Source organism: Sphingomonas faeni (assembly GCF_030817315.1).
Classification (GTDB): domain Bacteria; phylum Pseudomonadota; class Alphaproteobacteria; order Sphingomonadales; family Sphingomonadaceae; genus Sphingomonas; species Sphingomonas faeni_C.
Genome location: NZ_JAUSZF010000003.1, coordinates 55685 through 113355, shown reverse-complemented (window position 1 = coordinate 113355; position 57671 = coordinate 55685). Strand labels below are relative to the sequence as shown.

At 57.9% G+C, this 57671-nt stretch carries 39 protein-coding genes and 3 pseudogenes (1 of these 42 cut by a window edge); 18 read left to right on the top strand and 24 right to left on the bottom strand.

The features are described 5' to 3' along the window. The 5 genes from QFZ54_RS18020 to QFZ54_RS18000 form a co-directional block, all read right to left on the bottom strand. Positions 1-302: the beginning of a glycosyltransferase gene (locus QFZ54_RS18020; protein ID WP_307089763.1), read on the bottom strand. The gene continues 403 nt to the left of window position 1, outside the view; 302 of the gene's 705 nt are visible here — the first part of the coding sequence; its start codon is at positions 300-302; its stop codon lies beyond the left edge, outside the window. After that, on the bottom strand, positions 299-1387 hold the full coding sequence (locus QFZ54_RS18015) for a hypothetical protein (protein ID WP_307089761.1): 1089 nt from the start codon (positions 1385-1387) through the stop codon (positions 299-301). The genes QFZ54_RS18020 and QFZ54_RS18015 overlap by 4 nt, the downstream gene beginning before the upstream one ends. An 82-nt stretch (positions 1388-1469) precedes the next feature. Continuing rightward, positions 1470-2168: a glycosyltransferase gene (locus QFZ54_RS18010; protein WP_373458618.1), complete on the bottom strand. Its 699-nt coding sequence runs from the start codon at positions 2166-2168 to the stop codon at positions 1470-1472. Between the two features lie 173 nt (positions 2169-2341). Next, on the bottom strand, positions 2342-3361 hold the full coding sequence (locus QFZ54_RS18005; protein ID WP_307089759.1) for a hypothetical protein: 1020 nt from the start codon (positions 3359-3361) through the stop codon (positions 2342-2344). A 299-nt stretch (positions 3362-3660) separates the two neighbouring features. Next, positions 3661-5358: a right-handed parallel beta-helix repeat-containing protein gene (locus QFZ54_RS18000; RefSeq protein WP_307089757.1), complete on the bottom strand. Its 1698-nt coding sequence runs from the start codon at positions 5356-5358 to the stop codon at positions 3661-3663. Between the two features lie 813 nt (positions 5359-6171). On the opposite strand from QFZ54_RS18000, the gene rfbC reads away from it, so the two are divergent. The 10 genes and pseudogenes from rfbC (at position 6172) to QFZ54_RS17950 (ending at position 14193) form a co-directional block, all read left to right on the top strand. Further along, entirely contained in the window at positions 6172-6765 is a 594-nt protein-coding gene (gene rfbC / locus QFZ54_RS17995; protein WP_307089755.1) for a dTDP-4-dehydrorhamnose 3,5-epimerase, read from the top strand. A gap of 11 nt (positions 6766-6776) precedes the next feature. Next, positions 6777-7832, top strand: a complete 1056-nt coding sequence (gene rfbB, locus QFZ54_RS17990) for a dTDP-glucose 4,6-dehydratase (protein ID WP_307089753.1) — start codon at positions 6777-6779, stop codon at positions 7830-7832. Continuing rightward, positions 7829-8758 (top strand): dTDP-4-dehydrorhamnose reductase, encoded by a 930-nt coding sequence (gene rfbD, locus QFZ54_RS17985; RefSeq protein ID WP_307089751.1) that lies wholly within the window; start codon positions 7829-7831, stop codon positions 8756-8758. The genes rfbB and rfbD overlap by 4 nt, the downstream gene beginning before the upstream one ends. Then, positions 8755-9621 (top strand): glucose-1-phosphate thymidylyltransferase RfbA, encoded by an 867-nt coding sequence (rfbA, locus tag QFZ54_RS17980; RefSeq protein ID WP_373458616.1) that lies wholly within the window; start codon positions 8755-8757, stop codon positions 9619-9621. Before rfbD ends, rfbA begins: the two co-directional genes overlap by 4 nt. Before the next feature lie 47 nt (positions 9622-9668). Next, on the top strand, positions 9669-10745 hold the full coding sequence (locus QFZ54_RS17975) for a glycosyltransferase (protein ID WP_307089747.1): 1077 nt from the start codon (positions 9669-9671) through the stop codon (positions 10743-10745). 21 nt (positions 10746-10766) lie between these two features. After that, positions 10767-12221, top strand: coding sequence for a lipopolysaccharide biosynthesis protein (locus tag QFZ54_RS17970; RefSeq protein WP_307089745.1), 1455 nt, complete (start codon positions 10767-10769; stop codon positions 12219-12221). A 102-nt stretch (positions 12222-12323) separates the two neighbouring features. Continuing rightward, a pseudogene (gene tnpC / locus QFZ54_RS17965) lies at positions 12324-13295 on the top strand (IS66 family transposase); the annotation flags it as partial. Continuing rightward, a complete protein-coding gene (locus QFZ54_RS17960; protein ID WP_307089743.1) occupies positions 13295-13546 on the top strand; it encodes a hypothetical protein in 252 nt (83 codons plus the stop codon). The pseudogene tnpC (QFZ54_RS17965) and the gene QFZ54_RS17960, both read left to right, overlap by 1 nt. Before the next feature lie 55 nt (positions 13547-13601). Next, a pseudogene (locus tag QFZ54_RS17955) lies at positions 13602-13914 on the top strand (transposase domain-containing protein); the annotation flags it as partial. Between the two features lie 27 nt (positions 13915-13941). Further along, entirely contained in the window at positions 13942-14193 is a 252-nt protein-coding gene (locus QFZ54_RS17950; RefSeq protein WP_307089741.1) for a hypothetical protein, read from the top strand. A 445-nt stretch (positions 14194-14638) separates the two neighbouring features. Here QFZ54_RS17950 and QFZ54_RS17945 read toward each other — a convergent pair whose 3' ends face one another. The 3 genes from QFZ54_RS17945 to QFZ54_RS17935 all read right to left on the bottom strand — a co-directional run bounded on the left by QFZ54_RS17945 (position 14639) and on the right by QFZ54_RS17935 (position 19600). Beyond that, positions 14639-15256, bottom strand: a complete 618-nt coding sequence (locus QFZ54_RS17945) for a NeuD/PglB/VioB family sugar acetyltransferase (RefSeq protein WP_307089739.1) — start codon at positions 15254-15256, stop codon at positions 14639-14641. Continuing rightward, positions 15256-16425, bottom strand: coding sequence for a DegT/DnrJ/EryC1/StrS family aminotransferase (locus tag QFZ54_RS17940; protein ID WP_307089737.1), 1170 nt, complete (start codon positions 16423-16425; stop codon positions 15256-15258). The genes QFZ54_RS17945 and QFZ54_RS17940 overlap by 1 nt, the downstream gene beginning before the upstream one ends. Before the next feature lie 1279 nt (positions 16426-17704). Continuing rightward, a complete protein-coding gene (locus QFZ54_RS17935) occupies positions 17705-19600 on the bottom strand; it encodes a polysaccharide biosynthesis protein (RefSeq protein ID WP_307089796.1) in 1896 nt (631 codons plus the stop codon). Between the two features lie 169 nt (positions 19601-19769). On the opposite strand from QFZ54_RS17935, the gene QFZ54_RS17930 reads away from it, so the two are divergent. Further along, a complete protein-coding gene (locus QFZ54_RS17930; protein ID WP_307089735.1) occupies positions 19770-20351 on the top strand; it encodes a sugar transferase in 582 nt (193 codons plus the stop codon). Between the two features lie 31 nt (positions 20352-20382). Here the strand turns inward: QFZ54_RS17930 and QFZ54_RS17925 are convergent, their stop codons facing one another. The 7 genes from QFZ54_RS17925 to QFZ54_RS20540 form a co-directional block, all read right to left on the bottom strand. After that, positions 20383-20619 carry a hypothetical protein gene (locus QFZ54_RS17925; protein WP_307089734.1) on the bottom strand — a complete coding sequence of 79 codons (237 nt, stop codon included), beginning with the start codon at positions 20617-20619 and terminating at the stop codon, positions 20383-20385. 145 nt (positions 20620-20764) lie between these two features. Continuing rightward, the gene (gene tnpB, locus QFZ54_RS20545; RefSeq protein WP_373458631.1) at positions 20765-21016 is read right to left on the bottom strand and encodes an IS66 family insertion sequence element accessory protein TnpB; all 252 of its coding nucleotides are present in this window, start codon (positions 21014-21016) and stop codon (positions 20765-20767) included. Positions 21017-21141: 125 nt separating this feature from the next. Further along, entirely contained in the window at positions 21142-21372 is a 231-nt protein-coding gene (locus QFZ54_RS17920; RefSeq protein ID WP_307089732.1) for a hypothetical protein, read from the bottom strand. Between the two features lie 2 nt (positions 21373-21374). Further along, a complete protein-coding gene (tnpC, locus tag QFZ54_RS17915) occupies positions 21375-23024 on the bottom strand; it encodes an IS66 family transposase (RefSeq protein ID WP_307089730.1) in 1650 nt (549 codons plus the stop codon). Positions 23025-23100: 76 nt separating this feature from the next. Further along, a complete protein-coding gene (gene tnpB, locus QFZ54_RS17910) occupies positions 23101-23448 on the bottom strand; it encodes an IS66 family insertion sequence element accessory protein TnpB (RefSeq protein ID WP_056489367.1) in 348 nt (115 codons plus the stop codon). Continuing rightward, a complete protein-coding gene (locus tag QFZ54_RS17905) occupies positions 23445-23792 on the bottom strand; it encodes a transposase (RefSeq protein ID WP_307089728.1) in 348 nt (115 codons plus the stop codon). The genes tnpB (QFZ54_RS17910) and QFZ54_RS17905 overlap by 4 nt, the downstream gene beginning before the upstream one ends. A gap of 960 nt (positions 23793-24752) precedes the next feature. After that, positions 24753-25574, bottom strand: coding sequence for an NAD-dependent epimerase/dehydratase family protein (locus tag QFZ54_RS20540; protein WP_373458629.1), 822 nt, complete (start codon positions 25572-25574; stop codon positions 24753-24755). A gap of 163 nt (positions 25575-25737) precedes the next feature. Between QFZ54_RS20540 and QFZ54_RS17895 the strand changes: the two genes are divergently transcribed. Beyond that, on the top strand, positions 25738-26601 hold the full coding sequence (locus QFZ54_RS17895) for a glycosyltransferase (protein ID WP_307089726.1): 864 nt from the start codon (positions 25738-25740) through the stop codon (positions 26599-26601). A 996-nt stretch (positions 26602-27597) separates the two neighbouring features. On the opposite strand, the gene QFZ54_RS17890 is transcribed toward QFZ54_RS17895, so the two are convergent. Beyond that, on the bottom strand, positions 27598-27849 hold the full coding sequence (locus tag QFZ54_RS17890; RefSeq protein ID WP_307089724.1) for a hypothetical protein: 252 nt from the start codon (positions 27847-27849) through the stop codon (positions 27598-27600). A 143-nt stretch (positions 27850-27992) separates the two neighbouring features. On the opposite strand from QFZ54_RS17890, the gene QFZ54_RS17885 reads away from it, so the two are divergent. From QFZ54_RS17885 to QFZ54_RS17870, 4 genes are all read left to right on the top strand, one after another. Next, entirely contained in the window at positions 27993-34907 is a 6915-nt protein-coding gene (locus tag QFZ54_RS17885; protein ID WP_307089722.1) for a M10 family metallopeptidase C-terminal domain-containing protein, read from the top strand. A gap of 160 nt (positions 34908-35067) precedes the next feature. Further along, positions 35068-36744, top strand: a complete 1677-nt coding sequence (locus tag QFZ54_RS17880) for a TolC family protein (RefSeq protein ID WP_307089720.1) — start codon at positions 35068-35070, stop codon at positions 36742-36744. 62 nt (positions 36745-36806) lie between these two features. Next, positions 36807-38474: an ATP-binding cassette domain-containing protein gene (locus tag QFZ54_RS17875; protein ID WP_307089718.1), complete on the top strand. Its 1668-nt coding sequence runs from the start codon at positions 36807-36809 to the stop codon at positions 38472-38474. A 10-nt stretch (positions 38475-38484) separates the two neighbouring features. Beyond that, the gene (locus tag QFZ54_RS17870; RefSeq protein ID WP_307089715.1) at positions 38485-39798 is read left to right on the top strand and encodes an HlyD family type I secretion periplasmic adaptor subunit; all 1314 of its coding nucleotides are present in this window, start codon (positions 38485-38487) and stop codon (positions 39796-39798) included. A 155-nt stretch (positions 39799-39953) separates the two neighbouring features. Here QFZ54_RS17870 and QFZ54_RS17865 read toward each other — a convergent pair whose 3' ends face one another. The 3 genes from QFZ54_RS17865 to QFZ54_RS17855 form a co-directional block, all read right to left on the bottom strand. After that, the gene (locus QFZ54_RS17865; RefSeq protein WP_307089714.1) at positions 39954-40106 is read right to left on the bottom strand and encodes a recombinase family protein; all 153 of its coding nucleotides are present in this window, start codon (positions 40104-40106) and stop codon (positions 39954-39956) included. Between the two features lie 252 nt (positions 40107-40358). Beyond that, a complete protein-coding gene (locus QFZ54_RS17860; protein ID WP_307089712.1) occupies positions 40359-44693 on the bottom strand; it encodes a Calx-beta domain-containing protein in 4335 nt (1444 codons plus the stop codon). A gap of 466 nt (positions 44694-45159) precedes the next feature. Continuing rightward, positions 45160-46167, bottom strand: a complete 1008-nt coding sequence (locus QFZ54_RS17855) for an NAD-dependent epimerase/dehydratase family protein (RefSeq protein WP_307089710.1) — start codon at positions 46165-46167, stop codon at positions 45160-45162. Positions 46168-47287: 1120 nt separating this feature from the next. Between QFZ54_RS17855 and QFZ54_RS17850 the strand changes: the two genes are divergently transcribed. Further along, a complete protein-coding gene (locus tag QFZ54_RS17850; RefSeq protein ID WP_307089708.1) occupies positions 47288-50371 on the top strand; it encodes a TonB-dependent receptor domain-containing protein in 3084 nt (1027 codons plus the stop codon). 875 nt (positions 50372-51246) lie between these two features. On the opposite strand, the gene QFZ54_RS17845 is transcribed toward QFZ54_RS17850, so the two are convergent. From QFZ54_RS17845 to QFZ54_RS17830, 4 genes and pseudogenes are all read right to left on the bottom strand, one after another. Further along, positions 51247-51999 (bottom strand): DUF6118 family protein, encoded by a 753-nt coding sequence (locus QFZ54_RS17845; RefSeq protein ID WP_307089706.1) that lies wholly within the window; start codon positions 51997-51999, stop codon positions 51247-51249. 9 nt (positions 52000-52008) lie between these two features. Continuing rightward, positions 52009-53580, bottom strand: coding sequence for an AAA family ATPase (locus tag QFZ54_RS17840; protein ID WP_444965522.1), 1572 nt, complete (start codon positions 53578-53580; stop codon positions 52009-52011). Positions 53581-53990: 410 nt separating this feature from the next. After that, positions 53991-54498, bottom strand: a pseudogene (locus QFZ54_RS17835) (recombinase family protein). Between the two features lie 541 nt (positions 54499-55039). Further along, positions 55040-55522 (bottom strand): hypothetical protein, encoded by a 483-nt coding sequence (locus QFZ54_RS17830; RefSeq protein WP_307089704.1) that lies wholly within the window; start codon positions 55520-55522, stop codon positions 55040-55042. Positions 55523-55707: 185 nt separating this feature from the next. On the opposite strand from QFZ54_RS17830, the gene QFZ54_RS17825 reads away from it, so the two are divergent. Then, positions 55708-56787, top strand: a complete 1080-nt coding sequence (locus QFZ54_RS17825) for an HAD family hydrolase (protein ID WP_307089702.1) — start codon at positions 55708-55710, stop codon at positions 56785-56787. Between the two features lie 301 nt (positions 56788-57088). Here QFZ54_RS17825 and QFZ54_RS17820 read toward each other — a convergent pair whose 3' ends face one another. Beyond that, positions 57089-57559: a hypothetical protein gene (locus QFZ54_RS17820; RefSeq protein ID WP_307089700.1), complete on the bottom strand. Its 471-nt coding sequence runs from the start codon at positions 57557-57559 to the stop codon at positions 57089-57091. Positions 57560-57671: the final 112 nt, after the last annotated feature.

Sequence of the window (57671 nt, the reverse complement as noted above, 5' to 3'; positions counted from 1 at the left end):
GGGACTCGTGCCGGCAGGCAAACATCGTCCTGATCAGAGAAGAATATGTACCGCCCCCGTGCCGCCGATATAGCGCGAGCAAAGTTACCCTGATAGCCTAGCCGGACGTCACCAATAACGACATAGATACGCGGATCGTTTATCGCCCTCACCCGTTCTATCGTGCCGTCGGATGATCCGTCATCAGAAACGATGACTTCATCCTCTTCACCTAGTGCAGCAAGAATACTATGTAGCTGCTCTTCTACGTAAATCGCGCCGTTAAAAGTCGCAACTACAAAGCTGACACGAACGTTGCTCATACGTGAAGACCTGCAGTTAGAATGGGCCGATCGACTACAGCTAAGCTTAAACGCCTAAGAGAAAATATCGCGCATAACAGATAAGTTAAACCGATCGAGTTATTAACGAACGGATTGAATGCGGTAACGACGTATAACATTACAACCCCAAAAAAGAATGCGCTAGCCAGCTTGCGGTACTCACTTTCATACGGAACTTTGAAGAAATATTTGGCAGAGATGAATAGTGGCAACAGCCAAAAAGATAGGCCAACAATGCCAAACCGCCATATCGCCCAAACATAACTGTTCTCAATATTGTGACGATTGTTAAGTAATGTACCGGTCCCATCGCCAAATAACAAAGTTCTAGAAGTGAACGTGGCTAAGAAGTAAGAGAAGTCTCGAGATCGTGTTTCCCCCGACGCAGCTCGACTTGGATCAAAGATTAAGTTAATTATTGTCTCGCCATAAAGACCAACAATCAAAATTGCCGCAACCAAGGTTAGCACGATGGCAATTGGTCGACGCCCAGCAAAGAAGCTAAATACTATAGCAAGAACTACAGCTAAATACAGGCCACGCGTAACTGACAGAACAAGAGAAAACGCAAGTATTGTCGCCATAGCTTTCCAGCGACGTGGTGCTAATATGACACAGAAAACTAAAGCGATACCGACAAAGAAATGACCCTTATAAAAAAAGGTCAGCGGGCCACGAAAGAATAACTCATTAGTTGCATCACCCCAAAGATATATTGCACCGAAACTGACAAAACCGGCATAGAGTCCGACCATCAATAACGATGTAACTGCCGCTACCGCTAAACCACCGAATAGGAGTATATTTCCTGCTTTTTCTACTGTTTTTGCATCTTGCAATGCCATCGCAAAGAATGGCGCACTAAGCCAGAAAAGAAGCGGCTGAAGTTCAAGACCAATTACACTCAATGACGTACCGTTGGAAGCGTCTACAAGCAGCCCCGGAACTAGGCTGGCAAAGAACGCGAGTACCAGAAACGCGGCGACGTTTAGCCCATCGCGCTGACGTGGAGAAGTTAAAGATACTGACAGGGAGGCTACAAGGCAGGCCGCGAACAGAAGCATCCTTAGACTGATAGCTCCAATGGAGAATGTTCGCCCACCCCCCCCAAGGACTACCTCAGTCAACACTAGCGGAAATAGGGTTTCAATCATGGCGAGGAGATACCATTCCAAAGAAAATGCCGCCTGCGACGAGGGCGGCCAAAGACAGGCGACCTGCCGCAGCGTACCTTGCCGCTCTCACCAGACGTCGGAACGGTAAGATCGCACGGGCCTTGCCGCCGAACGCCGCGTAAAATGACGTCTCCGCGTTCAAGATACTTGCCACTCTTGCATCAGATAATGTCTTTGGCGTACGCACAGAAAGATCGTGTGCCAATCGTGCATCTATTACACCAATTTTTTCGAAACGTTTGGATAGCTGCAAGAAAATCCAGTGATCGACATAGTCAAGCCAGATAGCTGATGGAAAGACCAACTGATGGATTATCGCACGCTGAATAATTGCACCTGAGGAGATTGCAGTCGGCATGCCCCTAGCTTGATTTGGATCAAGACAAGGTACAATTGATCCCATGGGGGTAATCGTTGCAGGTGAAATGAGTTGCCCGTCATGACTGACCCGGGGAACCACGATCGCAACATCAGTCCTATTATCAATCGCCTCCTGCCCCAGCTGAAGATAATCGAAGGGTAGGACGGTGTCTTGATCTAACAGTAGCAGCCAGTCGCATTCGACTCCAACGGCCCGCTCTGCAGCGGCATGGTACGCATTCGCCGTACCTCCGTTGTCACGTTGCCAAACGAGGGTAATATTGTCTCCGAGGACGGAGGGATCTACCATCGCAGTAGGCGAATTATCGTATATCAGGCAATGTTTTAGCCGAGGTCGCGAGTCCTCCTTGAGCCACGCTAGCAGCATCGGCCACGGCGTAGCCCGCTCGAGAGGGCGATTGTAAAGGACGAGTACTGCCATTATGCCGCGCGTTCCAGCGAAGCTAGTATCCTCGTTCGTCATCAAACGCGACCGACGGCGGACTTAGCCAAGAAGCCGGTTGGTTCGGTCAGGCCCAGAACGTCCAGCGCCCAAACACGAAGAGAGTATCGCTCCACAAGGCGTTTATCGACATCTGTGTATGCCACTGAAAGAAATTCAGGGTCTAACCGTGGACTTGCTGCATCGATTATTGAAACATTCTCGGGTCGGTAAAAGTCGTATACCGAGACACTCTTCGCAGTCGTCATCAACTTTTTGCCTGTCCCCACCGCTTCGGCCGCTCGCATCGTAAGGCCAGCTTGATCTGGATGAGGAAGGTCAACAATAATCTTCGACGAAGCAATGTAACGAGCATACCTTGCGAATGGCAATGTACGAACATGCACGTCTTTGCCCCGCCCTTGAATCAGTATTTCCAAACCTGTTCGAACGCCTGTAAAGAGGTAGAAGAACGAAGATAGGCCGAGACTATCAGCTTGTTCGCGCAATGCCTCGACCTGTTTAAGCCGGTCGTGATGAAGCCAACCTACAAAACACAAATCTATCGGGATGAGTTGCTCGGCCGTGAGCAGTTCAGGCCGAAAAAATGTCGGCCGGAATATAAAATCTGGATACGTAGCAGCGTCAGCTTGGTCGAATGTTAAGACTCGGTCAAACACCCGCTGGCGATCCACCAATTCGGGGAACCGCGCCATTGAGTCCCATTGATAAGATACGAAACATGCATGCCTATGCTTCGCCTTGAGGGTTCTCAGGAATGCTTCGCCAAGCAAAGTGCCTTTGATGACTACAACATAGTCAAGGGTCCCGATCGCCTGCGACCGTTCCAGTATCCCGGCATGATGTCGCGCCAAATGGGCATCCGATACGGGAGACAACCGACGCTTTATCGGCGCGAGCAGCCCTCGGCTCTCCGGCGCACTCTCATACTCAACGAGTACCTGTGCGCCCAGACGCTTAAATTCGTCGGCTATTACCCGCTCATAATCATAGAATCCTATCCCAATTAGCAGGATACGACGGTTTACTAAGGGGGTCATGCACGGTTTCCGCTGATTTGCGATGTATTATTAACCTGGATAGAAAATCGCGCCTACCCGATCTCCTAGGGCCGTTCTTAGCTATCATCGTTTTGCCATATCTATAACGATGACCGAAAGTTTTTTTTCATGGGCAAATTCATACGCCGTTAGTCCCGCTGCTTATACGTTCTCACGGGCTGGACCAACGGTTCGATCGCTCGGATAGCATTATACCCGACGACTGGTATTCCAGCTGACTGAAGCGTCGCGCCGGCCGGACGCCCACTCAACACCATACTATGCGAATTTACGACACATCAGTATGCTCCAATCTGGAAAGAAATATCGCCTGAGCGCGGTGATGATCGTTCGACTTGCACGCTGATCCCCGTTCGGGTCACCTCTCCACGTATCTCACCTCGTGGCTGCCCCGAAATATTAGCAAGTACGAGCGATACTCGATACATCCCTTCAGGCAAGTCAGGTAAGTTAAGTGACCGGAAACTTGCGGTTTGGTTCGTCTGCCCAGCCAGTATGATAATACCTCCCACGATTTTGGCACTATGCGGTCCAAAGCCAACGTCCGTAACTAGACCGGTATTTGCCGTAAGCGACATGCCCCCCCCTGCGAAATTATGCGCGACCGTCACGTCGGCGCATCGCTCCAGTGTAATGTTTCCAGCTACCTTGTTCTTGTGCAAACCGAGTCGGCGCGCACCACTCGCCTGAATGCCGGATTCCCATCTTCCACTGATGCTATTGCTATCAATTACAATATCGGACTGCTGGTTGCCCACCAAAATTCCGCAAGAGCCAGATGATGCCTTGTTAGAATTAATTCTGTTGTTTGATATTAAAATATTCGTGAGTTGAGGTTCGTACCCTAGAGCTGTGCAGTCAATGCCACGAACATTGGTCCCGTCTACCTGGACCCAGTTATCGCGAAACGTGAACCCACCGTCTGCGGTGACCAACTCAAGTCCTGTGTTGCTGCAGGCATCCAAGTCACAACTTACCACGCCGCCGAACAGCGCCTGCCGCCATACTATCGCTTTATTAAATCCAAAAATGATAGTTTTACTGACCTGAACGTCTTCCGGCCTAAATTTAGTTACCTCATCGCCAACTTGGATGCCGACAGATAGACCATCCCCTTTCAGTAAATCGCCTTGAGTGATACGACAATCATCGATGGTAATCTTTACATTTCTTCCACGAAGATGAAAACCGCGCCATACTTGATGCATACTTACCGTACGGAATGTAGTATGCCAAAATCCCCGACTATTTACGCCAATTCCGAAGAATGATAAATATAGATTTTCAAAGACTATGCCCTGCGCACGGTCGGCGTCGTCCAAATCACACGTGATAGCGGACGCGCGTTCGCATGAGCTACCAAGTATCGTGAAGTTGGATACCCGGCGGGGGCCGATCACGTCTGACTTACTAATAGCAATGCCGTCACAGCCATTGACATGGAGAACTGACGATTGGCCGTACCCTTGTAAGCTGACGTGCGGCGGCAACTTTAGAGGTGCGGTGATTTTGTAACTTCCTACAGGCAGGATCACAATGCCCCCCCCGGCAGACTCGACGATATTCAGAGCCTCCTGACACGCGGCCGTGTCATCAACGCTACCATCACCAATCGCTCCAGCCTGGAGCACATCAGGGGATTGCTCTGACAGACGGAAGCCTCGCCCGTTTGCATCGATAAATGCGGTGCGGCGATGTGAGGCTACATACCGCGCGTCCACGGCAGTATCATACGCATAAGAAGCAGCGCCCTGCCCGATTCGCGAATGGCCCGTCGTCCCGACGAAAGCACAGTCCGCCCGAAGACACGGTCGACTAATGTCTTTAAATAAACCAATGACTTCAATGTTGCTGCCTAACGTCGTCCCGGTCGAAGAACATCGGCTATCGTTTTGGACCGTTCCTGGAAGCTGAGTTGCCGTACCTGCAGCGAGTAAATGTCCGACTACGTCTCGACGGGTAACCGGATCAATCATAACTTATCCTAAGCTCATTAAATGGCAAAGCTGAGCAAAACATTCAGCGGCTATAACGCCTACCATTCCGTTAGATCAGACGTACCTATACGAACATCAAACAAGTCTTAACAACCCAGTGCCACGCGTGCTAGACTATCAGTCCGCCGGCGGAAGTGGTGCTTGTATGATTGTCATCCGGCTGGTTCCGTCATCTGCACTTACGCGATATGCCGCGGCTGGGTCGGAGTTGGGTACTTTGAAACGTTCGATCCGCGTATTTACGCGATTAGGCAAGCGGTTACTGAGTCGGGTCTCTAACCTGCGGCCACTCCCTTGGACAATGGTATCAAAGTCACGCTTATCAAGCCTATCACCGTACGCTTGACGAACGTCAGAAGCTGTTGATGCCTGCTGAGCAGGAGCGGGAGAGGCCAGCGCAACCAAGGCTATTATTATGATGTACCGCACGCGGCCTCCTACCCCGAAATCGACGGAGGCGTCTAGGTCCACCGGATTAATCCACCGCACGCGAAGCTCGACAGGTCGATCCTAACCAACCCTTTTTTGGCTCATTGCCTCTGTAGCGTTCAGAAACTAACGAGATAGCTCGGTAAACTCGCCATGGCGCACTGCGTGACATGCAAGGTTGCCGGCAACATAGGTATGCTCAAACCTAAAGCGCTTCGATACGCCGAGCTTGTGCGGCATAAGCTGGACCAGAGTAGGAGCCCGGCTACTTTCAAACGCGGGGGCCCGTAAGCGGAACCGGACCGCTACTGGCCAGCTGAGGATATTGGCAGGTCATGAACGTCCAGTTGCTAGCATCACATCATGACTGTAGATCAGCCGCCCATGACAATATCAGCATCACCCGTGCAACTCGTTCGCCCTCGTCGTTTTGGCGATAATCGGGGTTGGTTTACCGAAACATATAATCGCTCAACCTTCGAGGGTCTCGGGATTACGCAGACTTTCGTTCAGGACAATCACTCGTTGTCCGTGCCCCGGTACACTCTGCGTGGTCTGCATTTCCAGACACCGCCTCGTGGGCAGGACAAGCTTGTGCGCTGCATCCGTGGTGCGATTTTTGACGTGGCTGTCGACGTTCGTAAAGATTCACCGACCTATGGCCAATGGGTTGGGGCCGAGTTGTCAGCAGACAACGGCCATCAGCTCTTCATTCCTATCGGTTTTGCGCACGGTTTTCTGACACTCGACGATAATTGCGAGGTCACTTACAAGTGCACCGACGCCTATGCGCCTGATAACGACGGTGGAATTCGCTGGGACAGATGCGGTATCGATTGGCCGATGCCAGTAGGCGCTGTGCCGGAGCTATCGGACAAGGATCGCGTGCTGCCAGCGCTTTCCGATTTTAATAGCCCTTTTCCCTATGACGGCCGCCCCCTCAGCCCGCTTTCCTAAAGGATACTACCATGCGTATTTTCGTCACCGGCGGGGCCGGTTTCATCGGCTCGGCCCTTGTCCGTCATCTGATCGAGAACACCGACCATAAGGTCCTGAACTTCGACAAGCTGACCTATGCCGGCACGCTGTCGACGGTCGAGCGCGTCGCGGCCTCGAACCGCTACCGCTTCGTCCAGGGCGACATCTGCGACGCCGACGCCGTCAAGGCCGCTATCGCCGAGTTCAAGCCCGAGATCGTCACGCATCTCGCAGCCGAAAGCCATGTCGACCGTTCGATCGATGGACCCGGTGCGTTCGTCCAGACCAACGTCGTGGGCACCTTCACGATGCTGAGCGAGGCGCGCGCTTACTGGCTTGGCCTCGACGACGAGGCGAAGGCAGCGTTCCGGTTCCATCATATCTCGACCGACGAGGTCTATGGTTCGCTTGGCGATACCGGGCTGTTCACCGAAGAGACGCCCTACGATCCGCGTTCGCCCTATTCAGCGTCGAAGGCGGGCTCCGACCATCTCGTCAGCGCCTGGGGACACACGTTCGGGCTGCCGGTGCTGATCACCAACTGCTCGAACAATTACGGGCCCTATCACTTCCCAGAAAAGCTGATCCCGCTGATGATCGTCAAGGCGCTCGCCGGCGCCGACCTGCCGGTCTACGGCAAGGGCGACCAGGTCCGCGACTGGCTGTTCGTCGAGGATCATGTTCGCGCGCTGCATGCCGTATTCGAAAAGGGTGAGCCCGGCCGGACCTACAATGTCGGCGGAAACAACGAAAAGCAGAACCTCGAGGTCGTGAAGACCGTCTGCACGATCCTCGACCGGTTGCGCCCGCGGGGCGACGGTCGGTCGTATGCGACGCAGATTACCTACGTCGCGGACCGTCCCGGCCACGACAAGCGCTATGCAATCGACGCGAGCCGGATCAAGAACGAGCTCGGCTGGGAGCCTGCCGAGACGTTCGAGACGGGGATCGAGAAGACCGTCGCCTGGTATCTCGACAACCAGGGTTGGTGGGAAACCATCGTCGCCGAGCACAAGGCTGACCAGCGCCGCGGGCTTTCCGTATGAGCGAGGGCGGTATCAGCGACACCGTGAAGCGGATCCTCGTCACCGGCGGTAAGGGCCAGCTCGGTACCGAATTGAAGCGCTACGCCTGGCCGGAAGGTTGGACGGTGGCCGCGATCGATATCGACGAGCTTGACCTGCGCGATACCGCTGCGATCACCGCGATGGTCGCGTCGCAGCCCTGGGCGGCGGTCATCTCGGCTGGCGCCTACACCGCCGTCGACAAGGCCGAGAGCGATGTCGTCACCGCCTGGGCCGTCAACGCGATGGCACCTGCGGCGTTTGCCGAAGCGTGCGTGAAGGCCGATATCCCGATCGTCCAGGTTTCGACCGACTATGTCTTCGACGGCGCGCGCGACGGCGCGTGGGAGGTGACCGATCCGGTTGCCCCGCTCGGCGTCTACGGTGCCTCGAAGCTGGGTGGTGAACTCGCGGTTCGCACGTCGGGTGCACGGTACGCGATTGTCCGCACCGCCTGGGTGGTGAGCGCGCACGGCAACAACTTCATCAAAACGATGCTCCGCGTCGGTGCGACCAACCCCACTCTGCGGGTGGTCGACGACCAGCACGGCAGCCCGACGTCGGCCACCGACCTCGCAGCTGCGCTTGCAAAGATTACGATGCGGCTTGTCGAGGATGTTACCGCACCGACAGGCACCTATCACTTCAGCAACGCCGGCGCGGTCACATGGGCGGGCTTCGCCCGCGAGATCTTCGCACAGAGCGCCGCACGCGGCGGTGCCAGTGCCGAGGTGCAGGGCATCACCACCGCAGAGTACCCGACACCAGCGACACGGCCGGCCAACTCGTTGCTCAGCCACGATGCGATCATCTGTGACTACGGCATTCATCCGCCAGCGTGGCAGACCGCGCTCGGCAACATCCTCGACGAATTGCTCGGGGCACCCAACAAGGAGACACGCGCGTGAAGGGCATTATTTTAGCAGGCGGTTCAGGTACGCGCCTCCACCCGGCTACGCTGGCGGTCAACAAACAATTGCTGCCAGTCTACGACAAGCCTATGATATATTACCCGCTGTCGGTGCTGATGCTCGCCGGTATCCGCGACATCCTGATCATCTCGAGCCCCGAATATATCGGCAATTACAAGAACCTGTTCGGTGACGGTTCGGCGCTCGGCCTGACCATCGCCTATGCCGAACAGCCCAAGCCTGAGGGCCTCGCCCAAGCGTTCACCATCGGCGCGGACTTCATCGGCGACGATAATGTCGCGCTGGTGCTAGGTGACAACATCTTCTTCGGCGCCCACCTGACCGACCTGCTCGCGAGCGCCGTTGCGCGCAAGAGCGGGGCGACGGTGTTTTCCTACCGCGTCGAGGATCCCGAGCGCTACGGCGTGGTCGAGTTCGGTGAAGGCGGCAAGGCGATCAGCCTTGAGGAAAAGCCCGAGAAGCCGAAGTCGCATCACGCGGTTACCGGCCTGTATTTCTACGACAACCGCGTCGTCCAGCTCGCGCGCGACCTGAAGCCGTCAGCACGCGGCGAACTCGAGATCACCGATCTAAACCGCCTGTACATGGACGCCGGCGACCTGTTCGTCGAACAAATGGGCCGCGGCTATGCCTGGCTCGATACCGGCACACACGACAGCCTGCTCGAGGCCAGCGAGTTCGTCCGGACGATCCAGCATCGCCAAGGCATACAGATCGCCTGCTTAGAAGAAATTGCGTTTGAGATGGGATTCATTACAGCAGATATCGCCCGATCGGCTGGTGAACGCTTCAAGAAAACCGCTTATGGTCGAGCGATTTTAACCGCTATTAACGCGTAAAGCTCGCATCGACGCGTATCATACACGCACCTACATAGGACGTAATCATGCCACGCGTGTCGGTCATTATGGCGTCATATAACCACGCCCAGTTCATTGAACGTGCCATTGGCTCAATTCTAAATCAAACTATGCGTGATTTAGAATTGATCATTGTAGACGATGGGTCGAACGATTCGTCGAATAGCATCATAGCGTCCGTAGAAGACGAGCGGGTTTACCATATCCCATTGAGCCCAAATGCTGGAGCATGCAACGCGATGAATATCGCAATTGCACGTGCAAAGGGTGATTTTATCGCTGTATGTAACTCAGATGATATATGGGAAGAGAACAAGCTTACATTGCAATTAGATAAATTGATATCGATGCCAAGTGTTGCAGCGATATTTTCAGATGTCACGTGGATTGACGAGAACGATGCTCAAGTTATACCGAGCGTTGTAGCAGATATCGATCAATTCCGACAGGAAAATAAATCCCGTCAGGCGTGGCTTCGGCAAATCATTGAAAGTGACAACTGCTTATGTCATCCATCGGTGCTTTTGCGTAGAGAAGTATATGGGCAAATCGGATTGCTCGATAACATGCTTCGTCAGCTACCAGATTTGGATCTGTGGATTAGGCTACTTCAGCACTTCGATATTTACGTTATGCCCGAGAAACTTGTGCGGTTTCGCATACATCAAAATAATACATCAAGGCCCTCGCCAGCGAAACAGAACCGCTTACGCCGTGAGCATTTTCTAATAACGAAGCGCTTTTTTAACGATGTAAGTCCAGAAAACTTTTATGGCTCGCTTCTTCCAGACTCGCCCGATAGTGCTGATACTGAAACCTCGGTGAGGTTTTGTCGAGATAAAGTCAATTACTTGCTTAATGCCCGGTGGGGATCATCGAGCGATTTGCAGGAACTGGCGTTAGAAGTTGCCTACTTTGGATCTATTGCAAACGGTATCGAAATTATTCCCGCACTTAATTTTCACAACCTTACAGCTAGTCCTATCGATCCGCCCATTTGGCCGGTTATGAAACGAAACGCCGGCAAGGCATTAAGAGTGATAACCGGCGAAAGGACCGGGCAAATCGTAACGGGATTTGTAAAAAAGATAACGGCGAGGTGAAACCCTTAATAGAAGACTTATATGCGACAGAATAAAACTGTTTCCGCAGGAATTTGGAGCGGACTAGATCTTAGTGCAAGATTTATCATTCAATTTATAGTCTCTATTGTTCTTGCCCGAATCTTGTCGCCTGCGGAGTTTGGTATCTATGCATTAACACTGATTTTCGTCGCCCTATCACAAGTCTTGGTAGACGGTGGATTCTCGACGGCTATTATACAAGCCGAAGAGATCAGCGACGAAGAGATGACGTCTGTATTCTGGTACAACCTCATTATATCTATTATTTTGTCGGCGTTTATTGCCATGGTAGCTCCGGCGGTAGCACGGTTATTCGGCTATCCGATACTCACCCCCCTGCTATATGGCACGGCCGTCATTGTACCATTTAGCGCACTTGCTACAGTTCCCGCAGCAAAAATACAGCGCGAACTGCGGTTTGATCGCGTAGCGAAGGCTGGTCTTTCGGCGTCTATAATTAGCGGCGTTATCGCGGTAGTCGCAGCAATGAATGGCGCGGGAATTTGGAGTTTCACGTTTCAAGCCGCAGCCTACGCGGTCGTAAATACGGGTCTAATATGGCTGCTAGCGGGATGGCGCCCACTTCGAAGTCCGCATTTACGCGCCGCTCGGCGGCTTGCCAGCTTTGGCTCGCTTGTTGCACTGTCTGGTTTGTTAGACGTAGTCTACGTTCAGGGATCAACGCTTATAATAGGTAAATTGTATGGGGCGAAGGAGCTAGGATTTTACAACCGCGCTCAGAACCTACAAAGTCTTCCCGCTAGTATTCTATCCGCGATCGTAACACGTGTTGCCTTACCTATTTTTTCTAGCAAGTTTAACGACAAAACCGCACTAAGACGAGGTACCCGATTAGCTCAAGGCGTGGTCATGCTTATCAATCTGCCACTGATGGCGATGTTAGCAACGGTGCCGGACCTAATTATAAACGTTTTGTACGGTGCAAAATGGCTGCCGGCGGCGCCAATCTTGACGATCCTGGCAATCGGCGGCGTTTTGTTTCCCTTGCACGCCGTTAATCTTCAACTCATACTATCTCAGGGGCGGTCTGATCTGTACTTAAAGGTAGAAATAGCAAAGAAGTTTATTGGAGTATTGTTTTTAGGTATTGGTAGCTTTTTTGGTGTCACAGGACTAGCGCTTGGTCAGACTGCTTTTGTTTTCTTGGCTTTCTTTCTCAATGCTGGGGTAGCTGGCCGCATGATTGACTATCGCCCATTTCGCCAGTTACGTGATTTGGGCGGGACAATCGCGATTACACTATTAATGGCTGGCATCGTACTTCTTGTTCGCCCGTTGTTACCATTCGGAAACTTCTGGAAGCTAGTAACCTTGTCTATTATTGCGGGCGTATCGTTCGCTGGCACTGCCTTTCTGTTACGCATCGGCGCAACTTACGAGTTACTCCAGATGACTCCGCTAGGACGGTTTCTGAAGCAACCAGAGGGCGGCTGAGTGTTGTTGCCCCCCTAAATGCCTCACAGAGCCTCGCAGGTTTGCGCGATGAACTCGAACAGCCCCGCGGACATCTCGCTGGCTATACCGGCGTTTTACAGGTCGACCGCTATGCTCGCAGATCAGATCGGCGCAGTGAGCGTAGCTGCCAGGCCCTTGTTCCTGCTAATTGAAGCGCACGTCCTGGCGGCCGAGCGTCTCCACGGCGATGACACCACCGTTCCGCGGCTGGCGAAGTACAAGACCGACGTCGCGCGGATCTGGGATTACGTGCGCGACGACCGCCCGTTCGGCGGTCCAGCACCGCCGGCAGTGCTGTGCTATTACTCGCGGCCCCGGAAAGGCGAACATCCCCGCGGCCATCTCGCTGGCTATACCGGTATTCTGCAGGTCGACCGCTATGCCGACTTCAACGACCTGTTCCGCGATGGCTGGGCTGACAAACCGATGACGCGGGCGAACTGCTGGGCTCACGCCCGCCGGCAGTTCTTCGAGCTGGCCGATGTGGCGCGTCAACTCAAGCGCCAGAAGGGCGGCGTGCCGCTCGTCTCGCCGTTGGCGAAGGAGGCTCTCGAATGGATCGACCAGATCTTCGCGATCGAGCGAGAGATCACCGGGCGGACTGCCGGCGAGCGCCCGAGCGTGCGCCAGGAACGCGTCGCACCCCTGATCCGAGCACTGGAAACCTGGATGCGGGAAAAGCGCGGCATTCTGTCGCGTCACGATGCCGTCGCCAAAGCGATCGCCTATCTGCTCAACGACTGGGCGGGGTTCACGACATTCCTCGTGGACGGTCGGATCTGCCTGACGAATAACGCGGCCGAGCGAGAGCTGCGCAGCGTAGCGCGCGGCAGGAAAGCCTGGTTGTTTGTCGGCTCGGATCGCGGCGGTGAGCGCGCTGCGATGATGTACAGCCTCATCGGCACCGCCAGGCTCAATGGCGTCGATCCGCTCGCGTGGCTTACCGACGTCCTTGTCCGCATCGCTGATCTGCCGCAGTCCCGGCTTCACGAGCTGCTGCCTTGGGAATGGATCCGCCTTCGTAAAACGCCGCTCGTGCAAGAGGCTGCCTGATGACTGATCCCCAACCCGAACCCGAACTGATCGAATCTTCGCTGAACCGGTCAATCGAGCGAGGTGGCAGGCGACTGGAAGTCCACATCGTCCGTCTAGCAACTGAGCGAGGGTGGTCTCTCGAAGTGGTCAACGATCACAACACCTCGATCGTCTGGGACGACCAGTTCGAAACCGATCGCGACGCTGATGCAGCCTTCCAAAGCGCGCTGGCCGAAGAAGGTTTCGAGGCCTTCCTCGACAAGGACTGACGCACCAGCCCCGCTCCGATAGCCGTCAATCCGCGGCCTCTATCGGATGCGTACGATCCAAGCACTGGCAACCTGGACGCGGGAGAAGCGCGGCATTCGGTCGCGTCACGATGCCGTAGCCAAAGCGATCGCCTATCTGCTCAACGACTGGGCTGGGTTCACGATATTCCTTGCGGACGGTCGGCTCGGATCGCGGCGGTGAGCGCGCTGCGATGATGTACAGCCTGATCGGCACCGCCAGGCTCAATGGCGTCGATCCGCTCGCGTGGCTTACCGACGTACTTGTTGGCATCGCTGATCTGCCGCAGTCCCGGCTTCGCGAGTTGCTGCCTTGGGAATGGATCCGCCTTCGTAATCCGCCTTCGTAAAACGCCGCTCGTGCAAGAGGCTGTCTGATGAGTTATCCCCAACCCGAACCCGAACTGATCGAATCCCCGCTGAACCGGTCGCTCGAACGAGGCGGCAGGCGATTGGAGGTTCACATCGTCCATCTAGCTACCAAGCGAGGATGGACGCTCGAAGTGGTCAACGACCACAACACCTCGATCGTCTGGGACGACCGGTTCGAAACCGATCGCGCTGCTGATGCAGCCTTCCGAAGCGCGCTGGCCGAAGAAGGTTTCGAGGCCTTCCTCGACAAGGACTGACGCACCAGCCCGGCTCCACTAGCCGACAATCCGCGGCCACTATCGGATGCGTACTTTCGGAGCAGACGTTTATCGCTGGAAGCAAGGTGTACGGCGGTTTCGGTCTCGCCGAGCTGGGGGCTTGCAGCAGCCCTAGGATAAGAACCGGCTGCTGAAACAGCTGGTTGCGGACCCTCAGCATCGACAAACATATCGTGCAGGACGTTCTGGCGAAATAGCTCTGACGCCTCACCGACGTTGACCCGCATGCGTTGCTCCGCGACGTAGCTACTCAAAATCCCAGACGGCCACAGAGCCCACTTTACACCCCGCAAGCTCGAGTTCTATCTCTTGCAAATAAAGCAGTTGTCTTGGCCTACTGATGACATAAAATACAGTTCATTAGCCAAGTGCCTAGTAAAGCGGTGACAAACGGTAATCACCCTCGCAACAAGCCCTTCGGCAACTATAATATGCTTAATTTTGTGCCAATTGCGGTTGCCCCGCTTGGTATATGTTTTAGTACCGTTGCGGACATACCAATAGTTGCTCCTTGGCCAATACGGAGCCGTTGAGCAGATACCCCATTTCGTATAACCGCACCTGCGCCTACAAATACGTCATCATCAATTCTAACCCAGCCGTTACATGATACCCGCGGCGATAACGTCACGTAATTGCCAATTACACAGTCGTGCGAGACTTGGGAAAAGACATTGCAAAGAAAATGGTCTCCAATCTCAACTGAGTTATTGATCACCGCAAAATCACAAATTATTGCTCCAGTACCAATGCGCGCTGAAGGCGAGACGATAGCGTGATCTGAAATGAGTGTTGCGAACGATCGGCCTGAGAATCGTGCAGCCAGCGTGCGCCGATCCGCCGAACTGCCGATCGCAAAACAGATTTCATCACCAGCCTCAAGCGTGTCCGGATGGACGACTGGGATGCCCTGAACTGGGTCGCCGGGGTTGTCGACAACGAAGACTAAATGTTCATATCTCGAACGAAGCCTAGGGGAACGGGCAACCATATCGGCTAACTCGCGGCCCATGCCCCCCGTACCAAAGATGGCCAATTTCATTAGCGCGAATGCATCAAAATTGCGTCGCAAATCCTAAGCTGGTCCTCGTTCGAAAGATCCGGATATATCGGAAGACTCAGCACTTGCCTTGCAGCACGTTCAGCAATTGGTAAAAGTCCCAACGCAGCCGACGGCAGATGCTCGTACATTGGTAAAGAGGACAAGAGAGGAAAGAAGTATCGCCTCGAAAAGATGTTCTGCTCTTTAAGTACGCCATAAAGCATATCGCGACTCATAGGAAAATGTTCGTTAACCAAGATAGGAAAATAAGAGTAATTGGGCTCAACATCTTCCGGTATGTCAATAAGATCTATACCAGTGACACCGCCCAACATTTCTCGATACAATGTATCAATGGCCCGGCGTTCACGACGAACTTGCTCAAAGTGTTTAAGCTGGACGATACCGAATGCAGCGTTTATCTCGCTCATCTTTGCATTTGTACCAAGAGAAGGAATATTTACCTCGTCTGCAATCCCGAAGTTTCTAGCTGAGTTAACCGCAAGTTTACGATCTTCACTATTAGAAACTACTGCCCCCCCCTCGAATGTATTGAAAGCTTTGGTCGCATGAAAACTGAGAGCTGCAAAATCGCCGTATGATAATAGACTGCGCCCCTTGTAGCGCACGCCGAAGGCATGAGCTGCATCGTATATAATGATCAAGTCGTGACGTTTCGCGATCTCTTCAATGGCTTCCACTGCACAAGGATTACCATAAACATGGACGGCCATAATTGCGCTAGTGCGGGGCGTGATCGCGGCTTCAATAGCGTCCGGATCAATGTTGAGATCGTGAGACCGAACATCTACAAATACTGGCTCCAGCCCCTGTAACGCCAGCGCATGCGTTGTCGCTACAAAAGAATATGGAGTTGTGATTACTTCACCAGTCAACTTTGCAGCGTCAATTGCTGCAGTTAACGCAAGCATGCCATTGGACGTCAATGACACATATTGCGAGTCAAACACGCCAGTAAGTTGAGATTCTAGCTCCTGGTGGAAAGGCCCATTGTTGGTAAGAACTCGGGTTTCCCAAATCTTCTCCAGAAACGGTAGGAACTCTTCCAATGGCGGAAGGTAAGGACGTGTGACATAAATTGGATTCAACGGGTGAAGCTCCCGGTGGGGAATTGGACCGCCTAAATGGCGGACGAAAGGCTTGTTCAATAGCCGTTTCAAAGCCTTCCGTCGAGACCGTGATGCACGTTTGCCGGAAAAGTACCGAGCCCCCGTATTTAGCGTCCAAACCCAATCGGCGGGTTGAGACGGAGCGACCTTCCTAATTTACTGGCGTGCTTTAACGGAGGCGTCGCATGGCATTGTTCTGGTTGTCGGACGAGGCGTCGTCACCGATCGAGCCGCATTTGCCCAAGAACGTCCGGCGCGAGGAGGGTGGACGATCGTCGGGTGATTTTGGGTAGCCTACGTGCTGAAAGTGGTTTGCTACGGATGCGGCGGCCAGACCGACTATGGTCCCTTCCACGACGGCGTACAAACGCTTCAATCGTTGGTCGCACTGAAGCTTCTAGCTCAAGCTCCTTGATGCGCTGGTCGACGCGGCGCGGTGACCACAAGCACCGCGATCGCCAACACGTATGTAAAGGCGCAACGCGCTACGTTTGGGGTAAAAATGGGCTAAAGCGCAGGCGCTCGGCCGCTCACGCGGAGACTGGACGGTCAAGATTCACTCCCTTACGACGTCGTCGGTCGTCCATTTGCACTGATGCTGACGCCTGGCAACGTCGCCGACATAACCGTCGCGCCGGAGTTGCTAGCTCGCATGGGCAGCGCGTTACGTTCTTGCGGATAAAAGCTCTGATGCCGACCCTCTCCGTCATGCGCTACGTCAGTCGGGGCTGTACCTATCATCCCAAGCCGATCCAGCCGTAAGCGGAATGTTCGCTACGATCGCACGCGCTACAAAGATCGACATCTAGTCGAGAACGCCTTTTGCCACCTGAAGAAACCTCGCCGAGTGCCACCCGTCACAACAAGCTCGGCGCCAACTTCCTGGCAGGCGTAGCGCTGGTCACCGTCGTCCCCTTCTGGCTGTGAATGATTCTGAGCCCTAACACCAATCGCCGTGTAAGTGCGCGCTGTTGCAGGTCAAATCCGCAGGGGCGAAGGTCGGGGTGAATGGATGCGATAGCCTCAATCCGCTTTAGAGCCAAAATCATGATCGGGGTTAGCAATACGCCGCGTCATTCACACTATAAACCAAACGACCATTCAGGCTTCGATCTACGCGATGATGGTTTCTCAGTCTTTGGCCAGACGCCGGCATCTGATGATGCGCCTCGCCGATTATACGTACGCACGCCATTTAAATATTCGTCGCGCATTCGGCGCACACTAGCGCTACGGGGTAGCGCGTATGTGATGCTTAACGAAAGCCATACTAAACAACAACTAAACCGCAGCGTCAGTCGCTGTTGTAAAAACATTGTCAAGCTGAAATCTGGCGCAGCTCCTTCGCGCCATGATTATTTATATGAACATAGTCCAGAACGTCGACCGTTGGAGCAAACTCCTTGACTGTCGCGACCAGTATCTGGCGAACCTTGTCCGACCGTCGATCGTTGACTGCCTCACGTAGCAGCTGAAGCTGGATATTCAGCTCCTTCACCGGAAGGAAACCTTCTACAGCCTTTCTAATACGCGGATGCCCCGTTGTGATAGGAGCATCCTCTATCAGTAGTTCTTCGTACAGTTTCTCCCCGGGCCTTAACCCGACGACACGCAATTCGATATCACCGAAAGGATTGCCGTGATCACGGACGGTCAAACCTGACAATTCTATCATGTTTCTCGCTAGATCGACAATCTTTACTGGCTCACCCATATCTAGAACGAAAACCTCCCCGCCGGTCGCCATCGCGCCAGCTTGGATTACCAGCTGGGCCGCCTCGGGAATTGTCATAAAGAACCGGGTGATCCGGTCGTCAGTAATTGTTACCGGCCCGCCAGCTAGAATCTGTTGCCTAAATAGGGGTACTACGGACCCAGAAGAACCGAGAACGTTTCCAAAACGTACCATCGACAAACATGTATCACCACTCTCTTCTGACAATGCTTGAAGCACCATCTCAGCGAGGCGCTTGGTAGCTCCCATCGTATTGGTCGGGCGAACAGCCTTATCCGTGCTCACTAGAACAAAATGACCCACCTTATGCTTAACGCATTGCTGCGCAACCGTCATAGTACCGAACACATTGTTAACAACACCTTGAATAGGGTTGTGCTCGACTAAAGGGACATGCTTGTATGCGGCTGCGTGATAAACATGGCTTGGCTTCCAGCATGCCATTATTTCGTCTACACGTTGTTCATTTTGTACCGAACCCAGTAACGGGATAAGCTCTACCTCGATATCTCTATCGCTAGTAGCACGAGCCGCCAAGAACGCCTCTAGTTCTCGATGAATACTGTATAGGGAAAACTCACTGTTATCGAACAACAGAATTTTTGAGGGGTTTGCTGCAATAATTTGCCGGCATAGTTCTGACCCGATCGACCCCCCCGCCCCTGTCACCAAAATTGTTCGGTGCGCTAGATGAGCGTTCATTACAAGGCGATCAGGCGTGACAATATCCCGGCCGAGCAAGTCGTGAATATCTAGATTGGTTATATTTTGATTAGGAAAGTCGTTAAGTACTAGCTCGATGATATCCGGTAATGTTCTCACCCTAACACGTAAGGAACGAAGAAGAGCTAAAATCTCATTGCGGCGCTGCTGTGTCGCAGAAGGTATGGCTAAAAGAACCTCGTCAACAACCAACTTGTCGACGAGCTCAGATATACCCTCTGTCGAATATATACGAATTCCGTTGACCGAAGCTCCCTGTAGGCCCTTATTATCGTCAAGAAATCCGGCAACTTTCATCTCTCGACGGCTGCCGATCGCCGCAGCTAGTTGGCGCCCTGATACTCCAGCGCCGTAAATCAGTACTCTTGGGAGGACGCGCACGCCATCACTACGATCGATCAACTCACGCAAAATATAGCGTGCGAGAACGCGTGCCAAAATCATGAATACGAATAGCAATACCGGCTGGATAATGCCGACGGTTCGTGGCACACCCGGGACACTCCAAGCCGTAAACACTGTGAAGTACGCCAAACCGTAGATTAGGAGAGCGAAAAGGATCTGGTTGTATCCCGCAGCTTCAGCATGGCGGAATACCGGACGGTAGATTCCTACGATCGCGAATACGGGAATTGCAAGAACCAAAGATCCAACCACTGCCCACGCCATAGGCCCGTAAAGCGGGGTCCACTCGCTCAGCCGAAGGAAATAGGCTATCCATACGGCAAGAACGCATAGGCTTACGTCGATCGTCACGATCAAGGTGCGTTTCGCCCATCTGGGCAGGGAAAGCATGAGTTGCGCTACATTAACCAGTCGCATGTTGACGTAGGTCTCTCTTATGAACTGATACGCTGAGCGCGCGCCTTTACCGCCATCAACCTCGCTTGACCAGCCGACAGCTTTCCCTCTATCCGGCCCAGCCATGCGGAATGACCCAATAAAAAGCAAAGGAAAGCGTTTACTCGATCTGGCGTTAGTGCTGGCTCTCGGGTTGCCATCGGCGTTGGCATGCCTCGGCGCCGCTTTGCTGATCTGGCTAGACGACCGTGCCAATCCCTTCTTTGTTCAGTTGAGGGTGGGCCGTGATGGAAAGCTGTTTCGGCTTGTAAAATTGCGGACAATGCGCGTTGGTACGGGTGACCGCCCTTCCCATGAAACGATGCGCAACAGCATCACCCGCGTGGGTGCGTTACTCCGCAGAACGAAATTGGACGAACTACCGCAGTTATGGAACGTTCTTATTGGCGATATGAGCTTTGTCGGCCCACGGCCCGGACTGCCCAGTCAACTCACGTTGACGGACAGCCGCCGCAGCCATGGCGTAGATAGACTTCGTCCCGGGATCACCGGTGTTTCGCAAGTTCAAGGTTTAGATATGTCTACGCCGGAACTCCTTGCAAAGACGGATGCTACGTATATTAGTAACTGGTCCGTACGAAGAGACTTTAGTTTGTTATTGCGCACGGCAATGGGGGGCGGACGTGGTGATGCCGCTAAACTCTAAATTGGTTTCCGATCAGTCTGCATCCTAGCCACTAGCGACGAAATAGTTCGAGCATTCTTGGGAATATTAGAGGTCGACGATGCGGCCGATGGCCCGCGCCGCACGGACGACTTTTCCCATTGTCCTGACGCGCCTTAGCAATGCGCAGTTTGAGATCTTCGATAATGGCGTTTGCATCGGCGACCTGAGCCTGGGCGATGGCGGCGAGTGCCTCGGCCTTGGGTAAAACTGCGCGGGCAATGAGAACGGTGTGGCGATCGGCAATCAACAGCGCCTTGAGCGCTTCGATATCATCCGGAAGGCCCGCCGGTATCCATCGAGGCTTATTTTACAACAGAAACCGTAGATTTTTCCAGGCGTTTCGGAACCAAAAGCCTAGGAAAACTGGGCGTTTCACCCCGCCAATTCGAGCCTTAGCGTGTATCGTGGATGCTGCCAGCCGATGCCTTCCAGAAGGAAGCCCAGTTACCCCGCCGAAATGGAAATGATGCCGTCAGATGTTGCTGGCCAAGTGAAACGACGCGCTCCAGCCGTTTTGCGTAGAGCGACATTCCGAGGCCATCATGCCACAGAATCTTTAGCAGATCGCCGCAGCGCCCCCTAGAAACATAGAGGTCGCCGGCGTGCGGGTTTCGTACAAATCCCCGCTGGATCTGCGTCGCCAGCGAAACACGCCCTTGCGTATGCCCGTCCTGCCGGTGGCTATCTTAACCCTGGAACCACCCGGAACAGGAATCATGCTTTGAGCGTATGCATTCGGTGAGCGCCCTCAAGGTTGGCGTAGATGGTGCTACGAGCCGTCGAGCCTGGTTTTGTCGATGATGTATCGGAGGTTCTCGATACCTTCATCAGTGAAGGCGGACGCCAGGGCCCAATCCTCGTCGCCGAAATCGTCGTCGATGACCTGGATGGCGCCATCCTCGGGAAACATGCTGATAGCCGCGTCGGAGACGGTGTCCTCGGTCTCGCCCAGCAGTCTGGCCGCGTGTCGCAAGGTGTAGACGCGGCTTGTAGCAGGCATGTCTAAGCGGCTTGCGCGATGGCTTCGGGACGCTGCTGTCGTGCTTTCCATTCCCACGGCAATAGCTCGTGAAGCCGTGTCTGCGGATGGTCGGAGATCTGCGCGATGACGTCGCGGAGCCAGGCATGCGGGTCGACGTCGTTTAGGCGGCAGGTCTGGATCAGCGTATACATGGCGGCTGCACGGTCACCGCCGCGGTCCGAGCCGCAAAAGGTCCAGTTCCGGCGCCCGACCGCGACGGTTCTCACCCGGCGTTCCGCGGCATTGTTGGTCATGCAGATCCTGCCGTCAGATACGAAGCGGGCAAAGCTGTCCCAGCGTGCCAGCATGTAGTTGATGGCCTTGGCCAGATCGCCCTTGCGCGACAGGCGGCCATATTGCTGACGCAGGAACTGCTCGAGCTCGGCGACGAGCGGGGCGACGTGGACTTGTCGCGCGGCGAGCCGTTCGCTTGCGTTCCGGCCCCAGATCACGCGTTCGGCAGCGAAGATCGCATCCATGCGGGTGACGATGTCGACCGCGAGCGGCGCCTGGCTCAGGCGAGCTTCCTTGAAGAACGGGCGACGGGCGTGTGCCCAGCACGCTGCTTCCAGGATGGGTCCTGGCTTGCGGCCCGCGGCGTAGAGCGCGTCATAGCCGCTATAGGCGTCCGCCTGCAGGATGCCGGCATACCGAGCAAGCTGTCGCTGCGGATGGGCTCCTGTGCGGTCGCGGGTGTAGTAATAGCAGACGGCGGGCGGGTCGGTCCCGCCAAAGGGGCGGTCGTCGCGGACGGATGCCCAGATCCTGCCCGTTATGGTCTTGCCGGCCGCCATGACCGGCACGGTCGTATCGTCATGGTGGATGCGCTCGCCGGCGAGGATGTGCGCCTCTATGAGATCGACCAGGCCGCGCAACAGGACGGTCCCGTGGCCGACATAGTCGGCAAGCGTCGACACGCTGATGCTCATGCCTTCGGCGGCATAGGTCTCGCTCTGGCGGTTGAGCGGCTGATGCAGGCCGAATTTGTTGAATAGGACCATCGCCAGCAAATTAGGGCCAGCCGATGCGCGTGGAATGGGGTGGAAGGGCGCTGGCGGCTGCGTGATGGTTTCGCAGGCCTTGCAGATGAACTTCTCACGGACCGTCTGCACGACGATCCACTGGCGAGGAACGACCTCACGGCTTTCCGTGATGGTCTCACCAATCTTCTTAAGCTCCGCACCGTGGCAGCATGGGCAGCTCTCTGGGGCGGGTACGACGACACGGTGCCGGGGAAGATCGGCAGATAACGGAGCGCGGGTCGGCTTCTTGCGAGTGAACGGCACCACGGGAACGCCGGCTGCACTAGCTTTGGCGACCGCAATCTCAGCGGCGAGCTCATCCTCGGTCGCCGTGGCTACAACGTCCTCGAGTTGCATCTCGAGCTGATCGAGCAGCTGCTTGTGCCGCTCGGACGACTGCCCCCATTTGTCCTGACGTGCCTTGGCGATGCGCAGCTTGAGATCTTCGATGATGGCGTGTGCATCGGCGACCTGAGCCTGGGCGATGGCGGCGAGCGCCTCGGCCTCGAGTAGCGCTTCGCGGGCAATGAGGACGGTGTAACGCTCGGCGATCAACAGCGCTTTGAGCGCTTCGATATCATCGGGAAGGGCCTCGATGCCGGTGTTCATCGAGGCTCATTTTACAGCAGAAAACCGCCAATTTGTCGAGGCGTTTGATGCCGAACGCCTAGGAAAACCGAGTATTTCAGCCCGCCAGTTCGGGCCTGAACGTGTATTGTGGATTCCGCCAATCGATGCCTTCCAGCAGGAAGCCGAGTTGCCCCGCCGAGATCGAAATGACGCCGTCAGATGTCGCCGGCCAGGTGAACCGACCGCGCTCCAGCCGTTTTGCGTAGAGCGACATTCCGAGGCCATCGTGCCACAGGATCTTCAGCAGATCGCCGCGGCGACCTCTAAAAACATAGAGATCGCCGGCATGCGGGTTTCGTCCGAACCCCTGCTGGATCTGCATCGCCAGCGACGACATCCCCTTGCGCATGTCCGTCTTGCCGGTGGCTATCCAGACCCGTGCTCCGCCCGGAACAGGGATCATGCTTTGAGCTCCCGCAACGCCGCTACCAGCAAGCTCGCAGACACGCCGCCAGCCGCACGGATAATCACACCGCTGAGCTCGATGACCAGCATGTCGGACGGGCCGTAGTCGAGCTCGGGCGGATCCGCATGAACGGCCACAGCGGCAAAGCCGGTCGGCTGCGCGAGCTTGCTGCACAGTTTGCGCCGCCAACGATAGATCGACGAGGGCGAGACGTCGGCATCGCGCGCGATAGCGGCAACTGACGCGCCAGGCACGATGGCTGCCTCCACGAGGGCAAGCTTGCGCTCGTCGCTCCAGTGGCGACGCCGCTCAACGCCGGACAGTACAGTGATCTGGGTCATCGCCACGTCTCTAGCCACGGTGCAAACCACGGTGCTTGCACTGTGGCTAACATCTCAGCTCAGACCGTCACCCGCCAGATGCCCCTCACCGGATGCACACCTTTGAGCTCGCGCAACGTCGCTATCAGCAAGCTAGCAGACACGCCGCCAGCCGCACGATGGTCACACCGCTGAGCTCGATGACCAGCACGGTCGGTCTCGGGCGGATACGCATGAACGGCCACAGCTGCAAAGCCGGTCGCTGCGCAAGCTTGCTGCACAGTTTGCGCCGCCAACGGTAGATTGACGAGGGCGAGACGTTGGCAACGGGCGATAGCGGCAACCGGCGCGCCTGGCATAATGGCTGCCTTCACCAGGGCAAGCTTGCGCCCGTCGCTCCAATGGCGACGCGCTCAACGCCGGACAGTACAGTAATCTGGGTCATCGCCACGTCTCTCGCCACGGTGTAAATCACGGTGCTTGCACTGTGGCTAACATCTCAGCTCGGACCATCACCCGCCAGATGCCTCTCGCCGGATGCAGACTGATGAACAGCCATATCGTGCCGAGTGCGACCTCGGTGGCGTAATCGGCAAAAGACGCCTGCAACTCAGCCAGATGATGTTAGGCGTCGCCTTGTAAGTGGCCACAATCAACCCGGCATGCGTCTTGATATTAATCAAGCATCGATCGCCACCCTGCTGGCGTGGCGCCGGCGTTCCGTGCTGGTCTGCAAGCTACTGCCCCGGATGGCGCTCACAGCGCTGACACCGAACCGTACCGCCGCCTGCCGACGCGACAGACCAGCCGCGATCGCCGTTACAACTCTATCCCGAAGAGCTACCGACGAAGACCGCGCCATCCATGGCAGCCTCCTGTTCCGGTAGGAATCCTGAATAGAGGAACTGTGGCGACGGGTATCCCCTTACGGATCAGCCAAGAGAGAAACCGTTTTAATTGCCGGGCTATGCCGGCCGCAGGCTAATATTTTGCCTGCCATCCTATCGCATTCTCAAGTGCGTCACGATCATTCTCGAGTTGTTGCCGAGATACGTGTCCGCCAAGAATGCGATCAATCCAAGGGACAGGTAGCAGCCTTGCCTTCCCTTGTCCGAAAGCACGCGTGAGGGCGGCGAGGCTTCCTTGCTGTACATTTACGGGTACCCAAATTTTTCCGGCTGCTCGCGCAAAGATTGAATTATCAATCTGCAACAAATGAACGCACAGGTCAGCTAATGCGTCTAGCGAAAGAAAGCGACGGGGGGCCTTAGCGACGGCGAAAGGCAGCGGCCACCCTTTAGCGACTGCGTTCGCAATATGCCGCACAGCTCCACGTGCCCCCTGACCGTGCAAAGGAGGCAGTCGCAAGATCAACGCTGGGGGCGCCGATATTGGGGCCAACCCCGCCGCCTCCATGGCTTTTTTGGACCGCACGTATCTATCGTCTGGCCGGTCACGGCGTTCGGCATAAATCGAGCTAGCCGCGACAATGCGCGATATACCATTAGCCTCACACGCAGCTCGGATTGCTGTCAGATTGGTAGCCGCGATCCCAACGTGGGCCTCTTCATAGGACTTACGGTCGGCACGATCAGCGAAATGAAAGACCGCGTCACATCCGTGCAGCGCTGCGGTTAGACTTACTACGTCAGTTAGATCTGCCACAGTACGGATTATTCCTCCCGCTCCGTCGCCCGATGCCGTTCGGCTTATGCCAATGACACGATGACCTGCCGCATTTAATGCGTGCGCGACACGCCCCCCAGCCAGGCCTGTAATGCCTGTAATTGCTACTGTTACCATTCTCGATATGTAGACCCGTCCCTTTTCCACGGCAATGCGTTTGAACGGCCGCGCTATTTGTTTGCTCGGACTCGATCCATTTTTTTCGCTATCCGCCAGCACCCCACTTCCAGTATGACGATCGGTATAACGATCGCACAACCAAGCCTCAGGATACAATCAATTGAGTAAGTTCCATCACATCGCGACGCAAGCAAGTCAGTCAATTCCCGAAGATATTGATGTTTGTGTTTCATTTGTTTTATTTGGCAACAGCAGAGACGAAATCAGGCGATCCATAGCTCAGGTTCGGAAAAGCGCTGTATCCTTCCATATCGTATTAATAGATAATAGCTCTCCGCCAATAGAATTGGCAGATATCGAGGCTGATGATGTTACTATTATAGCCACGAATATTAACCTCGGGTATGGGCGGGGTCATAATATCGCTTTATCTGCCAGCAAAGGTAGATGTCGTTATAATCTGATTATGAACACCGACCTTGAGGTAAAAGATGATGCGATCGGCGGCATGGTTGCCTTTATGGATAAGCATCTAGACGCCGGATTGGCTATGCCTAAGGTTATTTACCCTGATGGATCATTACAACGCCTATGCAGACTTTTGCCGGACCCAGCGAATATTGTAGCCAGGCGATTCCTAAGCGGCACAACGTGGGCAAAATCTAAAAACGATAGATATGAGTTTAGCGGCTGGAATTATGACTCGGTTGCCGAATTCCCGTTTCTATCTGGTTGTTTTATGATGTGTCGTCGGTCGGTGTTGGACCAAATAGGTTATTTCGATGAAAGGTATTTTCTTTATGCCGAAGATCTTGACTTATCTAGGCGAATACATGCTGTATCTAAGACGCTTTTTAACCCAAGCGAAGTGGTAATTCACGAATACAGAAGTCAGTCAACACCCTCATTTGCGAGGATTAGATATGCCTGCGTGAGCTTGGTAAGGTACTTCTCAAAATGGGGGTGGATAGTTGATCAGGACCGAAACCGGATAAATCAAGAAACGGTCGATCAGTTCAGGTGATGAAAATTCCAAGCTAGCGTTCGCCAACAAGAGTCTCATCTCAGGGCAATGCCCTGATGAGACCACGTGGCGCCATTAAATAAGTGACATTTAGGGTCTTACGAACGCCGGAACTTATACTTACGGTAGATAATAACCGGGAATAGGCAACCGCCGCCCTATCAAATACCAATATTTTATTTGGTCCCTAATAACTTGAAGTAAATCATGTAAGCAAATGTATCTATACTGTTTTTGTTAGCAATATTTTGGCTGACGCGACGTATGCACAGGCTAAATCTTCCAGTCTATCCGGTAACATACCTCAGTTGGCAACTAGAGTGCCCGCGTTCCCAACTGAGCTAGATAGAGCCGTATCGGGCCCTTCTACTGCCGGTGGGCCACCAGGTCGGGCCGTAGCTATGTCGGAATAACGGCCACAATATCGTTTCCCGGTCAATTTACCCAGTACTAGCTCGCCGCAATAATCTTTTGCACGCATAACTACATCTCGAAGGATTAGCAGGCGTTCGTTGCGCAATTCTATCGTCAGATGTCCATCAGGGCCGACCATAACAAAGGCCGTCGACAACGTCCGGCGCCCTAAGGCGTCTGCGGACAAGTCAGCCAGTTGCGCAGCGACGGCGACAACCGAATTTTCAGATGCCGAAGTCGGCTTTAGAATGGGGCCTTGAGCGGCAGGTGCGCGGCTAATAGCGTCCTGTCCGGTCGAACCCAAATTGACGCCCCCCCCCTCTTCCAGCCTTGCTTCGTTTGTATCCCGAATGGCCGTTCGTGAAATCGAACCCGATTTGCGCATGCCCGCGTCCTGAAGTGAAGGCGTCCATACAGCGAGCGCCGAAGAACATGAAAGTAAAATGCGGAGCACCGCGTTCTCCTTCGACTAACTAGACTCTGTGATACGCCAACCGCGTCCGTGAGTCACGAGTGGGCCGGCATATGCTTCGGTATGTTAGGCATGAGAGGGCGGGCGGCAGCTAACATGACAGTTCATAATCAATTCCGGCTGTCTGCAACTTGTTTTGCAGGTAAAGCTTCGCCGACCACCGCCCAAGTTTTTTTAAGCGTTTCAGACGCTTCCCGCCAAAATGAACGTACTAGCCCTTGCCGATATCGGCACGCTGTGAAACTATGAAAATAATATGAACGAATCAAGGTGCCGCGCATGCGGTGATCTTGATCGGATGCGATCGTGTTAATGCGTTTGATCAACAAGAACGACATAATCGTGCCAAACAGGGGAAGCATAGATGAGCATTTTGGGCCTCGGCAATATCAAGCCTGCAGATGATAATGTCATTGGTTCCCAGGATCCACGGTCGCATGCCGAAAACCTGCCTGGCAACGAGGTAGTTATCGCCTCCTACGAACCGGTAGCAAACATCACCCCCTTGACCGACGGCGCTATGGGTGTTGGCACTTGGGACCCACTGGCCGAAATCGACCATCTGACGATCATGGACGGCTGCAACTGCGCTGCCTGCCAGGGCTTGCGCGAAACAAAGGACGGCGTCGACGGTGCCAACCCGAAGAGCGTAGACCCGACCGGTGCCAATCCGGAAGGCAACAACATCGGCGAGTTGCTGCCTCTCGGCACCAATCCGGACGGAAGTCATTTCTTCACGGGCAATCGCAACGTCGATGCCACCCTCATCGGGTCCAAATGGGGTATCCTGAACCTTACCTACAGCTTCCCGACATCGGGCTCGAACTATAACGGCAGCGGCTATGACACCAACGGCGTCAGCCTCTATCATGTCGACCTGGGCACGCAGCAGCAGACAGCAGCGCGCGCATCCTTCGCCCAGCTCTCGGCTGCAACCGGCCTGACGTTCCAGGAGATTACCGATACGGACACGGTTCACGCGAACATCCGCATCTCGCAGAGCGCAGACAACGACGTGGGATCGGCTTACGGCAACTTCCCGTCCGACACGCGCGGCCTTTCGGGCGACATCTGGTTCGGCCGTACCAACCAGCCCTATTACGACCTCGCCTTCAAGGGCACGTGGGGCTACGCCACCATGATGCACGAGATCGGCCATACGATGGGGCTAAAGCACGGGCATCAGGACTACACGAACAGCGATCTGTCCTTCTATTTTGGCGGCGCGCCGCGCTACGGTACCCAGTCGCTAACCCCGGACCGCGACGGGCAAGCCTGGTCGCTGATGACCTATACGCCGGCGCCGTTCACCAACAGCAACTTCGCCGGCGAGAAGATCAACCAGCCGCAGACCTACATGCAGTATGATCTGGCCGCTCTCCAGTACATGTACGGCGCCAACTATACGACCAATGCGGGCGACAGCGTCTACACCTTCAGCCAGACGACCGGCGAGATGTTCATTAACGGCGTCGGCCAGGGCGCACCGTCGGGTAACAAAATCTTCCTCACCGTCTGGGATGGAGGCGGTAACGACACAATTGATGCCAGCAACTATTCCAATGGGATCACGGTCGATCTGCGCCCGGGCGAGTTCTCAACGTTCGACCAGTCGCAGCTGGCCAACAGCCTGGCCTATCAGGGCCTGACGTCGCTCGCGCCCGGCAACATCGCCATGTCGCTGCTCTACAACAACGACACGCGTTCACTCATCGAGAACGTCAAGGGGGGCGCTGGCAACGACGTCCTCGTTGGCAACACTGCCAACAACATCCTCGACGGCGGTGCCGGCAGCGACGCGGTTATCTTCACCAACACTACCGGCGTGACCGTCACCCTGAACGATACCGGCGCGGACGTCATCGTCAGCCATGACGGCGAGACCGACACGCTGCGCAACATCGAGAATATCGGAGGTACGATCGGCAACGACACGCTGACCGGCAACAGCCAGGATAACATCCTCAGCGGTGGTGCATCGGGAGCAGATACCCTGATTGGCGGCGCCGGCAACGACCGTCTGATCGGTGGTGGCTTCACTGTTACTACAAGCTTCGTCGTGACGCCTGAGTCCGCACCGTCGAAGGCCGACATCACCAAGCCGCAGACCGCCAACAACGGCAGCATTGCCACTGCGGTGGATACGGCCGGCGCCTACGATATCGATGCCAATGCCAACATTACCAATTCGACCACGATCCCGCATGCGACCATCAACGCCACCGCCGCGGGGGGCGCTTTGGAATACTACCGCGTGGACGTAACCGCGGCGGGCGCTCAGGCTATCTTCGACATCGACGGCACCGGCTCGCTGGACGACAGCATCATCGAGTTGGTCGACGGCGCCGGGACCTTGCTGGCCACCAACGATACGGGTCCGGGCGATCCGGGCACGAGCTTCAACGACGACGCCTATATCACCTACACGTTCGCTGCGGCGGGAACCTACTACATCCGCGTCGGCCGCTATACGTCTTCGGCGGTCGCCCAGCCGATGCTGGCGGGTCAAACATACCAGCTAAATATCTCGCTTCAGGGTGCGGCCGGATCGACCATCTTCACGACCAACAATACCAGCAGTCTCGTGGCCGACGGCGGAGAGGGGAACGACTACCTGCAGGGAACGATCGCTAACGACATCCTGAATGGCGGCAACGGTAATGACACTGCGTCGTTCGTGACGGCAAACAGCACCACGGCGACCGGCGTTACGGTCGACCTAAACCTGCAGGGCGCAGCACAGAACACCGTTGCGGCAGGGAACGACACGCTGACCGGTATCGAGAACCTGATCGGTTCGCGGCTCGACGACATGCTGATCGGCAACGCCGACGCCAACGTCATCGAAGGCGGGCTCGGTAACGACACGCTGGTCGGCGGAGCTGGTAACGACACCGCGTCCTATGCAGGCGCCACGGCCGGAGTGGCTGTAAGCCTCGCTTTGCAAGGTACCGTACAGAATACCGGAATCGCGGGCATAGACACGCTCAGCGGCTTCCAGAACCTTCAAGGTTCGGCCTTTAACGACACGCTCACAGGCGATGCTGCCGAGAACGTGCTGTCGGGCGGCGATGGTGACGACACCCTCAACCCAGGTGCAAACGCCGGCGGCACGGTAGACCTGCTGGACGGTGGCGCCGGATCGGATACCGCGTCGTTCGCGAGCTACACCGCCGGCGTGACGGCCTCGCTTAACGGTGCAACGGACAGCGTTGCCACCGTTGGTGGTGTGCAAATCGCTGCCTTGCGCAACATCGAGAATTTGACCGGTGGCGACGGGAACGACGTCCTGGCGGGCGACGGCAACGCTAACGTGATCGACGGTGGCCTTGGCGACGACGTGCTCAACGGCGGCGCAGGGATAGACACCGTGTCCTTCAGCGGCACGACGGGCGTGACGGTCGACCTGAACGTTCAGGCGGCGCAGGCTACAGGCGTCGGCAACGACATCATCGTCGGCTTCGAGAACGTCCGTACCGGCTCTGGTGCGGATACGATTACGGGCGATGCCAACGACAACATCGTCTTCGATGGCGGCGGTGCCGACATTTATGATGGCGCGGCCGGGTCGGATACCATCGACTATTCCGCCTCGACGTCGACGGTCTCGGTCAACCTGAACACCATCGTCGCCCAGACGGTCGGAACCTTCGGGGGCCGCGACACGATCACCAACATGGAGAACGTAATCGGTGCGGTCGGGTTCGCCAACGTGCTCACGGGCAGCGATACGGCGGCAAACCGTCTGGTCGGCGGCTCGGTCGCTGATTTCCTAGTCGGCGGTGGTGGTGCTGATACCCTTGTCGGCAATGCCGGCAACGACGTAATCTTCGGGGACTATGTCAACACGTTCAACACCGGGGCGACGACCGCCGACGGTAACGACGTGCTTGAGGGTGGGGCCGGTAACGACAGCCTCATTGGCGGCATGGGCAACGACATCCTGCGCGGTGGCGACGGCGACGATACCCTGGTGGGCGGCATCGCCAGCGGGAGTGCGGCCGGGTTGACCACCGTCTTCACCAACGACGGCGGCGACGACACGTTCGATGGTGGCGACGGCAGCGATACTGCCTACGCCTATTACACTGATCACACCGGTGCGATCAGCTTCGATCTCGCCAACTTGGCCGGCAATAGCGCGATTACGGTCAACGGCGTCCAAAGCGGCTCCTTCACGAGCATCGAGCGCGTGATCTTCCGCGGTGGTCTCGGCGACGACGTCGTGCGCGGCAGCGGTAGCGCAGACACGCTGGTCGGCAATCAGGGCAATGACCGGCTCGACGGCTGGTTTGGCAACGACACCCTGTCCGGTGGACTGGGCGACGATATTCTAAACGGCGGCGAGGGCCTGGACACCGCCACCTATGTGAACGCGACGGCGGGCGTGAACGTCGATCTCCGGATCCAGGGCGTGGCGCAGGACACCGGTGGCGAGGGTGTCGATACCCTGGTCGACATCGAATACCTGGCCGGATCGAGCTACGGCGACACGTTGCGCGGCAATGACGACTTCAACCTGATCACCGACACCGGGGTGGCCGCCACGACTGCGCTCGGTCAGACGGACTCGCTGTTCGGCTATGGCGGGAACGACAGCATTTTCGTGACGCGTGCAGCCGCAGCCGTAGCGACCAACATCACCATGGACGGTGGCGACGGCAACGACTTTATCGAACTCCGCGGCGGTACGGTCACCGCGGCACCGGCCGCGATTGCGGTCGGTCTCTCGACCGCCACCTACCTGGCCCCGGGTGCGACCTCCAACGATCGCAACCTCGATGTCGTCAATGTCGTGGGTGGTGAAGGGAACGACCGCATCATCCTGACCGGCGTCGCCAGCGCCACGATCGACGCAGGAACCGGTGCCGACATCGTCAGCATCAGCATGCGCGGTGCATCCACCGTCAACAACTACCAACTCACGCTGGGCGCTGGTGCGGACACCATCCAGTTGGGTGTTGGTGCCACCGCCGGCTCCTCGACCGACGTGGCCACGACGACTCGAACCAACCGCGTGACGGACTTTGAGCGGGGCAATACCGGCGACCGGTTCGAACTGAGCAGCTTTCTGAACTTGGGGCTGACCGGTTACACCGCCAACAGCAACGCCTTTGCCAGCGGCAATCTGCGTCTGGTCCAGTCGGGAACAGATCTGCTGCTCCAGAGCGACCGCGACGGCGCGGGCGTCACCAACAGCTTCACGACCATATTTGCGATCAGCAACGGCTACACGGGCGGGTTCACGGCCTTCAACTTCGACGGGTTCATCGGCAGCCTGGTGCTGACGGGCTTCGCCACCGACGAGACCCTCACGGGCGCCACTGGCAACGATGTCCTCAGCGGCATGGGCGGCAACGACGTACTAATCGGCCTGGCCGGCAACGACACACTGGACGGTGGTGATGGCGACGACGTGCTGATCGGCGGGACCGGCGACGACACCCTGATCGGCGGTGCCGGAAACGACACGGCGAGCTACACCGATGCAGCCCTCGGCGTGACGGTCAGTCTCGGCCTTACCGGCGCGCAGGCGACCGGTGCCGGCTCCGATACCATCAGTGGAGTTGAGAACCTGATCGGGTCGGTCTTCGATGACAATTTGACCGGAGACGCTGGGGCCAACCGCCTCGACGGCGGCGTTGGCAACGATACGTTGAACGGTGGCGATGGCGACGATATGCTGCACGGCGGTCTCGGCAACAACACCCTTATCGGCGGTACCGGAAGCGACACGGCCTCGTATAGTGATGCACTGGCAGGCGTGACGGCGAACCTCAGCCTCGGGGGCGCACAGGTTGCCGGGGGAAGCTTCGACATCCTCAGCGGGATCGAAGGTCTTGTGGGCTCGGCGTTCGACGACGCTATGACTGGCGACACAGGTGCCAACACCATCGATGCAGGCGCGGGCAACGATTATGTCTCTGGCGGTGCGGGGAATGACCTCCTGATCGGCGGTGCTGGCATCGATACTTTGTTCTATGGCGACCTGACTGATACGGTGCAGATCAACCTGGCTTCAGGTCAGGTGAATGCCGGCACGCAGGGGGGCATCGACCAGGTTTCGGGCTTCGAGATCGCGATCCTAGGGTCGGGCAACGATCTGTTTATTGGCGATGCGACCGACAACACCGTCCAAGGCGGTGCTGGCGACGACCAGCTGTTCGGGTCTGCAGGCAACGACAGGCTGTACGGCGGGATTGGTTCGGACCAGCTGTTCGGGGGCGAGGGCAATGACTTGCTTGACGGCGGGATGGGCGTAGACTTCCTGAATGGCGGGGCGGGCGACGATCGTTACGTGATCGACAATGTGGGCGATCAAATCAGCGAATTCGGCGGCAGTGGTATCGATACAGTGATGTCGAGCATCAGTTACGTGCTCGGTGCCGATCTGGAGAATCTGGTGCTGACCGGCACTGCGGCCATCAACGCGACCGGCAATGATGGCGCGAACTATATACTCGGCAATGCCGGCAACAACGTTCTGGCAGGCGGCGCAGGCGATGACACCATCGTTACGGTCACCGGCACTGCCGGTATCAAGCCGGATGCGGGCTTCGACCGGATCGATGGCGGCAGCGGTATCGATACATTGATGCTGGGTGGGGTGCAGTCAGACTATCACGTGCTCAACGCCGACGGCCATACATTCTTGGTAACCGCCCGCGGTGCGACCGAGGTTTCGGGTATCGAGCAGGGTGCCTTCGGCTTTACGGCGGCCCAATCCTGGTCGACCGTGTTGACAGGCACAGCCGCGTTTGACGGATTGAGCTATATCGCTGGTTGGAGTGACTTGCGTGCTGTCTACGGCACGGATGCCGCTGCGGGGCAGGAGCACTTCTTACAGTACGGCTTTACCGAAGGCCGGTCATTGTCGTTCAACGCGCTCGACTACATCGCTTCGTGGAGCGACCTGCGTCTAACCTTCGGCACCGACGCAACTGCTGGGGCACGGCACTTCATTGAGTACGGCGCAACCGAGAACCGTGACGTCACTTTCGATGGCTGGACCTATCTTGCCTCCTATAGCGATCTTATCCAGACGTATGGTGCCAATGAGACGGCAGCAGCAGAGCACTACATCCGGTTTGGCGCTGACGAAGGCCGGGCGACCAGCTTTGACGCGGTCGCGTATGCGGCAGCCAACGTTGATCTAGCTGCCGCGTTTGGTACCGATCAAGAGGCACTGGCCCGCCACTACGTTACGTACGGCTATGCGGAGGGCCGGGCACTTGGACCCGGCGCTGCAGTCATTGCTCCCGCGGCGCTAGTTGCAGTTTCAGCAGATACGACCGTCCCTACCGCTGCGTTCGTTGATACCAACACAGGCCATCATGATACGCCGCTGTTCCATGGTGAGGGGTGGCTTGTTGCCCCTGACGTCACGGCTTTCGAAACCAACACGCTCATTATCGCCTAGTCGGTCCCACACACGTAGAGCCGAAACCCACAGTTACTAAAAACTGTGGTTTGACCGGCGCGGAAGGAAGCTTCTGCGCCGGTCCTATTTTTACCTGTCGACCTCTTTCGGCCGTAATACGAACAGCGACTTTATGCGACAGTGCGATGGCAAGACCGATATGATTCCGTCCGCGGCCAGCAAGCGCCGCATAGGACACGCCATCATTCTTGGCGGGTTAGCGATCACGGTCGCACCCGTAGCGGTCGCGCAAGTCGTTACGACGCCGCCCGGCTCCCTTGTGATAGATCCGCAACAAGGAGCAACGCCGCGCCCGCTTCCGGCTTCGCCGATGCTGCCCTCTCCGATGTTGCCGGCAAGTTCTGTACCCGCACCGACCACGCCTCCTCAGCAAAGTCCGCTGCTGCCTATCCCTACTACGAACGATCCCATCGCGAATGCTCCTGTTCGGTCGCCCGCGACGCACTCTGCTTCAACCCAGCCTCTTCCTGTGCTTCGCCGTACATTCGAGGGGGGACTGCCTGCCCCTGCCCCAGACCCGCTGCGGATTGATCCAGCGACCGATCCGGTATTGCGTCTGGCCCGAAGTTCTATCGATCCCGTACCATTTCGTGCCGCAGTTGCCGAAGCGGTGCGCCGCAACCCGGCGCTGGACGAGTCCCTCGCGCTAGTCGAGGAGGCGGACGCTGTCCGCGACGAAGCCAAGGCGCGAAGGCTGCCAACCGCGGACGTGTCTGTGTCCAGTTTTCAGATTTTAAGCCGCGCTTTTTCGAACGACCCCGGCAACGTGCTCGAACGCTCGCGCCCGCGCGGTCGAACCGACGGGCTCATCCGGGTGCAGCAACCCGTGGTGGACTGGGGCTCGAGCCTCAGCCGCGTCCGCGCAGGTGAGGCGCGGCTCGAGGCGGCACGCACAGCCGTGGAAGATACTGGTACGCAGGTCGCATTGAGAGCTGTAGCAGCCTGGTATCAGGTCTACGGCTACCGTGTCTTGGTACGGCTTGCCGATGCGTTCACGGCCAGTCAGCGGGACCTGCGCGTGGCGCTCGAAGGTCGCATCATGCAGGGTGCCGCAGCCCCTGGCGACATCGCGCAGGTCGATGGGTATATTGCTTCGGCCGATGCCCAAGCTGTCGACTTCCGTCGTCTTCTAATGAGCGCTGAAGCCCAATATACGGCGGTGATCGGATCCTCCCCTCCCCGCGACCTTGGCCGGGCGCCCGTCCCGGCCCTCGGTGCGATCACACACGCCGGACTTCCCGACGATGTTGATCGCCTGCCAACAGTACGCGCTGCAAAACTGGGCGTGGACGCCGCGCGGCTTGAAGCGCGTGCGCTTCGCTCTGATCAGCTGCCTCAGCTGTCGGCCGGCCTTGACGCGGGCCGGTACGGTATCATCGAAACCGAGCGGGACTATGATATCCGCGGGAGTATTACCTTGTCGATGCGGCTCGGCGGGGGTGCGGCAGAGCGCATGCGCCAAGCGGCGGCACGCGCTAATGGTGCCGATGCGCGGTTGCGGCGCACCCGTATCGACGCCCAGCGCGATGCCGAAATTGCGCTGTCCGATATCACCGCGTTGGAGGGCGCACGCGGAGCGATCGAGACCAACTACATCGCAAGCCGCCGGTCTCGAGACGTGCTGGCCGAACGGTTCCGGGTTGCCCGCGGAACGCTTTTCGAGTTGCTGAATGCCGAAAACAACTATTTCGGGGTCGCGGCTCGCTATATCCAGACCGTGATCGAGCTCGACAGTGCTCGATATGCCCTTCTCGCCCGTACTGGCCGGTTACTGCCGGCACTTGGCATCGACCCTGCAACGCTGGACTCACGATGAGCAGATCAACTGACTTGGTTGAGCACCCCCGCCCACGCTTCGCGCCGTGGCTAACAGAGCCGATGCTTCGCAACAAGGCGACCTACATGAAGGTCGCTCTCGCTGCAGCGATGGTGAATATTTTTGGGCTTATCACCTCGCTCTTCACGATGACGGTGTACGACCGTGTCGTGCCGAACAACGCCGTCAGCTCCTTGGTCGCTCTGTCGATCGGGCTGCTTGTCGTCGTCGTCTTCGACTTTCTACTCCGTATTCTGCGCGCCTATTTTACGGATCTTGCCGGCGCTGACATCGATCATGACGTGGGTAGCCGAGTTTTTCGACGGCTGGTTGCAATCCGGCTTGACCAGAAGAAAGGCTCAACCGGAGCCCTGACGGGCATGATGCGAGAGCTGGAAACGCTGCGAGACTTCTTTGCCTCCGCAACCATGACGGCACTGGTCGACGTGCCCTTCATCATCGTGACCCTAGTGTTCATTGCGATACTGGGGGGACCGCTGGTCTGGGTACCGCTTGCCGCAATTCCAATCGTGGTGGGTGCCGGATGGCTGACCCGCCCAGCCCTTGATCGGCTCTCGGCGAAGGCAATGAGCGAAGGACTGTCCAAGCAAAGCGTGTTGGTTGAAACCATAGGCGCATTGGAAATGGTCAAGACCTCCGGGGCCGGACGTTTGCTCGGGCGGCGTTGGAGCCGCGCAAACGTCGCGCATGGCGATAGCTCGACGCGTCAGCGGCTGGTGTCGACAATCGCAACAACGGTGGCGGCGTCGGCCAACACCCTCTCTTATGCGGGAACAGTGGTCGCTGGCGTGTTTCTCATCGCTGACCATCGGCTTACCACCGGCGCTCTGGTCGCCTGTTCAATTCTGTCCGGGCGGGCAGTGCAACCGCTCGCGACCATCGCGGCGCTGCTCTCGCGCCTGTCATCGACGCGTACCGCTTACAAACAGATCAATGGCATGATGGAGACCGGGTCTGAGGAACCAGGCACCGGTGCTCTGCGCCCCAGTAAGTTCGACGGTCGTATCGAGCTACGCGGGGTCGAGTTTGGCTATCCAGGTGCTGCAGAGAAGACGCTTGCGGGATTGAACCTTGTTATCCCGGCGGGTCAGCGTGTCGCACTGTTGGGCAGAGTCGGATCGGGTAAATCAACGATAGCGCGCCTTATTCTCGGCCTCTATCCGCCGCAGGAGGGCCTGGTGATGATCGACGGAACCGACATTCGCCAATACGATCCCTCGGTAATGCGCGGATTGATCGGCACCGCTCTTCAGGAGCCGGTACTGCTTTCTGGAAGCGTCCGAGACAATATCATGCTCGCTCGTGACAAAATCGACGACGTCGAGATGCTCCGTGTCGCCGAATTATCGGGTACTCATAGTTTTATGGGGCGGATTGCTAACGGCTACGACCTTCAACTCACCGACCGTGGCGAGGGATTGTCGGGTGGGCAGCGTCAGGCGATTTCTCTTGCCCGAGCCCTTGCCGGCAGACCTCAGATCATTGTGTTCGACGAGCCTACCAGCGCTATGGACCAAGCCAGCGAAGCTCAACTGATCGGACGACTGGAAACCGAACTCCAGGGGCGGACCTTCGTGCTCATTACGCATCGGCCTGCGTTGCTGCGCCTCGTCGAACGGATTGTCGTGGTGGAAAACGGCCGTGTGTCGCAAGATGGCCCGCGTGACGCGGTGCTGAAGGAACTCCAGCGCCCCCGTGCAGTCGCGTAAGAGGCCAGATATGACCGACACAGCGCACCACACGCACCTCGAAGATTTGGCCGACAGGATTAAACCCAAAGCCGTTTCCAACCTTCTTCTCTGGCTCATCATTGGCTTCGTCACGATCTTTGTGATCTGGGCGATCGTGGTGAAGCTCGACCGCACAGTTCATGCCAGTGGTCGAGTAGTGCCGTCCAACCGGCTTCAAGTGCTGAGCAATTTGGAAGGTGGCATTGTCTCGGAGATCCTGGTGCGCGCTGGCGACGTCGTTCGCCGCGGCCAGCCTTTGATCCGCCTCGATCGCACCCAGGCAGGATCGGAACTAGGCAGTTCGGAAGCAACGGTAGCGGCGCTTGCCGCCAAGATCGCGCGGCTGCAAGCCGAAATTGCTGGCCGCGATCCAGTCTATCCTGCCGCATCGACCCCCGAAATTGCCGAACAGATTAGTATCGAGCGCTCGCTTCACGCCGCCCGAATGAGCGATCTTTTCAGTTTGACCTCAGCTGCTGCTGCGCGTGCAGCGCAAGCGTCGCGGGCCGTCGCGGAGGCGCGCGCCGCCTATCAGTCCCGAGTTTCCGCGCGGGATTCGGCACGGCGGCAACTTGATCTAATGCGTCCTCTGGTGGAACGCGGGATCGAGCCGCAGATAACTCTTATCCAGCTTGAAAGCAGTGCGGCAGTCTCTGGCACCGATGCCGCACAAGCAGCAGCTGGCATAGCGCGAGCGGAATCGGGCGTTGCAGAGGCGCGCGCTTCGCTCTCGCAGGTTCGTGGTGCATGGCGAGCGCAGGCGGGTACCGAACTTGCTGCAGCGCAGGCAGAACTGGGTGCTCGGCGCCAGGCTGTACCAGCACTGGCCGCCCGGCTTAGCCGAGCAACGGTATCGGCACCGGTCAGCGGGCAGGTCAATCGGGTTCTGGTTTCTACCGTCGGTGCAAGCATCGGTGCTGGGCAACCTATAGTAGAAGTCGTGCCGTCCGCTGATGCGCTCACCGTAGAAGCGATGGTCAGTCCCAAGGACATCGCCTTCGTTCGGCTTGGCCAGCACGCCAAGATCAATATTACTGCGTATGAATCCGGCATCTACGGCGGGATGGACGGCCGGGTTGTTATCATATCGCCAGACGCAACAGTGGATGAACGCTCCGGCGACAGCCACTACATCGTACGCGTACGGGCCGACGCTCAAAATTTTAGGGGCCCGGACGGCAAGCGACTTGCGATCGGTTCTGGCATGACGGCAGACGTAAACCTGATCGGAGACAAAAGGTCTGTTATGGCTTACATATTGTCTCCGTTCACTCGGCTTCGTGAGAATGCTTTCAGGGAGTAGTAGCTGCAACGTGACACGCTAGGTTCGCTGGCGCCGTAGAGCCTTGCCGTCTCAGCGCCGGATTTGCGGCCGGAGACCACAGACTCTGCGATCTCTTGACGCTGTTTGTCGGCGAGCTTGCGCCGGCACCCGCCAATCGTACTTCTGCTCTAGCTTTATAAGACAGCGCTGGCGCGCTCACGGATCACCGCCCGTTCGAACTCGGCGAAGCTGCCGACCATCTGCATCATCATGCGCCCCGTGGCCGTAGTGGTGTTGATCACTTCGGTCAACGAGCGGAAGCCCGCGCCGAGCGCGTCTCCGATCAATGTCCGTCTTTACCTTCCGGGAAATGAGCTACTGCGCTACTACAGTTGATGGCGTGTCCTATGCGGCGCTTGCTGGCCGCGGACGGAATCATATCGGTCTTGCCATCGCACTGTCGCATAAAGTCGCTGTTCGTATTACGGCCGAAAGAGGTCGACAGGTAAAAATAGGACCGGCGCAGAAGCTTCCTTCCGCGCCGGTCAAACCACAGTTTTTATTAACTGTGGGTTTCGGCTCTACGTGTGTGGGACCGACTAGGCGATAATGAGCGTGTTGGTTTCGAAAGCCGTGACGTCAGGGGCAACAAGCCACCCCTCACCATGGAACAGCGGCGTATCATGATGGCCTGTGTTGGTATCAACGAACGCAGCGGTAGGGACGGTCGTATCTGCTGAAACTGCAACTAGCGCCGCGGGAGCAATGACTGCAGCGCCGGGTCCAAGTGCCCGGCCCTCCGCATAGCCGTACGTAACGTAGTGGCGGGCCAGTGCCTCTTGATCGGTACCAAACGCGGCAGCTAGATCAACGTTGGCTGCCGCATACGCGACCGCGTCAAAGCTGGTCGCCCGGCCTTCGTCAGCGCCAAACCGGATGTAGTGCTCTGCTGCTGCCGTCTCATTGGCACCATACGTCTGGATAAGATCGCTATAGGAGGCAAGATAGGTCCAGCCATCGAAAGTGACGTCACGGTTCTCGGTTGCGCCGTACTCAATGAAGTGCCGTGCCCCAGCAGTTGCGTCGGTGCCGAAGGTTAGACGCAGGTCGCTCCACGAAGCGATGTAGTCGAGCGCGTTGAACGACAATGACCGGCCTTCGGTAAAGCCGTACTGTAAGAAGTGCTCCTGCCCCGCAGCGGCATCCGTGCCGTAGACAGCACGCAAGTCACTCCAACCAGCGATATAGCTCAATCCGTCAAACGCGGCTGTGCCTGTCAACACGGTCGACCAGGATTGGGCCGCCGTAAAGCCGAAGGCACCCTGCTCGATACCCGAAACCTCGGTCGCACCGCGGGCGGTTACCAAGAATGTATGGCCGTCGGCGTTGAGCACGTGATAGTCTGACTGCACCCCACCCAGCATCAATGTATCGATACCGCTGCCGCCATCGATCCGGTCGAAGCCCGCATCCGGCTTGATACCGGCAGTGCCGGTGACCGTAACGATGGTGTCATCGCCTGCGCCGCCTGCCAGAACGTTGTTGCCGGCATTGCCGAGTATATAGTTCGCGCCATCATTGCCGGTCGCGTTGATGGCCGCAGTGCCGGTCAGCACCAGATTCTCCAGATCGGCACCGAGCACGTAACTGATGCTCGACATCACTGTATCGATACCACTGCCGCCGAATTCGCTGATTTGATCGCCCACATTGTCGATCACGTAACGATCGTCGCCCGCCCCGCCATTCAGGAAGTCTACGCCCATCCCGCCGTCAAGCAAGTCATTGCCCTCGCCCCCGAACAGCTGGTCCGAACCAATCCCGCCGTACAGCCTGTCGTTGCCGCCGCCCATCAAGAACAGATCATCGCCCGCTCCGCCGATGATCGTTTCGTTAGCGTCAGTACCGATGACTATCTCTGGATTTACGTCCGTGACGGTAACGGTGAACTGTTGATCGCGGAAAAGTCCGCCTGCGTCGGTGACCCGCGCCGTGAACGCCACCGTTGGCGTTGCCTCGTAATCGAGCAAGGTCCGCGTGGTGACTTCCCCCGTCGTTCCATTGATCGCGAAGCGCTCGCCCGCATCGTCGAGCAAGCTGTAGCTAAGAGCGCCACCTTCGGCATCCTGGCCGGTAACGGTGCCGACCACCGTGCCTGCCGCCAAGTTTTCGGCCACACTGCTGGCGCTGATCGTGAGATTGGTAGGCGCCGTGTTCGCTCGTGGAATGTAAAGTTTGGCCAGCGCTTGATCATGATCAGTGATGCGAATGCTATCGGGCTGCTCAGCGTTGTAGTGCACCACATCGAATGCAGCGCCATCGAGCAGATTGTTCGAGACAATGATATTGTCGAACGCTTGTAGATAACCTTCGAATAGATAGGAGTAGCGCTCTTCAACGGGCAGCAGGGTGTAGAGATTGGTCAACCTGCCATCATCGGTCAGTCGCGATAGCGCAGTCTCGTAATAGTAACCATTGAAGTCGCCGAGCGTCGCCACATGCACGTTCACATTCGCAGCCTGAAGCGTGTCGATGTAGCTCTTAATCGCATTAGCTTGGGCTGTACGCGAGCCGTCGCCAGCTTGGGCGGGGGGCTGATTGGCTCCAAACAGCGTGTCCGACCCACCTCGCGACGTGCTGTGGGCATTCACCACTGTGACCTCTTCGCCATTGAAGCCGAACGTCGCGACCAGCGGTCGCCGGCTGCCGGTGAACGCTTGATCCTCAATCAGCCGGACACTTCCGTCTACCAGGCTGACCCGGTCAGGATTGTACAGGTAGCCGTTGCGGATGTTGCCGCCCGGTTCGCCGCCCGTCGTGTTAGGCGCGGAAGGCGCCACCTCGGTGTAACGATAGCGGGGGCCGCCAGCTGCGACGATCGCATCAATAATCGACTGGGCGGTCGCCGTTCCCGACAGGTCAGTGCCGGTCCCCGCGCCATCAGCGTCCTGTATTTCCTGCAGACCGATCACGTCCGGGTTACGTAGCGCCTGCGTCACCTCAGTCGCGATCAGCTGAAACTTCTGCGCTCCGTCGCCCGGGTCGGCGTTTTCGACGTTGAAGCTTGCGATCGTCATGTGATCAAGGTCGCCAACAAGCGTGCTAGTCTCGCGACTTGGTGCTGGCCGGTCGGTAGTGACACTGAGCCCCCCGATTGGATCCAACTCATAGCCTGCGCTCGTGCCGCCAGTGTTGCCGAAATACGTGAGGATTCCCGTAACGTCGCCAAGCACATCGCCCTGATCGAACGTGCCGCCACCTGGAGCGTAGATCTTGATCTTCTCCGGCCCGTTGTCGCCAGCTGAGATAGTTAGGCCAAACCGCTCATTAAGGCCGGTCGCGCCGATACCTTGGTTGGCCACGACGTAAGTCTGGCCGACAATGTCCGTCGCCGACACAACTAAAGGCGCGCGTACGGTAACCATCATACCTTCGAGCGACTCATAATAATCGATGCCGTCGGTCGAAGGTTCGTAGCTCTGCAGGCGATCGTCGTCGATGATCTGCGTTGGTGGAGCATAACCGCCCGCTTCTGTTGAGATCAGTGTCGCGGCTGGAAGCGCTGCCGCGGCGGTAGTGACGGTGACGCCCGTGGTGCCGGTCAGGCGGGTGATCGTAAGGTTGGCAGCGTTGGCAGTATACTCGGTAACATTCCCCGTCAGAGTGACGGCGTTGCCTACCGCGACGGTCGGCGAAACACTACCCGTTGCCACGAAGATTGCATCGGAAGTACGGCTATCGCCATCGCCGGTCGCATCTTGAAGATAGTAACCGCGGTCTGAGCCATTGGTCCGTAACGCAGTGACGACGCCCGAGGTTTGGACTGTCAAACCCTCGTAGGTGGACCGGTGACCGAGACCTTGGATGTCATAGATCGACACTGGTCCGGTGTCATCGTTGATGATAGTCACCCGCGCCTGATTGTCGGGTAGCAGAAAGCCCTGCGGGCTGGAGAAATTGACGAAGAAAGATTCGTTTGGCTCGTTGCGCGTATCACCTAGTATTGCGAGCTGGATCGTCACGGTGGCGATACCAGGATTGAAGGTCACGACCCCGGCGTCCATGCGGTAATCGCTACCTACGAGTGCAGTCCCATTGGCCGTCGTGTAATTAACGGTCGCCGTCCCTTCCGTGTCCGTGCGGGTCAGTGTCAGAGCCGCAAAACGCGTTCCGCTATTCCCCTCTTCGATCGTAACGTCCGAGAAAGTAAGGGTCGGGGCATCGGTGACACCGGCGCGTACATTGAGGTTATCAATGCCAATCTCGTCACGATTACCGCTGCCGGATGAGCCGGTATGCCCCCAACGCAAGTATAAGTAGCCGCTGTCAGCTACCACCACGTCGCTGATCGACACCATAGCCGCGACGTTAGTGAAGCTAGCTGCCACCGTTGTATCAGCGGCGCCAGGCGTCGTGAAGGCAGTCGAAGAAACCGGTGTAAAGCTGACGCCATCGGACGAATAAGACAGCTGTAGCCCGTCGGCCCGTCCACCGCTGTTCCGGTAAGCCCAATCGAAGGCTACTTCGAAGCTCGTGGCAGTGAAGCCAGTCGTGTTCTGGATGCGGGCTTCAATCGCGCCGTTGCCTTCAACAAAGTCGCTGCCAGTTGGCTGAATCACCAGCGCTGCGTTGGCCGATGGGGAATATACTCCTCCGCTAGTCGGGTCTGCCGAGCCTAGGATCACGCCACGACCAAAGTCATTAGCCGGGGCTCCAACCGTGGGGGAAGTGAAGCCGTAGGCCGGAGCGGCTAAGTCGCTTAGCCCCAAAATACGGAAAACGTTCGAGTTCAGTCGACCGCTGGTTGCGTCGGGCGCGAAGCCGGTCCCGGTGAAGCCATCAAAGCTTGTTGAGTAGAGAGGCTGCGGTCCCTGTGGCGCAATCGCGTCGTTGGTTCTCGTGCCGGCATGCTTGCTATCGGTGGACGCAGTCATCTCTACCCCGTTTTTATGAGTGCGCCGTTTGGGATTTGGCGCCGTTGATCCGGTCATCTATAAGAAAGATGACACTAGAATGACGAGAGGTTATCAAAGTTTACAACCTTTTACGGACCTGAGCTTTGTAAATTCTGTTTCCGCTTGAGCCTAGCCACCAATCTCGTGCTCCCAACGATCTGCGGGTACGGCAGGCGTGATACTCGTCAAATTTCTCATTGAAGCGTAGACGCACCACGTGGCTGATCCCACAACGTCCATCGTCGGCATCGACTTTCCGAACGAGGATAAATCGAGAGCACAGGCACATGGAGTGAATGCTCTGCGCGCCTAGCGAACTGGTCGAGCTACGAGCTCAAGCATGATTACATAATGCAAGCAACACTCAAGAGTGTGACCGCCAGTCAACGACCGAAAGGCTGAGCATCTCGCCACCGCCCAACCAGGGTCATCTGGTCATTAGTATCTATGCGCTGTGGTATCCTTGATACCAGTGAACAAAACGCGGAACGCCATCTGCTATAGTCGTTCGTGGCTCGAAGCCCAGATCACGCTGGATCGCCCCAATGTCTGCGAACGTATCGCGCACGTCCCCGGGCTGCATTGGTAGCAAGCGACGCGTGGCAGTACGGCCACAGGCTTGCTCGATAACTGATATCATATCATTAAGATCTTCAGAGCGGCTATTACCAATATTGTAGATACGGTGCGGACTAATGCTGCCACCGGCCTTAACCACGCCGTCGTCGGCGGGGGGATTGTCAAGACACGCAACGACACCAGCGACGATGTCGTCAATATAGGTAAAGTCGCGCCGCATTCGCCCTTCGCCGAACACGTCGATCGGCTGACCTTCCAAGATAGCCTTGGTAAACAACCACATTGCCATATCGGGCCGACCCCACGGGCCATAGACGGTGAAGAACCGCAAGCCGGTCTGTGGCAGACGGTAAAGATGCGCGTAGGTCTCGCTTATCAGCTCGTCGGCCTTCTTGGTGGCAGCGTACAGCGACAGGGGCTGGTCTACGCGATCCTCGACGCGAAAGGGCAAAGTGTCGTTGCCGCCATATACCGATGATGACGACGCGTAGACGAGATGCTCAACCCGACGGTTGCGTCCGATCTCGATCATGTTGAGATGACCGGCGAGATTGGCTTGGAGATAGGCGCGCGGATTCTCGATTGAATAGCGGACCCCGGCCTGCGCGCCGAGATGGACGATGCGGTCGAAATGCTCGCCGTCGAGCTGGGCGTCGAGTGCAACGTGATCGGAGAAATCTACCTGTTTGAAGGTGAAGCCCCCGTTTGAGTTGGCGCCATCCTTGCCAAGTTCGGCCAGTCGCGCATGCTTCAGCGTGACGGCGTAATAGTCGTTGAGGCTGTCGATACCGAGCACTTTATCCCCGCGGGCAAGCAGGTGACGACTGACGTGGAAGCCGATAAACCCGGCCGCGCCGGTAACGAGAACGCGCATAGGTGTCTCCTGTATCGCTCAGGCCTTACGGAAGGACCGTCCCGCCCGGCAAGCAGCATCGGCACCCTCTAGGGCCCCGCCCAAGTAGCCGGCCGCGTTCCAAGGTGTAGGGGCAAGCACCCCCGCAACCTAGCAGCGGGCCTCGAACGCGCGCAGGCGCTGTCAGGGCAGACTTTGGTTGCGTTTTTTACCCTTATGCTCGGCACGCATCCGTAAGGAGGCGCTGAAATCGCCGCATACGCCAAGGCAAACGATCCGCACACCTAGGCCTGACACGAAACACCTTGGTCGACTGCGGCAACAACTGCCCAGAACGAACATTAGTCAGCGGTCCAAGTGGCGAAGTCGATCTACGACAAACCTGCACGTTAAAGCATATAGACCGCTCCGCCGATGCATTTATATGTCACGTCACCACGGGAGACGATGATTCCGCGATGGTACTTGCCAGCCCTAACAAGCTGAGGAAGGTAGTCAGACGTCACCTACTTTCCATCAACGGTTAAGCGACATCCATCACCATTCCGCTGTACGTTCGCGACAAAAAGAACGTCGTTGGCTTGGCTTTTGGCTCTCGGCACAATTAACATGGTCGCGATCACGGATTCCAAGAGCAGAGGCTGTTTCATGGCAGCATCATGAGATACTACGCATCTACTCGCAACGTCCGCTGCTGCACACATGTCTTCGTTGCGATTGAAGGCCCTAAAAGCCGGCCCTAAAGCACCAACGCAACGATGACGAACTGAGCAAGGGCGCGATCGGGGCAGTTCCGGGTGGAACGGACTGCCATTTAGAGCAAACGAATGGGCCTGAGTATCGCGATCGATACCGATCGTGACCATGAACACACAAAATGCCATACCACCCTCGATTTTCTGCAACATTGGTATTGTTTTGATATTGCGGACGTGACAGCATGCGTCAGTCCGAGGGCCCGGATGATACTGCGAACACTGTCGACAAGGTCACGGGACGATAGATTCCGATGAACCGAGCAACATGCTGTTCACCGAATGCTTCCGAACAGGGTCGGCAGCAGTCGATATCGCGCGGCATCATCCATGGGAGCTGATCGGCAACAACAGGGGGTGATAGAATGGTGTTGTTCAGGGCGTTTATGACCACGACATGTTGCGTGGCGGCGTTGATTGCGTTGCCGGCTCAAGCCAAGGCCCAGTCGTCGGATACGGAGACTTCGGATACAGGGAGTGACGCTGCCCAGGACGGACAGACCGAGATCGGCGATCCTGTCGCGTCAGCAAAGCTGGCTGCGGATACGGCACGCACCGGCGAACAGCGCGAAGGGTCAGATATCGTCGTGACCGGTACGCGCATCACGCGTCCGAACAACCGCTCTGCCGCACCGATCGTCACGACCACCGCGGCGGAAATCGCCGCGCAAGGCGCGACGACGATCGAGGAAGTGTTGAACCGTCTGCCGCAGGTCCAAGTGAACTCGGAACAGAATTTCAGCGATTCCGAAGGTCGCCAGCGCATCAAGCTGCGCAGCCTGGGGTATGAGCGGACGCTGACGCTAATCGACGGCCTTCGCATCGGGCTGGCCAACACGGTCGACGTCGGCATCATCCCCAACGCGCTGGTCGAGCGGATCGACGTACTGACCGGCGGTGCCTCGTCGGTCTACGGCTCGGACGCGGTGTCGGGCGTCGTCAACTTCGTCTTGAAGAAAAACTTCGAAGGCATCCGCCTCGACGCGAACTACAGCTTCTTCAATCACGACAATGGCAGCAACGCCGTCACGGAGGCCGCGGACCGCGCGGGGTTCAACGCCAAGCGCGGATTGACCAACGATGGCGGCCGCTCGGACCTGAGCCTGGCTGCGGGCGCCAATTTGTTCGGCGACCGGGTGAACATCACCGGTTTCGTCAACTATCGTCAGTCCAACCCGGTCGAGCTGATCGATCGTTCGTATTCGGTCTGCGAGGCGGTGCAGCCGACGAATACCTCTCCCCTCGGCTGTTCGCGCGCCAGCTTCACGCCGGCGGGCACGATCGTTCCGCAGTCGGGACCGCGCGCCGGCCAGATCCTGGTCAACAACCCCAACGGCAACGGCACCTTCATTCCTATCAACAGCGGACCGCCGGGCACCTCTGCCAACCCCTATGACAATTGGGCGGTCCAGCGCGCCTTCGATCGCATCAATCTTGGCGGCTTCCTGACCGCAAAAATCAGCGACGACATCGAGCTTTATGGCAACGGGCTGTTCTACCGCGACAAATCGTACAACACGCAGCTCAATCGCACCTTCAACTTCGGCGCGTACGGCACCGATCCGTTCCGCGTGAATTGCGACAACGTGTTCCTGTCGGGCTCGCAGGCTCAGGATCTGTGCGGCGCCAATGCCGGCGTCGCCGGGCAATATGCGCCGATCGACGTCCGCTATCGCTTCGACGGACTGCCTCTGGTGCAGCAGCGCTTCACCAACGAGGGGTACCGGATCGTCGCGGGGCTGCGCGGTCGCGGGCTGAACAACGTGTGGTCCTACGATCTCGCGGGCATGATCTCGCGCGCGCGCCTCGACACCATCGACGTGCCGTTAGCGCGCTACGACAACATCAACCGCTCGCTCGACGTCGTGCGGGTCAACGGTACGCCGACCTGTCGTGCAGTCGTCAACGGTACCGATCCGTCATGCGTGCCCTTCAACGCGTTCGCACCGTTCAATCAGGACGCCGCACTCAACCAGTATCTGTATGGCGGCGCGACCGGTGGGGTCAGCACGCGTATTCCGCGGCTGTTGCAGTTCGTCGGCACCGTCAGCGGCGACCTGGGCAAATACGGCATCACTTCGCCGTTTGCCGAACAAGGCATCGCGATCGCTTTGGGCGCCGAATATCGCGAGGAGATGGAACGCACGATCGTCAACGAAATCTTCCAGCAGAACAATGGCGGCGAGAACCAGCGCTTCACCCAGAGCATCCTAGAGGCCAATGCCGAGATACAGGCGCCGCTAATCGAACACCGCCCGTTCGCAGAGCTGTTACAGGTCAATGCAGGCTACCGCGTGTCGCAGTACAACCGGCTCGACGGCAAGTTCGATACCTGGAAGGTCGAGGGCCTTTGGTCGCCGGTGCCCGACATCACGCTGCGCGCGTCTTATAACAAGTCGCAGGCCGCACCGGGCGTCAGCACCGCGCAGGGTGCAGCCAACATTTTCTGGAACCAAGGTTTCTATTCCGACCCCTGTGCGCCCCGGGTCGATCCGTCGAACCCCAATGGCGGGCGCCTCGCGCCATCCGCGACGTTGCAACAATGCCGCAACACCGGCCTTCCTGACAATCTCTACGGCAGCGCCTCGCTGATCTGCCCGGACGATCGATGCACCGTGCGTGAGGGCGGATTCAACCTGACGCCGGAAAGCGCTTATACCAAGACGTTCGGCGTCGTGCTGCGTCCGCGCTTCTTGCCTGGCCTGACGGTATCGATCGACCGCTGGCTGATCGACCTCAAGGACCAGCTCGACTTCCTCCAGCCGCAAAACATCATCGGCGAGTGCCTGGCCACCGGAAACGAATATTTCTGCCGCGGCATCGTCCGCAATCCCGGCACCGGTACGCTGTCCAGCTCGCCTGCGACCAGCCCGGCAACGGGTTGGGTCGCACGCGGTTCGGCCAACGGCTACAAGTCCCAGTCGCACGGCTGGGATTTCCAGGGGCAGTATACCGTTGGCCTAGGCCCCGTTGGGCGGCTCGACATGAGCTTCAACGGTACGCTGATGACTCGTGTCGGCTCGCAGTCGTCGCCGACGATCGAACCGCGGGACTGCGTGGGGTATTTCGGCAACCTGTGCGGCGAAAGCATGCCGCGCTGGGCCCACCAGCTCCGCACCACCTGGACAGCACCGGACCGCGCGACCAGCCTGTCGGTCAACTGGCGTCACCGCGGCGCGATGCCACTCGACAACTATGCGCCTACGGACACCGGCATCCCAGCGCAGGACGCAAGCGCACTGCGCGATCAATACCCGGGCGTCGGCTCGTACAACTGGATCGACATCGCGCTAACCTTTGACATCAACAAGCAGATGACATTCCGGCTGGCGGCGAACAACGTGTTCGACCGCGATCCGCCGCTCATCCCGGACAGCCGTTCGCGGATCGGGTTGCTCCGTGGCAACACCGTGATGGGGTATGACTTGCTCGGACGGCAGCTCGTCGCAGGGGTTTCGCTGCGGCTGTAATAACATCCAGACGCCTAATCCCGGGATCCCGATCAATGTCGATCGGGATCCCGGCGATATCTGGTCTTCGCAGCAGACCGAAAGGCACGGCAGTCAGGTCACCCGCCGTCGCAACTATGCGATCTCAAATCGATTAATGTAATCTCAGTACCATCGGTACTCACACGGTCGCGGTCATGGATGACGCAGGATCGGAATCGCAGTTACACGGGCTTTGATCCGCGCAGACGCGCCTGAAGATCTTCCCATTCCCGTGTGACCTGAGCGTCCTCAACGCGTTTATTTTGGCTTCGGCGCAGCTGCATCTGCTGCTGCTGGCGAGAGCGTATCGCAATGACGGCAAGGCCAACAACGCTAGTAGCGGCAAACCCGAGCGCGATTTCTAACCAAGGCACCAGCTTCTCCCCGTCCGGATCCGGGCGAATTCATAGAAGCCAATACGGTCCTATTCGCCTCTTGACCACTAGGGCCCTCATCATGACCAATAGCAACGTCACGCCCTGCAAGGGCACAGGGAATGACGCATAACGGCGATAGCCACTAGCAACTACACTTGGGCGACGTCCGCACTTGCCCCACCCTCCCTCGCTGACAACCCCCGGGCTACTCGCCTGGACCTGTTCGTCATGATCGCGGCTATCCGCGTCGGGCTGATGATAGCCGGCCGACAGGCGCGAAGGCTCTGAGCATCAGGCGCACCGACAATCCATCGACCTACCGGACCTTGATCTTTCTCCCCCTAGTCTTGGTAGTTATTCGGGGTGGCGCCAGAAGCTGTAAGCCTATGGTCGTGGAGTTCGGTAAAGTCGGGACGATCGAGCGCCCGGTCGCCCTCGATAGATCGTAATTCCCCAACCCATAATCACGTCCTGTTACTAGTACTCTTTGTCCGAACCGTCGTCCGCCGGTCCCGTCATGATCGTGCATTTGACGAGCTTGCCTGCTGCTGCGGCGGCTTTGCGGCACTTCGCCAGGGCTGTCCGGTTCTCCCGCTCGATGACGGTACCATCGGACATCCTGTTCCAGGTCTCGACCGATCCGGTCGCCGCCATTCGCAACGCTCCCTCCCACACGGTATCGACACCAAGGCTGCGTGCCGCCAGCTTCTCTGGCCATTGCCAACTCGTCGGTGCCAGTTCACGGGCGACCAGCCCCGGCAGCATCATCCATAACAATATGCCGGCCGTCATCCCGCCCAGCCCGAACCATAGCTGCCGGTTTTTCTGGTCATGCTTGATCCACGCGGACCCCGCGACGGCGCGAAGCTCGGCTATGACACGGGCCTTGTCCTCGCCAGCCTTGGAGAGCATCGCCTGATCGTCACGCCGGGCGGCGCTGCCCGCGGCCGCGATCCGCTGCGCCATCTGCTCAGGCGTCATCGCCAGCGCCGGGGCTTGGGCGAGTATCTGGCCGATCGCGTTGATCCGCGCGGTCGCGGTGTTCACGCCCTGCTGCATCGCGCCAAGCGTCTCGGTATAATCCGGCACGTCGATATGCGCCCGCTCGGCCGCCAAGCCCTCCACGGCGCGGCGTAGCAACGCCAGCTCGCGGTCCTGACCTTCTACGACGGCCCGCAACCGGTCGAACGCCTCCGCCGGATCGCCGCCTTCCTGAATATCGTTGTCCATCATGTCCCCTTAACGGCTCATGTCGCGGTCGCGGTCGCGGTCGCGGGTAGGCTGTATCGACTGCGCCAGCTCCTGCCCGACCGACCGACCGCGCTCCCTGCCGGGCGTCAGCTCGGGGGCGCGACGCCGCAACACGGATTCGAGTTGCGGGTCGCGGTGCAGCCTGCTCGCGATGCTCTCCATGCGCTTGCCTAGCTTCTCCGCACCCGCACGGTCGCCGGCGCGCTCCATGTTGGTCTTCGCATCCGTCATGACCTGCCACAGCTCCATGAACCGGTCGGCGCGTTTCTCAGGGTCGATGCGGACCTGCCGCTCCGTCTCCATCGCCTTGGCCGCGACACGCGTGTTGCCCTCGGCCGCGTCGCGCGCAAGCCGGGGGTCGCGCGTGATCGCGCTGGCAAGGTCACGCGCAGCATGGGGCCGGGTCTGGTCGAGCACGTCGCCCGCCTTCGCCAGCGCCTGCTTCTGGTGCGCCAGCACCGGCAACCCCTTGTCCGTCATCCGGACTATATCGGCTGCAGCGCGGCCATAACGTTCGATCGCACGGGCCTGCGAGGGTGCCGGCGACCGATCGGCTGCGATACGCTCCGACGACGTCGCCTTCTCGATCGCCAGCCCCTCGACCTTGCTCGGGAAAGCCTTCGGCCGGAAACCGTCGAACATGCCTCGCGCCTTGTCGCGTACCTTCTCGACCACCTGGCGGGCGCGTTCCGGGAACCGGATCTCGCGCCGATCGGCGAACGCGCGCGCCTGGTCCTGCTCGGGCTTGGCATAGTCGCCCGCCATGTCTTTGCCGCGGTCGCGCGACAGGGCGCGGACGAGCTGGCCCCGATCGACGAAATCGTCGTGGCCATAATGGACCTGCATGCTGTCACGGTGCCGCGACATGCCGACATAGGCGCTGTGGCGGTCCATGCCGGGGGTGGCGAGAATGTGCGCCCGGTCGACCGTCACGCCCTGCGATTTGTGGAACGTTGCCGCATAGCCATGATCGACATGGGTATAGTCCTTGGTGTCGAACGCGACGCCGCGCCCGTCATCGAGGCGCACCGCCATGCCCTCGGCCGATACCCGCTCGATCGTGGCGAGCGTACCGTTCTTGACCCCCATGCCGCGCTCGTTGCGAAGGAACATGATGCGGTCGCCAGTAGCGAACTGCCGATCGCCGCGTTCGGTTTTCACCGCCACGTCGTCGCCAAGGTCGCCGCTCGCGCGCAACCGGCCCCGCGCCTCCTCATTCAGCTCGCGAACTTCGGCGTTGGTATGGGTGAGGATGATCCGGCTGTTGCCTGATTCGGCTTGGCGCGCACGATCCCAACCGTCGACCAGCGCGCCCCGCGCCGCTTCCCGCGTCTCGGCCGCATGGACCATGCCGCGACCGTCATAGGCATGGATCGCCTCGCCGGTCCGCCCAGTCGCCAGCGCCCGCGTCGCGTCGCGCTGCCAGTCTTCACGCTGCCGGCGTATCTCGGTGATCTCGGCCGCGCCGTGGCGCTCGGTGACGCTGCGGAACGCAGCACCCGCCTCGATCGCCTGCAACTGCTCGGGGTCGCCAACCATGACGACCTTGGGGACGATCAAGCCTGACAGGGCGTTCTACGCCGGCCTGACCGCAAAGCTGGGTTGCGAGGCCGGCGAACTGCTGATGGTGGGGTCACTGTACAAAAGTGAAGTTTACGTACGCTAGGACCGAACGAACGGCGAACGCTACGGTGCTAACGTCGGAAGGGTATGACGACGGCCTGGTCGAGGAAGGCGCGCATACCTTCTGCATCGACGGTCTGACGAAAAGCAGCATGTGCTGCATCATCAGTCGCGAACAGGTCGTCCCAGACCGTAGACGTTCCATGCTCGTTTTCGACTTCAAGCGACCAGCCCGGCTCATTTCCAACCGGATGATGTTCACTCTTACGGTGACGCCCTGCTCGGCAACGAAACCAGACAGGGTCGAGGTAGCGATGTTGGGATCGCGTTCGTGCATCACTCTTTCCTCATGCTTTGACTGCGGTTTTAGAAGCGGTGCCTTCGAGCGCTTTGTAGAGCGCGGTTTTGCCGACCTTGAGGCGCGTGGCCGCTTCGCGAACCGTCAGCCCTGCCGCGATATAATCGCGCGCCTTACGCAATTTGTCAGGCGTGATGACCGGACGCCGACCGCCAAGGCTCCCCCGTTCCCGCGCAGCCTTCAATCCGGCGGTGGTGCGCTCGCGGATAAGGTCGCGCTCGAACTGGGCGAGCGAACCGAAGATGTTGAACACGAGCATCCCGCCCGACGTGGTGGTGTCGATCTGCGGTAAGCGATCGGAAACCAACACCATGCGCAGCCAGTTCGCCGACCTTTTCGATCAGGTGGCTCATCGAGCGGCCGAGGCGGTCCAGCTTCCACACAACTAGCGTGTCACCGGCACGTAGATAGGCTAGTGCCTCGGCAAGCCCCGGCCGATCGGTCTTCGCGCCGGACGCATGGTCGTCGAACGTCCGCTCGCATCCGGCCGCGTTCAGCGCATCGTGCTGGAGCGCAAGCTTCTGGTCGCCGGTCGATACCCGCGCATAGCCGATCAGCGCCACGGCCGGTCCTGATCTGTCCGCTTTTCCATCGATTTGCATTCTTGTCCGAATCGCCGTCGCGGGTCCAGAGTTGACGGACATATTAATGCTGACGCCAGAGGACCGTCTGACGGACACGACAGAAGATCGTAGCGCTGAGACTTGCACCGCACCATGATGGCTGAGCTCGCGCTGTTTCTAGGGCACGCGTCGACATTGCCGGTATGCCTTCAATCCGGCATTGGTGAAGATAGAGATCCGTCAAAGGGTGGGTTACGGATCGCATTACCGTTACCGGCCTTGAACCGATGGAGGACGGCAATTCCAATGATGGCACGACAAAGCCGGAACCTGATAGCGAGACACAGACTGAGCTTCGCTTAGAGGACATGTTCGATCGGAAGAAGATGGATGCCTATACCGACCAGTTTATGAACCGACAGCCAATTCTTATTGGCCGCAATCGCACCAAGCGTTGATCCCGAATTGCAGGACCTTACCCTGCCTCGACACGCCGGCGTATCTCCTGTCGGTCCCCGGCGACCAGAAGAACATCGCTGATAAACTTTTCGAGATTCTGTCTCAAATCGACGACGATCTTTCCGAGCAAAAATCGCTGGTAGCCTGAAAATCCATCGCGGAGTTCCAGCGTCAAGATACCTGCCAATGAAACGAGCTGTTCGGCCTCCTCGGCCAACCATTCGATATAAACATCTCTGGAACAGCCCATGCCGATTGGTCGGTTCAGCGGTAGTTTTGTGATGGCAGAAAACAGAGAATCCTCGAGCTCCGTTGAGCAAGATCCAGATGGCCGGTTCTGGCGTAGGACGTCCAGCAATTCTTGAATTTTACGCTCCGGTTTGTCTGCCACGATCGCCTCCTCCTTTGAGATAGAGGCATCACCCGGCTGAAAAGCCGGGCGTTCGTAACCCTGCACGTCGCACAAGGCGCCGCCGCTTTTAGGCAGAACCCTGGACATGTGCGTCGGCCACCCGGCCGAGAAACTCGACCAGATCGACGTGATGAAGAGGTTACGACGCCCCACGGCCGGGATTTACCGAACCGCGGGTCCATGTTGCAGAAGGAGACGTTTCGGACAAGCCGCTGCGATCGAGACGGAGGTTTCGACGATCGTTACCCCTATCAAGCAAGGACGATCCTGCCATGAGCGATGCCCTTCCGAGTTTCCGCTTACCAGCCGAGCAGGCCGCCTATGCGGCCGTGCTGGCTGACCTCGCCGGTCGTGATCGAGGAGACGAGGCGGTCATGGTATTCCGCGAGCCGTCCGACCCGGACGCGGCGGTGGTCGCAGACTCCATGATCCGCGCCGGCAATGTCAGCGACGCGCTGTACGCCCGCCTGCTCGCTGCTGTTGATCGGCTCTATGCTCCACCGCCGGTCACCCGCGCGGTCGCATTCGATGCGTTCGGCACGCTGGTCCATATCGGCCGCAAGCGGCATCCGTTCGAACGGCTGATCCGGCAGGCCCGGGACCAGGCGCAGGCCCTGCCCTCGCCGATGGTCCAGTCGATCGGCCTCGCGGACTATGCCGCTGCACTGGGGTTGCCGCACCCGGACGCCGAACTAGCGATGCTGGATGAGGAATTGGCGACGATCGCGCCCTACCCCGATACGCTGGATGCCCTGCGTCGGGTTCGTGAGACGGGAGTGAGGGTCGCCGTCGCCTCTAACCTCGCCCTGCCCTACGCGGCCCCGCTAAAGGCCCTCCTGGGCGATCTGGTGGATGTCTGGCACTTCTCCTTCGATGCAGCGGCGATAAAGCCTGACAGGGCGTTCTACGCCGGCCTGACGGACCTTCTGGGATGCGAGGCCAGTGAACTGCTGATGGTGGGCGATACCTGGCGCGATGATATCGTCGGCGCCGTCAAGGCTGGATCCCGTGCTCGCTGGATCGATCGCGAGGGCCGTGCTTCCTACGCCCGCCGCTTTATCGCTATTCGCGACCTGAGTGACGCTTATCCCGATCGCCGGAGAGCCGCGCAAATGACGGAGCTAGAACTCGTCCGCGGCGGCATTGATGCGAACCTTGACGACCTTCACGCTCAGCAGTGGGCGCTTGAGGCAGCAAACTTTCGGCAGATCCTTAGGGATGCCCCGGAGACGGAAAAGGCAGCTGCTAAGCGGGCGCTGAACGATCATTACGATACGCGTGATCAGCCCGAAACCAGCCGTGCTGCCCTGATGCACAGCGCGATCTCGACTATCGCTGCACGTAAAGCATGAGTGACGGCTTACCGGTAAAGCCTCTACCGGATCTGTGGCGACTAGCTTCCGGTTGGCATTAATACTCCTTGAGCCCTCGCCTACCACCGTCGGGGAAGTCGTGGATGAAATCCTTGTCCTCCGTGACCACCGATCCCTTGGCCGATCCTGTGGCGTCATCTGCGTCACCGGCAACGCGGGCTCAACGGTCGATGACCGGAAGTGCAACCTGACTGCGAACGAACGACCTGAGGTGATCAGGTGAGGCGTGAGTGCCACGTACAAGTTGTGTAGCACTGATGGCCCTCTCCGCCCCCTGCCCTCAAGCCGACAAATGATGGCGTGCAAGGCGCTCCCGCGTGAGGCGAGGATCTTCGTATAGATCGCGAAGCGCGCACAGACGAAAGACGTTCCACCACCGCTGCCAGCGATGTTCGGCAGCATCGTGAAGCATGTGGCAGCGCTGGCACAATGCGGCGAGATTACCCGGCAGATTGTGCCCCGGATCGTGATCGAGATGCGCGCATGCAAGCACCACATAGGTCGTACGGACGGCGGCCATGTCGAACCGTTCCCGTCCCTGCCCCCGAACCGCGATCCGTCGGCCACGATCCGAGCGCCAATACCCGGCGTCGGCATCCCACCATCGTCCGTCGCCCAGGTGCGCGACAAAGCGCAAATGCGGTCGCGCGCATTGTTCGCAGCGCGCGCCAGCACGATCGAAGCGGATCGTGTCCGACAGTTGCTGCCAATCGATTGGGTAGAGCCAGCGGTTCTCGGGGCGGATCGGCATCATGACTCTATGAGTCAGGACGGATACGAACGAAAGGAAATTCGACAACATGTCGCCAGGTCGACCTGTAGATGCGTCGTTTTGTTGCAGTGTCGACGTGTGTACATACCAT

What these genes read in the sequence shown, in the direction of transcription:
- tnpB (WP_056489367.1), bottom strand. Translation starts at nt 23,448, where the DNA reads ATGATCCCTGTTCCGGGCGGAGCACGGGTCTGGATAGCCACCGGCAAG.
- QFZ54_RS17950 (WP_307089741.1), top strand. Translation starts at nt 13,942, where the DNA reads ATGAGTTATCCCCAACCCGAACCCGAACTGATCGAATCCCCGCTGAAC.
- rfbB (WP_307089753.1), top strand. Translation starts at nt 6,777, where the DNA reads ATGCGTATTTTCGTCACCGGCGGGGCCGGTTTCATCGGCTCGGCCCTT.
- QFZ54_RS17920 (WP_307089732.1), bottom strand. Translation starts at nt 21,372, where the DNA reads ATGCCTGCTACAAGCCGCGTCTACACCTTGCGACACGCGGCCAGACTG.
- QFZ54_RS17870 (WP_307089715.1), top strand. Translation starts at nt 38,485, where the DNA reads ATGACCGACACAGCGCACCACACGCACCTCGAAGATTTGGCCGACAGG.
- QFZ54_RS17890 (WP_307089724.1), bottom strand. Translation starts at nt 27,849, where the DNA reads ATGCTTCCCCTGTTTGGCACGATTATGTCGTTCTTGTTGATCAAACGC.
- QFZ54_RS17860 (WP_307089712.1), bottom strand. Translation starts at nt 44,693, where the DNA reads ATGACTGCGTCCACCGATAGCAAGCATGCCGGCACGAGAACCAACGAC.
- QFZ54_RS17820 (WP_307089700.1), bottom strand. Translation starts at nt 57,559, where the DNA reads ATGCCGATCCGCCCCGAGAACCGCTGGCTCTACCCAATCGATTGGCAG.
- QFZ54_RS17930 (WP_307089735.1), top strand. Translation starts at nt 19,770, where the DNA reads ATGCGGAATGACCCAATAAAAAGCAAAGGAAAGCGTTTACTCGATCTG.
- rfbC (WP_307089755.1), top strand. Translation starts at nt 6,172, where the DNA reads ATGACTGTAGATCAGCCGCCCATGACAATATCAGCATCACCCGTGCAA.
- QFZ54_RS17945 (WP_307089739.1), bottom strand. Translation starts at nt 15,256, where the DNA reads ATGAAATTGGCCATCTTTGGTACGGGGGGCATGGGCCGCGAGTTAGCC.
- rfbD (WP_307089751.1), top strand. Translation starts at nt 7,829, where the DNA reads ATGAGCGAGGGCGGTATCAGCGACACCGTGAAGCGGATCCTCGTCACC.
- QFZ54_RS17845 (WP_307089706.1), bottom strand. Translation starts at nt 51,999, where the DNA reads ATGGACAACGATATTCAGGAAGGCGGCGATCCGGCGGAGGCGTTCGAC.
- QFZ54_RS20540 (WP_373458629.1), bottom strand. Translation starts at nt 25,574, where the DNA reads ATGGTAACAGTAGCAATTACAGGCATTACAGGCCTGGCTGGGGGGCGT.
- QFZ54_RS17970 (WP_307089745.1), top strand. Translation starts at nt 10,767, where the DNA reads ATGCGACAGAATAAAACTGTTTCCGCAGGAATTTGGAGCGGACTAGAT.
- QFZ54_RS18010 (WP_373458618.1), bottom strand. Translation starts at nt 2,168, where the DNA reads ATGGTAGATCCCTCCGTCCTCGGAGACAATATTACCCTCGTTTGGCAA.
- QFZ54_RS17825 (WP_307089702.1), top strand. Translation starts at nt 55,708, where the DNA reads ATGAGCGATGCCCTTCCGAGTTTCCGCTTACCAGCCGAGCAGGCCGCC.
- QFZ54_RS17830 (WP_307089704.1), bottom strand. Translation starts at nt 55,522, where the DNA reads ATGTCCAGGGTTCTGCCTAAAAGCGGCGGCGCCTTGTGCGACGTGCAG.
- QFZ54_RS17905 (WP_307089728.1), bottom strand. Translation starts at nt 23,792, where the DNA reads ATGACCCAGATCACTGTACTGTCCGGCGTTGAGCGGCGTCGCCACTGG.
- QFZ54_RS18015 (WP_307089761.1), bottom strand. Translation starts at nt 1,387, where the DNA reads ATGCTTCTGTTCGCGGCCTGCCTTGTAGCCTCCCTGTCAGTATCTTTA.
- QFZ54_RS18000 (WP_307089757.1), bottom strand. Translation starts at nt 5,358, where the DNA reads ATGATTGATCCGGTTACCCGTCGAGACGTAGTCGGACATTTACTCGCT.
- QFZ54_RS17960 (WP_307089743.1), top strand. Translation starts at nt 13,295, where the DNA reads ATGACTGATCCCCAACCCGAACCCGAACTGATCGAATCTTCGCTGAAC.
- tnpC (WP_307089730.1), bottom strand. Translation starts at nt 23,024, where the DNA reads ATGAACACCGGCATCGAGGCCCTTCCCGATGATATCGAAGCGCTCAAA.
- QFZ54_RS17975 (WP_307089747.1), top strand. Translation starts at nt 9,669, where the DNA reads ATGCCACGCGTGTCGGTCATTATGGCGTCATATAACCACGCCCAGTTC.
- QFZ54_RS17855 (WP_307089710.1), bottom strand. Translation starts at nt 46,167, where the DNA reads ATGCGCGTTCTCGTTACCGGCGCGGCCGGGTTTATCGGCTTCCACGTC.
- QFZ54_RS17880 (WP_307089720.1), top strand. Translation starts at nt 35,068, where the DNA reads ATGATTCCGTCCGCGGCCAGCAAGCGCCGCATAGGACACGCCATCATT.
- QFZ54_RS18005 (WP_307089759.1), bottom strand. Translation starts at nt 3,361, where the DNA reads ATGACCCCCTTAGTAAACCGTCGTATCCTGCTAATTGGGATAGGATTC.
- QFZ54_RS17850 (WP_307089708.1), top strand. Translation starts at nt 47,288, where the DNA reads ATGACCACGACATGTTGCGTGGCGGCGTTGATTGCGTTGCCGGCTCAA.
- QFZ54_RS17875 (WP_307089718.1), top strand. Translation starts at nt 36,807, where the DNA reads ATGCTTCGCAACAAGGCGACCTACATGAAGGTCGCTCTCGCTGCAGCG.